Origin of the sequence: Corynebacterium sp. p3-SID1056 (assembly GCF_025152525.1) — a bacterium.
In the GTDB taxonomy this organism is placed as follows: Bacteria; Actinomycetota; Actinomycetes; order Mycobacteriales; family Mycobacteriaceae; genus Corynebacterium.
In genome coordinates this window covers 55,148-110,361 of sequence record NZ_JALXXL010000009.1, presented here as the reverse complement: position 1 = coordinate 110,361, position 55,214 = coordinate 55,148, and the positions used below count along the sequence as shown (strand labels likewise).

The following is a 55,214-nucleotide window of genomic DNA, read 5'->3' as shown; positions in this document are numbered from 1 at the left end:
TGGGCGTGCATAAACAGCGCAACTTGCACATCGTTTAACCCTCAAAAACGGCGAAAATCGATCTGCAACTTGCGCTGTCTAGCCGGATAACGCGGGACCGCCTAGTAGTAGAACGGGAACTCGTCCCAGCGGGGGTCGCGCTTCTCCAGGAAGGAGTCGCGGCCCTCGACGGCCTCGTCGGTCATGTAGGCCAGGCGGGTGGCCTCGCCGGCGAAAACCTGTTGGCCCATGAGGCCGTCGTCGACAAGGTTGAAGGCGAACTTCAGCATGCGCTGCGCGGTGGGGGACTTGCCGTTGATTTCGCGGGCGACCTGGATGGCCTCGTCTTCCAAGGCCTCATGGTCAGCCACGATGTTCACCGCGCCCATGCGCCGCATGTCCTCGGCGGAGTAGGTGCGGCCCAGGAAGAAGATCTCGCGGGCGAACTTTTGCCCCACCATCTTGGCCAAATACGCAGACCCGTAGCCGGCGTCGAAGGAGCCGACGTCGGCGTCCGTCTGCTTGAAGCGCGCCTCCTCGCGCGAGGCGATGGTCAAATCGCACACCACGTGCAGCGAGTGCCCACCGCCGGCCGCCCAGCCGTTCACCACCGCAATCACCACCTTCGGCATCGTGCGGATCAGACGCTGCACCTCGAGGATGTGCAGGCGCCCGCCCTCCGCCTTCACGCGCGCAGTGTCCACGGTCTCGGCAGTCTCGCCGCCCGCGTACTGGTAGCCGGAGCGACCGCGGATGCGCTGGTCGCCGCCGGAGCAGAAGGCCCAGCCTCCGTCCTTCTCGCTCGGCCCGTTGCCGGTCAGCAGCACGACGCCCACGGAGGGATCGCGCCGCGCGTGGTCGAGCGCTTGGTAGAGCTCGTCGACCGTGTGGGGGCGAAACGCGTTGCGTACCTCGGGGCGGTCGAAGGCGATGCGCACGATGCCGTCCGCGCGCGATTCGCCGACGTGGCGGTGGTAGGTGATGTCGGTGAAGTCGAAGCCTTCGACGCTGCGCCACTGGGTGGGGTCGAAGGGCTGGTCAGTGGTGTAACTCATGGGGTAGAGCCTACCTACCCCCGTATGCAGGTTAGGTATTGCTTACCTAAACCATTGGGGAGTTTAATGGAACTATGAGATCCCAGACCATCACCGCCGACCTTGCGCAATGCCAGCTTTGCGACGTCCACGTCGGCCAATGCGCCACCATCTGCGCTGTCAACGCGGCACCCCAAGCCGCCCGCCGGCTCAGCGAACTGGGCTTGCGCCCCGGCGCGCAAGTCACCATCGCGCAAAAGACCTCCGGCGGTGGCCGAGTGGTCAAACTTGGCAGCACCCGCTACGCGCTCGGTACCGAGGCGCTGCGCCAAATTGAGGTTGAAGCCCGATGAGCGAGCTGCACACCGTGCCCTCGTGCTGCGCGCCAGCCCCGAACGAGGCGGCCGCAGGCGAGCCCACGGTTGCGCTCATCGGCGCGCCGAACGCCGGTAAATCCACGCTCTTCAACGCGCTGACCGGCGCGAAGGTGAAGACGGGCAACTGGCCGGGCACCTCCGTGGAGGTCTCGCGCGGCGTGTGGAAGCACGCGGGCGAGGCAATCAACGTCATCGATTTCCCGGGCGCATACTCGCTCGACCCGCAAAGCCCCGACGAGGAGCTCACCCGCGAGCTCCTGCTGGAGCGCCCGGCGGCCGAGCGCCCCGACCTCGTCGTCGTGGCGGTGGACGCCTCCAATATCGCGCGCGGGCTCTACATGGTCGCGCAGCTGGCGGAGGTTGCGTACCGCATCGTGGTCGCGCTGACCAAGATGGACGTGGCCGAGGCTGCTGGCGTGCCGGTGGATCCGGAGGCGCTGGCATCCGCGCTCGGCGTGCCCGTGGTGGCGGTGGATCCGAGGAAGAGGGAAGTAGGAAGGCTGCGGGAAAACGTCGAGAAGCAACTGGTCCTGCCCGCTTACACCCTGCGCCCAACCGTGGAGACGGATGAGTTTGCCCTGGCAGACGCCCGCTTCGCCTGGGTCGATGCGGCGCTTAAGCGCGCCAAGCTTGGCGACGAGCCCCGCGAGACCGCAAGCGAGCGCATCGACAAACTCGTGCTGCACCCGGTCGCCGGGCCGCTGATCTTCCTCGCCGCGATGTGGCTGGTCTTCCAAATCACCACCACGGTGGCCGCGCCGCTGCAGGATGGGCTCGAGGCGCTGTTTACCGGGCCGATCTCCGAGCTTGTCGCGCGAGTGCTGCCCGATATCGCCTGGCTGCAGGGCCTGGTCATCGACGGGCTGATCGGCGGCGTGGGCATGGTGCTCACCTTCGCCCCGCTCATGGCGCTCATGTTCTTGTGCCTCGCGGTGCTGGAAGACTCCGGCTACATGGCGCGCGCGGCCGTGGTGGCCGACCGGGTCATGCGGGCGATGGGGCTGCCGGGCAAGGCGTTCATCCCGCTGATCGTGGGCTTTGGCTGCAACGTGCCCGCTATTTCCGCGACGCGCGTGCTGGGGGATAAGCGCCACCGGCTGCTCACCGCGCTGCTCGTGCCTTTCACTTCCTGCTCGGCGCGGCTGACCGTGTACGTGATGCTGGCGGCGACCTTCTTCCCGGAGCACGCGGGCTCGGTCGTCTTCCTCATGTACCTGATCTCTATCGCGCTGGTGGTGTGCACGGGCATCGTGCTGCGGCGCACCCTGTGGGCCACGATGGGTGCCGCCCCGCTGGTCATCGACCTGCCCGCTTACCAGCTGCCGGGCGCGCGCCTGGCGCTGAGCGTGATGTGGGTGCGCCTCCGTGGCTTCTTGGAAACCGCGGGCAAGATCATCGTGATCACCGTGGTCGCGGTGTGGGCGCTGCAGTCCACGCCCGCGAACTTCGCCGCCGACGACGCGCCCGCTTTCGGCGAGGTCACGCCCCAGGAGTCGGTCTACGGCGCAGTCTCCGAGACCATCGCCCCAGTCTTCGCGCCCGCGGGTTTCGACTCCTGGTCGCTCGCTGGCCCGCTGATCACGGGGTTCGTGGCCAAGGAGGCCGTGATCTCCAGCTGGGCGCAGACCTACGGGCTGGGCGAGCCGGTGACCGCGGGTACCAGCACCACTGAGGATGCGGCTGCGGCCATCGAGAGCACCGACGCCTCGCTGGCGGCAGCCATCCGCGAGGACTTCGACGCCGCCTCCGGCGGGCACGCCACCGCCGCGGTCTGGGCGTTTATGCTCTTCCTGCTCGCCTACACGCCGTGCGTGGCCACGCTCGCCGCACAGCGCCGCGAGATTGGGCTGAAGTGGACGTGCTTCGGCTTCGCGTTGCAGCTTGCCATGGCCTGGGTGCTGGCGGTCGGTGCCTTCCAAATCCTGAAGGTGGTGCTATAGATGGCGAGCCCGATGCGCGCAGTCATGTCCGCGATCGAGGACGGTGCCGTCAGCCGCGCCGACATCGCCGCGCGTTCGGGGTTGCGGCGGGAGACGGTGGACGCGATCGTCGAAAAGCTGGAGGCCCTTGGGCATCTGCAGCGCGAGTACCTCAAGGATTCCTGCACCGGGGGATGCGGCGGCTGCGCGGTCAAGGGCGCGTGCCAGGCATCGACAGGGCCGGTGGCTCTGGTGCTGGGGCGGCGCTAACGTCAAGGGCATGTTGCCCACCGCTGAAGAAATCCTGGAGCGCGCGCACGTCGTCGCCCTCCCCATGGCCGTGCGATTTCGCGGTATCACCACCCGTGAGGCGCTGCTCATCGACGGCCCCGCTGGCTGGGGTGAGTTTGCACCCTTTATCGAGTACGGGCCGAAAGAATCCGCCGCCTGGCTGCGCGCCGGGATCGAGGCCGCATTTACGGGCCTGCCTGAAGCCGCAGGCGCAGTCGAGGTCAACGGCACCGTCCCCGCCGTGCCCGCCGAGCAGGTCGAGGCGGTGCTCGCGCGCTACCCGCAAGGCGTATCCACCTTCAAGATCAAGGTGGCCGAGCCAGGCCAATCGCTTGCCGACGACACCGCCCGCCTTTCCCGCGTCCACACCCTGCGGCCTGAGGCGCGCCTGCGCGTGGACGCCAACCGCGCCTGGAGCGTCGACGAGGCCTGCGAGGCGATCGCGTCTTTCGCCCGGATCGCGGAGCTGGAGTACGTCGAGCAGCCCTGCAGCAGCGTCGAGGAGCTCGCCGAGGTGCGGCGCCGCGTGGACACCCCGATCGCGGCGGACGAGTCGATCCGCAAAGCCAGCGACCCCTACCGCGTCGCCGAGCTGGCCGCAGCCGACGTGGCCGTGTGCAAGGTCGCCCCGCTCGGGGGAGTGCGGCCGTTGTTGCGCATCTCGCGCGAGCTGGGCCTGGACATCACCGTGGCCAGCGCGCTCGATACGGCGGTCGGCATGGACGCCGGCCTGATCGCGGCGAAGCTCACCGGCTCGCGGGCGGCCGGACTGGCCACGCAAAACCTGTTCGTCGAAGACGTTGCCGAGCCCCGCCCGCTTGTCGACGGCCGCCTCGCCGTCACCCGCACCACCCCCGATCCGGAGCGCCTCCACGGCCTGCGTGCGGCACCCGCACGCGAGCAGTGGTGGCACGAGCGGGTGCGTGACTGCCTTCCCTACATACGGGGGTAGCAGGTGTGGGGTATGCGGGGGAGCCACTGCCCAAATGTTTGGTTTTACACCCGGTGCGTTAAAATTTTCAGTACAGGTGCATGTGAAAAATCACACCAAACACCCTGTAAACACTGTATTGGAACGGTAGGAAAGTAGGTGGGGCATGTCTACCCCCGTTGTGCACGATTCTTCCGCGCTGTCGGATGGTGATCTGGCCAAAGCCCCAGAACCAGGCGAATGGCGCCGCCAACTCATCGGCTTGATTGTGGGCGTGGCACTCGCCGCGCTCATTTGGTTTATCTTCCCGGCGAACGCCCCCGAGACGGTCGCCCAGTCCTCCGGGGCGGACCCGGAAGCGGAGTACACCGCCCAGGCGATGCGCGTCGTCGCCGCCACCACCGCGCTCATGGCCGTGTGGTGGATGACCGAGGCGATCCCGCTGGCGGCGACGGCGCTTTTGCCCATTGCCATCTTCCCAGTCATGGGCGTGGCGGAGTTCTCCAAGGTGTCCTCCCCCTACGCCTCCGCCACGATCTTCCTGTTCATGGGTGGCTTCCTCATGGCGCTTGGCCTGCAGCGCTGGAACCTGCACCGCCGACTTGCGCTCGTGGTGGTCAAGATCGTCGGCACCAGCCCAAAGCGCATCATCTTAGGCTTCATGCTGGCCACCGGCTTCATGTCCATGTGGGTCTCTAACACGGCAACCGCCGTGGTCATGCTGCCGATCGGCACCTCGGTGCTCATGCTCACCGCAGATTCCGTCGGCGGAATGCAGAACCAGAAGAAGTTCGCCACAGCGCTCATGCTCGCCATCGCGTACTCCGCCTCTATCGGCTCGCTGGGCACCCTGATCGGTACCCCGCCGAACGCGCTGCTGCAGGGCTACATGAAGGAAGCCCATGACATCAACATTGGCTTCGGGCAGTGGATGATCGTCGGTATGCCGGTGGCCATCGTGTTCACCGTCATCGCGTGGCTGGTACTGATCACCGTGTTCAAGCCGGAGATTGACCAGATTCCGGGCGGTCGTGAGCTGATCCAGGACGAGATCCGCAAGCTCGGCCCCTGGACCTTCGCGCAGATCGCCGCCGGCATCATCTTCGCACTTGCAGCCCTGACGTGGGTCTTCCTGCCGCTGGCGCGCGACCACTACGGGTGGGACTTCCCCTACCACGACGCCATCGTGGGCATCATCGCCGGCCTGCTCATGTTCATCGTGCCGGGCATGAAGAACGGCAAGCGCCTGCTTGATTGGGAGACCGCCAACGAGATGCCGTGGGACGTACTCCTGCTCTTCGGCGGCGGCCTGTCCCTGTCCGCGATGTTCACCTCCACCGGCCTGTCCCTGTGGATCGGTGAGGCGGCGAAGGGACTGGCTGTGCTGCCGATATTCCTGCTCATCTTCGCGATTGCCGCGCTGGTGCTCATCCTCACCGAGCTGACCTCCAACACCGCAACCGCGGCGACCTTCCTGCCGATCATGGGCGGCGTCGCCGTGGGTATCGGGCTGACCGAGGCCACCGACATGAACATCCTGCTGCTGGCCATCCCGGTCGCTTTGTCCGCAACCTGTGCCTTCATGCTGCCGGTGGCGACCCCGCCGAACGCCATCGCGTACTCCTCGGGCTACGTCACCATGGGAGAGATGATCAAGGGCGGCGTGTGGCTCAACGCCATCGCACTGGTCCTGATCTCCCTGGCCACCTACTTCCTCGCAGTCCCCGTCTTCGGGCTGGTGCTGTAGATTACAACCCTGCTACAACTGGCGCGTTAGGCTATCCCCATGGATAACCAGACGCGCCAGTTTGGCGTTCCGGAGGAAGAACCGCGCAAACCCCGCCCGAAGCAGTACTTTCCGGATCCCGCCGAGCAAGCACGGCAGCAGCCGGAGTACCCGCAGCAGCCCTACCGGGACCAGTACCAGGAGCAGTACTACGACTACGGGCAGTACGAGCAGCCCCAGTACACGCAGCCGAACCCGCCCGGCCCGCCGCAAGCGCCGGAGGAGCGCTCCAACACGCTGGCGACGGTGCTCGGCGTCCTGCTCGCCATCGCGCTGGCCGCCGGCATCGTCTTATTCTTCTTGTGGCGGGGAGCTTCCGCCGAAGCCTCCAAGCCGCCGGTGACCGTGACCAATACGCAGACGGAAACCATCACCACGACCGCGACTACCACGAAGCGGCCCTCGCTCTTCGGCGACCGCGACAGCCGGGACACTCGCGACGCAGATCGCGAGGAGCCACTTCCCACCGAGCTGCCCGAGGCACCGCCGGTAGAGGTCCCCGACGAAGTGCGCGAGAGCGCCCAGGACATCTTTGACGAGCTGCGCCAGGGGGGCCGAAGGGCTGCTTCAGGGCCAATAGGCGCGGGCTAGAATAGGCCACCATGGAATCGCTTGAGCTGGCCCGCATCATCGCCCAACGCCTGGCAGACAACGTCACTGACGTGGTCATGAGCCCGGGCTCGCGCAACTCGCCGCTCGCGTACGCACTCTTGGCGCGCCGGGACATCCGTGTGCACATGCGTATCGACGAGCGCTCGGCCGCCTTCACCGCCTTAGGCCTCGCGCGTGTGCAGCGCCGGCACGTCGGCGTCGTCATGACCTCCGGCACCGCGGTAGCCAACGCACTACCCGCCGTGGTGGAGGCGCACATGTCGCACACCCCGCTGGCCATCATCAGTGCGGACCGGCCCGCCCGCCTGGTGGGCACGGGAGCCTCGCAAACCATTTGGCAAGACGGTATCTTCGGCCGCTACGCCGCCACCCAGCAGGTGGCAACGCGCGAGGAGGCCGAGGCCGTCTCCTTTGCCGCCGACCAGGTGCACATCAACGTCGCGCTGGACACCCCGCTCGTACCCGAGACGCTGCCCGCCCCGGTAGGCGAGCCGCGCCGGGTCGGCCCGGGCCGACTTGAGACCGCGCCTACCTGGGCCGACCACGGCGCAGTGGACGTGGATCCGACTCGCAACACCCTGGTCATCGCCGGAGACGAAGCCTGGGACGTGCCCGGCCTAGAGCACGTGCCCACCATCGCGGAGCCGACCGCGCCCGCCCCCTTCCACCAGGTGCACCCGCTGGCGGCGCGCTTCTTTGCTAAAAGTGAGGTGGCAATCTCTCACGACGGCGGCGACTTCGCCGCGGAGACCAAGCCGGAGCAGCTCATCGTGGTGGGGCACCCCACCCTGCACCGCGACGTCATGGCGCTGATGGCTGACCCGGACATCGAGGTCATCGGTATCTCGCGCACCGAGACCTTCACCGGCCAGCCGGATCGCCGCGGCTCAAGGGTCAATGCCACGGGCCAGCCCACGGACAGCTGGATCAAGATCTGCGAGGCCGCGGGCGAGGTCGGCGCCCAGACCGTGCGCGATGCGCTGCAGGAGGACAACTTCGGGCTGACAGGCATGCACGTTGCGGCCGCGGTGTGCGACACACTCGGTGTGGGCGACACGCTCGTTGTCGGCGCGTCCAATCCAGTGCGCGACGTGAGCATGGTGGGCATGCCTTTCGACGGCGTGTCGACCTACTCAGCACGCGGAGCCGCCGGTATCGACGGCACGCTCTCCCAAGCCGTGGGCATCGCGCTGGCCACCCAGTCGCTGCACCCGGACGAGATCCGCGCTCCGCGCACCGTCGCCCTGGTCGGCGACCTCACCTTCCTCCACGACATCAACGGACTCCTCATCGGCCCCGACGAGCCACGCCCGGGCAACCTCACCATCGTGGTGGCCAACGACAACGGCGGCGGCATCTTCCACACGCTGGAGGCCGGCGCGGAGTCGGTGGCGCGCGACTTTGAGCGGGTGTTCGGGACGAGCCATGACGCGGGCGTCGAAAAGCTGGCCGAGGCCTATGGGGCGGCCTACGCGCACGCAGGCACCCTGCCGGAGTTGCTGGAGACCTTGATCGAGCTGGAAGCGCAGCCCAACCCGATCACCATTGTCGAGGTGGACACCACGCGCGCGACGCGGCGGGCGCTGGCGCAGAGGCTCACCAAGTGATCCAGTGGCAGCGGCGCGCGGGGCAGCTGGTGCTGGGGCTCTACCTGGCCGCCATGCTGGGCGCGGTGGCGATGGTCGGTGGGGCCGCGATGAACGACGCGCGCATCATGGCCGATCCCGGGCGCGGCATCGCCACAGTCACCGGGGTCAGCGCCATGCGCACCTCGATTGAGTACCAGGACGCCGAAGGCCGGCACTTTTCCCCGCCGAGCGGGCTGCTCTACCCCTCGGGGCTGGGGGAGGGCCAGCAGGTCTGGGTGACGTACGCGAAGAGCGATCCCAACCTGGTCAAAGTGGAGGGGCGCGGCTGGGCGCTCTCGCTCATTCCCGCCGCCTCGGTAGCGGTGGTGGCAACAATAGTGTTCGCGGCCGCGTGGCTGGCGGTGCGCCGCTGGGTGCCGCAGCGTTCACGTTGAGTTATCACAAAGTTTGCCAGGCGGTTGAGTGGTGTTCGCACGGACATGGGAAGGTAGCAAAGTATGCGAGTCGGAATAGTCGCGGAATCATTCCTCCCGAACATCAACGGAGTAACCAACTCGGTGCTCCGGGTGCTCGAGTACCTCAAGGCCAATGGCCACGAAGCACTGATTGTCGCCCCGGGCGCGCGCGACTTCCAGGAGGAAGTCGCCGACTACCTCGGTTTCCCCATCGTGCGGGTGCCCACCATGCGCGTGCCGCTGGTGGACTCGCTGCCGATCGGGGTGCCGACCACGAACGTCACCGCCGCCCTGGCCGACTTCGAGCCGGACATTATCCACCTGGCCAGCCCGTTCGTGCTCGGCGGGGCGGGCGCGTTTTCCGCGATGCAGCTGGGGGTGCCGGCGGTGGGGCTGTACCAAACCGACGTCGCCGGCTTCGCCACGAAGTACCAGCTCTCCGCCGTGGCGGCGCTGGCCTGGGACTGGACCCGCAACATCCATAACCGCTGCCAGCTCAACCTCGCCCCCTCCTCAGAGGCGATCCGCGAGCTGGAGGCCCACGGCATCAAGAACGTGAAGCGCTGGGGCCGCGGCGTGGACGCGGAACTGTTCCACCCCGCGAAGCGCTCCGACATGCTGCGCTACCAGTGGGACCCGACGGGTAAGAAAAAGATTGTCGGTTTTGTCGGCCGCCTGGCCAGCGAGAAGAGCGTGTGCCGCCTCGCCGTGCTGGAGCAGGACCCGGGCATCCAGCTCGTCATCGTGGGCGACGGCCCGGAGCGCGACGAGCTCGAGCACCTCATGCCCTCTGCCGTGTTTACCGGCGCGCTCTCCGGCGAGCAGCTGGCCCGCGCCTACGCGTCGCTCGACCTGTTCGTGCACACCGGCGAGTTTGAGACCTTCTGCCAGGCCATCCAGGAAGCCCAGGCCTCCGGCGTGCCCACCATCGGCCCGAAGGCCGGCGGGCCCATCGACCTCATCCAGGGCGGAGAAAACGGCCTGCTGCTCGAGGTCGACACCTTCAGTGCAGAGCTTCCCGACGCCGCCCGCTACCTCCTCGACGACGCGCGCCTGGACGAACTCAAGCGCAACGCACGCGAGTCCGTGGCAGATAAGACCTGGGATGCGCTGTGCGAGCAGCTCCTCGGCTACTACGACCAGGCGCGGGCTGGCTACCGCTCCAACGTGGTGAACCTCTTCGGGCATGACATCACCCTGCCCAAGTGGGCGGGGAGGCGTCGGAAATCGCGCGGGGCTTAGGGCCGGGTAGACTGGCCGACTATGTCAGTCTCGGACCTGTCTGCAAGCACCCAGGATTACCTCAAGGCGATCTGGGAGCTTGAAGAGTGGTCGGACCAGCCCGCTACCACCTCGATGATCGCGAAGGCGTTGGGCGTCAAGCAGTCGACGGTGTCCGATACCGTGCGCAAGCTGGCTGACCAAAAGCTCGTCTCGCACAAACGCTACGGCTCCGTGCAGCTGACGGAGCAGGGGAGGGCATACGCGGTGCAGATGGTGCGCCGCCACCGGCTGATCGAGACTTTCCTGGTGCAAGTGCTCGACTACTCCTGGGACGAAGTCCACGACGAGGCCGAACAGCTCGAGCACGCTGTCTCCGACCTGTTAGTGGAGCGGGTGGCGGCGCTGCTGCACCACCCGACGCGCGACCCCCACGGCGACCCGATCCCCGCCGCCGATGGCTCGATACACGCCCCCGACGCAGTCACCCTGAGCGCGGTGGAACCAGGCAGCGACGTAGTCATCGAGCGAATTTCCGACGAAGACCCGGAGCTGCTGCGCTTCCTACACGCCCACGGCCTGAACGTCGGCTCGCACCTCCACGTGACCGAGGGCGCGCCCTTTTCCGGGGCAGTGGAAGTACAAAACGCGGCCGACGGCGTGACTATCCCGCTGGGGCGTGCTGCGACTGACGCGGTGTACGTGAGCGCACCCCGGCATACACAAGTCCCCGGGGGCCAAAAAGGTACACGATCGTAAACACGCACGCCTGCGCGAGCACCATCATCGCTCCCGTGGCGGTGTCCAGGTAGTAGCTACAGTACAGGCCCATGACCGCGCAGGCCGCGGCCATGGCGGGGGCGATGAGCAGCATAGTGCCAAAGGAGTCGGTGAGCAGGTACGCCGTCGCACCGGGAATGATCAGCATGGCAACAACCAGGATCACGCCCACGACCTGCAGCGCTACCACAGTCGTCAGTGCGAGCAGGGCGAGCAACCCGGCACCGAGCGCGCGCGGGCTGAGCCCGATCGCGTGCGCGTGGATGGGGTCGAAGGCGTAGAGCGTCAGATCCCGCCGCTTGAGCAGCAGCGCGCCGAACACGAGCACGGCGAGCCCGATCACCTGCAGCATCTCCGCGCGGGACACGCCCAAAAGGTTGCCAAAGATGATGTGGTTGAGATCCGTGTGCGAGGGCGTGACCGAGATGAGCACCAGCCCGAAGGAGAAGAGCGAGGTAAACACGATGCCGATCGCGGCGTCCTCTTTGACCCGCGAGGTGTTGCGCACCAGGCCGATCAAGGCGACCGCGAGGAAGCCGAAGAGTACGGCGCCCACGGCGAAAGGCGCGCCGATGATGTAGGAGAGCACCACGCCTGGCAGGACCGCGTGGGAGACCGCATCGCCCATCAGCGACCAGCCCACCAGCACGAGCCAGCAGGACAGCATCGCGCAGACGATGGAAGCAATCAGCGCGGTGGCCAGCGCCCGGCTCATGAAGCCGTAGGTGAGTGGGTCTAGTAGCAGCGAAATCATGCGCTCGCCTCCGTCAGGGTAGGGGTCATGCCGAAGGCGCGTGCGAGGTTCTCCGGCCGCAGCACATCCTCGGTTGGGGCGTGCATGAGCACGCGCTTTTGCAACAGGACGGATTCCTCCGCGAGCGCGGGTAGCGCGGCGAAATCGTGCGTGGAGATGAACAGCGTGGCACCGTCGTCGACGAGTTCGCGCAGCAGTGCGGTGATCGTCGCTTCGGATTGCTTGTCGACGCCCGCGAACGGCTCGTCGAGAAGCATGATGCTCGCGCCCTGCGCAATGCCGCGCGCGACGAAAGCGCGCTTCTTCTGCCCACCCGAAAGCTGGCCGATCTGGCGATCGGCGAAGTCGGTCAGGTGCGTGCGCTCCAGGGCCTCATTGACGGCGTCCTCATCGCGGCGGTGCGGGCGGCGCGTCAACCTCATGTGGCCGTAGCGGCCGGTCATGACGACCTCGCGCACGGTGATCGGGAACTGCCAATCCACCTCTTCGCTCTGCGGGACGTAAGCGACTACCTGGGCCTTGCGGGCGGCAGCGGGGTCCGCGCCGTTGATCTGCACTGTGCCCGTATCGGGTTTGACCAGGCCCATGATCGTCTTGAACAGGGTGGATTTGCCAGAGCCATTCATGCCGACGAGCCCGCAGGCGCGGCCCGGGGCGATGGACACGCTGGCTAAGTGCAGGGCCTCCACATCGCCGTAGCGGACGGTCACGCCCTCAACGCTGATCGCGGGCGTCATGATGCTTGCCCCGTCAGGCCCTCGATGATGGCGGAAGAGTCGTGCTTGATCAGGTCCAGGTAGGTGGGCACGGGACCGTCCTCAAGAGAGAGGGAATCGACGTAGAGGGTGTCGCCGAGCTGGGCACCCGTGGCGTCGACAACCTGCTGCATGGCCGCGTTGGAGACGGTCGACTCGCAGAAGACGGTGGGCACTTCGTTGTGCTTGACAAACTCGATGGTGCGGGCGATCTGCTGCGGGGTCGCCTCGTTTTCTGCATTGACCGGCCAGATGTACTGCTCCTGCAGCCCGGCGTCGCGGGCGAGGTAGGAAAACGCGCCCTCGCAGGTCACCAGCGCGCGCTGCTGTTCGGGGAGCGCCGAAAGTTCGCGCGTCATCTCGTCCTGGACTTCCTGCAGCTGCGCCTTGTAGCTCGCCCCGTTTTCCGCGTACTGCTCGGCGTGCTCCGGGTCGAGCTCACTGAAGGCGTCGACGATGTTGTCCACGTAGGTCTGCACATTTTTCGGGCTCATCCAGGCGTGCGGGTTGGGTTTGCCTGCGTAGGCGTCTTCGGTGATGTCGATCGGCTCGATGCCCTCGGAAACCACGGTGTGCGGGACGTCGAGCTCTGCCACGAACTGGGCGAACCAGTTCTCCAGGTTGAGACCGTTGTCCAGGATGAGATCCGCCTCGGAGGCCTTGGCGATGTCACCCGGGGTGGGCTCGTACCCGTGGATCTCGGCACCAGGTTTGGTGATGGATTCCACCCGCAGATGTTCGCCGGCGACGTTGGCGGCGATGTCTTGGATGACGGTGAAAGTGGTCAAAACGACCGGTTCATCGCCGGATGAAGGGTCGTTGGCGCAGCTTGTCGCGCCGCATGCGAGGAGGAGGGCGGCGCAGACGCCGAGTGCCCGTCGGATCATGGTGTGTCTTTCTCTTTCGATGTGTCTTGGTGGAGGGAAGTTTAAACTTCGGTGAATCGAAATTGCAAGAAGAGCTCCGGCGAACACCCACGGAAGTGGGGTGGAGCCGTACAATGCTTTCCTATGGCCAAGGCAGATCTGGAGAAAAAGCCCTTCGACGTCGCCGGCATGTTTGACGGCGTGGGCGAAAAATACGACCTCACCAACACCGTCCTGTCCTTTGGGCTGGACAAGTACTGGCGGCGTCGTACGCGCGAGCGCCTCCAGCTGAAACCAGGGGAGAAGGTGCTTGACCTCGCCGCGGGCACCGCGGTTTCTACCGTCGAGCTGGCCAAGTCCGGCGCATGGGTAGTCGCCTGCGATTTCTCCCAGGGAATGCTCGCCGCCGGCCGTGACCGCGACGTGCCCAAGGTGGTGGGCGATGCGATGCACCTGCCTTTTGCCGACGCCACCTTCGACGCCGTCACCATCTCCTACGGCCTGCGCAACGTCTACGACTTCGAAGCGGGTCTGCGCGAGATGGCGCGCGTGACCAAGCCAGGCGGTCGCCTTGTAGTCAACGAGTTTTCCACCCCTGTCGTGCCCGGCTTCCGCACCTTCTACAAGGAGTACCTGCCGGTCGCGCTGCCGCTTTTGGCCAAGGTCTTTTCCTCCAACGCGGAGGCCTACGAATACCTCGCCGAATCCATCCGCGCCTGGCCGGACCAGGAGGAGCTCGCCGCGGCGATCAACCGCAACGGCTGGCAGGACGCGGGCTGGCAGGACCTAAGCGCCGGCATTGTGGCGTTGCACAGCGCGACGCGGGCTGGCTAAGCGCTGGTTAAGCAGCGTCCCACAGCGCGCTGCCGCGCGGCACGACTCGCCCGGCTGCGCGCCAGGCGCGGGCGACGAGGTCGGTGTCTTCTTCTGTAATCAGGTTGCCCATCAACCGTGCTGCAGCGGGCATGAGGTAGCGCCCGCCGAGTCCGCGCAGGGCGAGCGGGCCCGCCGCAGGCAAGAACTGCGGGTAGGTCAGAAGGCGCGCCGCCGTCCGAGCGAGCGCGAAGGCGTCGCCGTAGGCGCGGCGCAGCGCGTAGGGCCACGCGAGCGTGAGGTCTGCGCGCTCGCGCAACAGCTCGACCGCCATCACGGCCGTCTCCATGCCGTAGTCGATGCCCTCGCCGTTGAGCGGGTTGACGCACGCGGCGGCGTCGCCGATCAGTGCCCAGTTGGGGCCAGCCACGTTGGACACCGCACCGCCCATCGGCAGTAGGGCAGAGGTGACCTGTTGTGGTTCGCCTAAGCCCCAGTCCGCGGCCTGCTCGCGGGCGTAGTGCGCGAGCAGCTTCTTCGTGTTCACCTTGGCGGGGCGGGCGTCGGTGGACAGGGCGCCGCAGCCGAGGTTGACCGTGCCGTCGCCAAGCGGGAAGATCCACCCGTAGCCCGGCTGGATCGCACCGTCGGGGCCGCGCAGCTCCACGTGCGAGTGCATCCAGGGCTCCTCGCTGTGCGCGCTTGCGCAGTAGGAGCGGGCGGCGATGCCGTAGACCTGATCCTTGTGCCAGGTGCGGCCGAGACGCTTGCCGAAGGGGGAGCGCACCCCGTCGGCGACGATCACCCAGCGCGTGCGCACCGGGCCACGGTCAGTGTGGACTGTGGTGATCGCGCCGTGGGCGTCAAAGTCGGCGTCGTGTGCCGCGCATTCGGTCCAGACGGTGGCACCTGCGGCGGTGGCCTGGTCGATGAGTGCGGCGTCGAAAAGCGTGCGCGGGCTCGCCGAGCCTAACGTGCCGTAGCGGCTGCGCGGCCAGGGCGCGGTGACATCGCCTCCGTAGCCGTGCAGCTTGAGGCCCCTATTGCGGTAGGCGGGGAGGACGGACTCGAGGCCGAGCGTGCGCAGCGTGTGCACCGCCCGCGGGGTGAGCCCATCGCCGCAGGTTTTGTCGCGGCCGTGCCCGGCGGCGTCGACAAGCAGGGTGGAAAGGCCCGCACGCTGGGCGGCAATCGCCGCGACCGAGCCGGAAGGGCCGCCGCCGACGATAACGCAATCAAAGACATCCTTCACGGCCAACATTGTGCCAGCACTTCCTTCGCACGTTACCCCGGCCCCGCTGATTCACCCGGGGGCCTCGTTGCACTACGGTTGAGGGCACTACTCGTGGGCCGCTGCGTGCTGCCATAAAACAGGCGCGCCGTGGCCGTCTCGCCCAACCTTAAAGGATGGTATCGATGACCAACGCCAGCCACGCGTCGCAAGGCCATGCGTTCACCATGGACCTTGGCGACGACGCCCTCAACCAGCGCATCGCGCACGGGATGGGCGAGGTGGAACGCGTGCTGCTCGAGCGGCTCTCGCAGGGCGAGGACTTCATCACCGACAAGGTCACGCACCTCGCCGTCGCCGGCGGAAAGCGCTTCCGCCCGCTCATGGCACTGTTGTGTAGCGAATTTGGGCCCCGCCCGCAGTCGGAAAACGTGGTGAAAGCAGCCGTCGTGACGGAGATGGTGCACCTGGCAACCCTCTACCACGACGACGTGATGGACGAGGCGGACCGGCGGCGCGGCGTGGAATCGGCCAACAGCCGCTGGGACAACACCGTGGCCATCCTTGCCGGCGACGTGCTGTTCGCGCACGCCTCCCGGCTCATGAGCGAGATCGACACCGCCACCGTCGCCCACTTCGCCGATACCTTCCAGGAGCTGGTGACAGGCCAGATGCTGGAATCCATCGGGGCGCGCGACGGAGACCCGATCGCGCACTACCTCAAGGTGATCGAGGGGAAAACGGGGGTGCTGATCGCCTCCGCCGCGTACCTCGGCGCCGTGCACTCCGGCGCGAGCCGCGAGGTGGTGGAAAGCTGCCAGCGCCTGGGTGCCGCGGTGGGCATGATCTTCCAGATCGTCGACGACATCATCGACATCTTCTCCGACCCCGAGGAGTCCGGGAAGACCCCCGGCACCGACCTGCGAGAAGGCGTGTTCACCCTGCCCGTCCTCTACGCCATGGCGGAGGACTCGGAGGCGGGCCGCGCGCTAAGCGAGATGCTCACCGGGCCTTTGCACACCGATGCGGAGGTCGAGCGCGCCCTTTCTTTGATCGGTCAGACGAGGGGCCGGGCGCGAGCGCTTGACGACGTCAACGCCTACCTCGCCACCGCCAACCGCGAACTCGACATCCTGCCCCAAGGCCCCGCCTCCGAGGCGCTGCGCGAGCTGTCGCGCTACACCATCGACCGGGTTGGCTAGCCCGTCTTGGTGTGTATGACCTGCTGATTTGTTGTTTACTGGCAGTAGTGTTGTAAGGTATTCAACGCACTTAAGGTGCACGCCAGGTTGCCCGAGCGGCCAAAGGGAGCGGACTGTAAATCCGCCGGCATTCGCCTTCAGAAGTTCGAATCTTCTACCTGGCACAGTGTTGACCCACTGCCTCTTTGCAAGGTGGTGGGTTTTTGCGTTTGGTTTTTGGCGCTGCTGTGGGGTGCTGCTGTGGGGTGCTGTGGGGTGCTGTGAGAAATTCCACCACTTTTCCAGTTGTCTAGACAAGTTTCCCGGGGAAACGCGGCGGAGTGAGAAAATTTTTCACAGGCCGTCTGAAACGGGCTGGAAAGGGTGCTTTATAGCGCACATAAACATGCGTGAAAACCAATGATGTGCAGGCGATTTGTGTTCTTTAAGCGGTTCGGGTTAATCTTTTCAAGGCTTCAACGGAGCGGGTCACACCGAGAGGTGAGATTCACAACAACGAGGCTGTGCCCCCTTAGCTCAGTCGGCAGAGCGTTTCCATGGTAAGGAAAAGGTCGACAGTTCGATTCTGTCAGGGGGCTCTGTTGTTTGCTTAGGCAAGCACATGGCGGTGTAGCTCAGTGGTAGAGCAAGCGACTCATAATCGCTGTGTCGAGAGTTCAATTCTCTCCATCGCTACTCAACCTTTCAAGCGGGCGCGACGGTGCTCGTGGTAGGGTTAGGCTCCTGTACGTGTTTGCAGGACCTAGGGGCGTGGCGCAATTGGTAGCGCAACGGTCTCCAAAACCGTAGGTTGCAGGTTCGAGTCCTGTCGCCCCTGCCAAAACATCAACGTGGAGGAGTTTTCTTGACTAACCCCGACGGTCAGAACCCAGCACAGCCGACAGGAAAGCGTCAGCTGCGCGGGGTTTCTCCTGTTTCCACGGACGCTTACGAGAAGAAGCGCACCCCCGCACAGCCGGAAGGCGACGAGGAAACCAAGAAGGGCAGCATTGCCACCTTTCCGGGCGAAGTCGTCGAGGAGATGCGTAAGGTCATCTGGCCGACCGGCAAGGAAATGCTCAACTACACGCTGGTTGTGTTCGCATTCCTGATCGTGCTGACCATTTTGGTGTGGGGCACAGATCGCCTGGCCACCATGCTGGTTGAATGGATCTTCATTCGTTAGCTATAATGCTCGAAGGTTAAGTAGTATCCCGCCGCCTCGAAAGGACTCGAGGGGCGGGATAAGTTTTTGGCCAGCACCTGTGCCCACCAACGTGGGTACGCTTGGGTGAGACTTACAAAGGATCGAAGGAGACTTACCATGGCTGAGGAAAACGAGCTGGAGATGATCGGGGAAGGCGCGCCCGTGGGTGAGCAGACCGATCCGGAAACGAACGCGGAAGACGCCACGCAAGAACCCGAGCAGGAAGCCGCGGCGGAAGCAGCACAGGAGGCGGAGCTCGACATGGTCGAGGAGGGGGCCCCGGTCACGCCCGAGACCGATCCCGAAACTGAATCTGACGCAGAGCCGGCGGCAGAGGGCGAGATCGCGCAGGGCGACGTCGACGCCGCCGCGTCTGCACTGGGCGCTGATGCGGACGCAGAGTACAAGCGCCGCCTGCGCGCCTACGTACGCGAGCTGAAGAAGCTGCCGGGCGACTGGTACATCATTCAGTCCTACTCGGGCTACGAGAACAAGGTGAAGACCAACCTGGAGATGCGTATCCAGACCCTCGAGGTGGAGGACTCCATCTACGACGTGGTCGTGCCCATCGAGCAGGTTGTGGAGAAGAAGGACGACAAGCGCAAGATCGTCAAGCGCAAGCTCCTGCCCGGCTACGTGCTCGTGCGCATGGAGATGAACGACGCGGCGTGGTCTGTTGTCCGCGAGACCCCGGGTGTGACCAGCTTCGTGGGCAACGAGGGCAACGCGACTCCGGTCAAGCACCGTGACGTCGCTAAGTTCCTGATGCCCAAGGCCGCACCGGTCGACGGTCAGGCGGCGAAGCCCAACGCCGAGGGCGAGACCGTCGTGGATCTGCCGCAGGAGGAGAACAAGCCGAAGATTTCGCACGACTACAAGGTCGGCGAGGCGGTCACGATCCTGTCCGGCGCGTTCGCCTCTGTCTCCGCGACGATCTCCGAGATCGACGACGAGACCGGCAAGATCCAGGCCCTGGTGTCCATCTTCGGCCGCGAGACTCCGGTGGAGCTGACCGCGGACCAGATCGAGCGGATCATGTAGCACAAAGCGTTTTGCTTCTTCGGCCCCGACTGCCGTAAGCTCAAACGTCGCGCATGCCCATACGCGGGCAAGCGCGACGTTTTTTGTTCGTCTCCCCGGTGGCTCTGCGAATACCAGGGCATCCGGAGGTGCACTGCCATCATCGTGGGCGGTGCGCCGTACCAAGGAATTGAGGTTTAACGATGGCTAAGAAGAAGGTCACTGGCCTGATCAAGCTGCAGATCGAGGCAGGCATGGCAAACCCGGCGCCGCCGGTTGGCCCGGCTCTCGGTGCGCACGGCGTGAACATCGTCGAGTTCACCAAGGCCTACAACGCCGCTACCGAGTCGATGCGCGGCAACATCATCCCGGTGGAAATCACCGTCTACGAGGACCGCTCCTTCGACTTCATCCTGAAGTCCCCGCCGGCAGCTTCCCTGCTGCTCAAGGCCGCGGGCATTCAGAAGGGCTCCGGCGTCCCGCACACCCAGAAGGTCGGCTCCGTCACCTGGGATCAGTGCAAGGAGATCGCTGAGACCAAGAAGAAGGACCTCAACGCCCGCGACATCGAGGCAGGCGCCGCGATTATCGCAGGTACCGCCCGCTCCATGGGCATCACCGTCGAGAAGTAAAAACCGCTCGACACTGAAAGGTGGGAGGGCCGGCCAGGCCCGTACCACCACTCCTTGACATCACACACGAAGAAAGGAACGCAACATGGCTAAGAAGTCCAAGCGTTACACCGAGACCCTCGCACAGGTCGACCGCGACGCCCTGTACCACCCGCTCGACGCGGTGAAGCTGGCGCAGGAGACCTCCTCCAAGAACTACGACGCCACCATCGACGTCGCCATGCGTCTGTCCGTCGACCCGCGCAAGGCCGACCAGCTGGTCCGCGGCACCGTCAACCTGCCGCACGGCACCGGTAAGACCGTCCGCGTCGCCGTCTTCGCCGAGGGCGAGAACGCCACCAAGGCAAAGGAAGCCGGCGCTGACATCGTGGGCACCGACGAGCTCATCGAGCAGATCAACGCTGGTCAGCTCGACTTCGACGTTGCCATCGCAACGCCGGATCAGATGGCCAAGGTCGGCCGCGTCGCTCGCGTGCTCGGCCCGCGTGGCCTGATGCCGAACCCGAAGACCGGCACCGTCACCCCGGACGTGGCGAAGGCTGTCTCCGAGTCCAAGGGCGGCAAGATCGCCTTCCGCGTGGACAAGGCTGCGAACCTGCACGCACTGATCGGCAAGGCTTCCTTCACCGCCGAGCAGCTCGCCGAGAACTACGGCGCCCTGCTCGACGAGGTGCTGCGTCTGAAGCCGGCATCCGCCAAGGGCATCTACCTGAAGAAGATCGTGGTTTCCGCGACCCAGGGCCCGGGCGTCCCGGTTGACCCGTCCGTGGAGAAGGACTACGCCAAGAAGGCATAAGTCCCGACACGCGTGAAGCGCCCCGGCGCCAGACTTTTTGTGAGTCTGGCCCGGGGCGCTTTTGGTTTTGGGTGTGCGGGGGTTGGTGGGGTTGGTCTAGATGGAGCTAGCTCCGTTTGGGGTAGTGACGGTGAAGCCACCTGGGGTTTTGCAGGCGGGATTGGTCTAAATGGAGCTAGCTCCGGTTGGGTCGGTGGGGCAACGCGCTTGGGGCGAGGCTTGTGCCAGCCGGCCCCGAAGATCCGCACGTGCGGAATGAGTCTGGGAGCAACCAGTAGGCCTGGGAATTTCCCCCATCTCGTTAATGAAAATAATGGTCATTAAGTGCAAAGCTCTGGAAGAATTCGGTGCGCGTTGGCGTCGCTCATGACTGTCCTTGTCCTCGTGTGTATGCTGCCGCGCGCTGCCGCAGTTGAGCTGATGCTGGAGACGGGGCACGTCGATGCATTCGCGGTGTATCCAGAGGGCGACTCGATTGCGCTGAGTCTGCAGGAAGATGTGACCGGCACGCACGCGCGTCATGCTCCGGAAGACGTGGAGCTCGTCGTGGGGGAGCACGCCTACACGGAGGAGACCGCACGTCTGGAGGGGGTTGAGGCTCCCAGCCACCTGTTGCCGCAGACCCAGCAGTCGGACCTGCTCTGGCCGGGTTGGGACACGCAGGCGCTCGCGGACGCCAGCGACATTGATATCGAGTTTCTCGAGGTAGGCGGCCCAGGCGCGGTGTACCTCTTCCAAGCGCAGGGACTCGGAGATATCGGTCCGGTGCTGGAAAGTGGGGCTCTCGGGTTGACAGCGGGCGAGAAGATCCAACAGGACATGCCGGCGCACGCGCACGCGAATTGGCTCTTAACTTAGCCAGGGACTTACACCATGCGCGTGGTGGCGCACGCGGGTGGTGCGACGTCGAACGAGGCGACGTACACCTGGCAGGTGGGGGACAGCAGTGGCGAAGCGGAGGTGACGCCGTTAGCTGAGACCGAAACGCCCGTCCACCGCGCGGAATTACACGTCGGAGAGCAAGCGCAAGAGCAAACTGCAGCGTGCAAGCCTGGGCTGCGACCGCAGGTCAAAGACGACCGCCAGGTGCCCGCTACCTGGAACGACCCGGCCGACATTGTTTTCGGACTCGGGGAAGCGGCGCAGACCGACGGCGCAGCACGCGACGCAGCGTCCTGCGCAGCGGACTGCCGAGCAAAAGTCTGCGACGCAGACTGCGCGCCGGGCGCTGGCGCAGGAAAAACCAGCGGAGCAAGTGAAGCCAACGGCGCAGAAGAAACCACCTGGCCAGGCGAAGAAGACTGCGCAGGCCAAACCGAGTGCGACCGCGAGCGCGAAGCAAGCTGCGAAGGCGGCGACGTCTGCGGCGTCGACAAGCACTGCCACTGCTGGTGGCGGGATTGTGTCCTCCTTTGACGGGACTGACCCCAACAGTTTGCACGCGGCCGAGGACGACGCGGATGCGCAGCAGATTATGACCGCGCAGGGGATCGCCGCTGGCGGGTTCTGGGGGGACTGATCCTGGGCGTGGGGCTGATGGCGCTGCTTGGTGGCATCGTCCTGTTTGCCGCGGCGGCGAAGATGCTCCGGCACGCATCGGGTGAACAGAATCGCTGATGACTGTTTCGCGCGAACGTAAAAACAGTCATCAGCGCAACGCGCCTAAACGCGATTTGGAATACATGGCCACAAGCGGCTAAGCTACGGCACGAAGTTTGAGCGGGTGGAATCCCGCGCTCAAGTTTCACCGAAGACCGTCGGTCACTCTGCGTAAAGCGGAGTCGAAGGTATCCCACTCCAGGGATCGACCCACGCAGGAGAAACGTGGCTTGCCTTTCAGGTGCCTCGTGCTTCTGCACGGGGCACTTTTTGTGTCCCGGGCGGATTGAAGGACATGAAGAATTGGAAGGAGGCGTGTGTACATGGCTAACCCGAAGAACGAGCAGGAGCTTAAGGTTCTGAAGGAAAAGTTCGAGGCAGCTAGCTCGATCGTGCTGACTGAGTACCGTGGCCTGACCGTTGGTCAGCTGCAGGAACTCCGCGGTGAGCTCGGCTTCGACGTCGAATACCACGTCGCCAAGAACACCCTCATCAAGATCGCTGCGAACGAGCAGGGCATCGAGGGTCTCGACGATCTTCTCACCGGCCCGACCGCTGTCGCCTTCATCAAGGGCGAGGCAGTCGACGCTGCGAAGGTCATGAAGAAGTTCAACAAGGATCACGACGCATTCGTGATCAAGGGCGGCTACATGGATGGCAAGGCCATCGATGCCGCTCAGGTTGACGCCATCGCCGAGATGGACAACCGCGAGACCACTCTTGCAAAGCTCGCTGGTGCCTTCGAGGGCTCCTTGGCAAAGGCCGCCGGCCTGTTCCAGGCTCCGGCGTCCAAGACGGCCCGCCTTGTCGCTGCACTGCAGGACAAGCAGGACGACGCCGCATAACGCGAACTAACTACACACACCAAACATTCGGGCGGAAACGCCCACCAACAGAAAGGATGCCACCATGGCTAAGCTGTCTAAGGACGAGCTCATTGAGCAGTTCAAGGAAATGACCCTCATCGAGCTTTCCGAGTTCCTGAAGGAATTCGAGGAGGTCTTCGACGTCACCGCTGCTGCACCGGTTGCTGCTGTTGCTGCTGCTCCGGGCGCTGCTGGCGACGCTGCCGCTGCTGAGGAGAAGGACGAGTTCGACGTCGTTCTCGAGGACGCTGGCGCGAAGAAGATCGGTGTCATTAAGGCTGTCCGCGAGATCGTCTCCGGTCTGGGCCTGAAGGACGCTAAGGAAATGGTCGAGGGTGCACCGAAGGCCATCCTCGAGGGCGCTTCCAAGGACGACGCTGAGGCTGCTAAGGCTAAGCTCGAGGAGGCTGGCGCAAAGGTCTCCCTCAAGTAAGAGCCTTTCGCTTCTCGACGTCACCCCCGTCCACCGGTACGTACACCGGCGGGCGGGGGTTTCGCGTGTTTGGGGGCTACCTAAGCCCCACTACAAGGGACTAGCTTTCATCCTCCTCGTTCTTCTTCGCGTCCTCCTTCGCCGAGGAGCCTTGCGCGGAGGACCCTTGCGCCTTGTCACCTTCGCCGCCGATCTTGGAGCTCAGCCCGTCGTAGTTCGGGGCACACGCCTGGGCGATCTGGTCGGCGATGAGCAAGCCGAGCACCGTGAGCGCCAGGCCGGCCGCGGCCGTGCCGAGTTCGCGGGCGGGGAAATTCTTGCCAAGCGCGGTGGCGAACTGCTCGTTGAAGATGCCCAGCTGCTGCTGGATCTGGGTATTGACCTGCTCGATTGCCTTGCCAGCCTGGGCGCGGAAGTCCTCCAAGCCCGGGATTGCAACCTGGGTGGCCACACCCAGCGGGATCAGCAGGAGCAGCGGGATACCAACGCCCGCCAGACCGGCGATGCATCGATCGCTCAGTTCGGACGAGCCAGTTGTGGTCTCGCCACCGCTGCCTGCCCCGCGGACTTTCAGGACAACCACGCGGGTACCGTCCTTGGTCTCGACGATGTAAGTGCCGTCTGCCCAATCCTTCGGGATAGTGATAGTGATGTTGCCATCCTTATCCTTGGTCGGGTTCAGCTCCGAGATGTCCTTCACCGAGCCGTCGGGGAAGCGGATCTGCAGGTCCTTCGGGTCGACGTCGCCACCGATGATGACGGTGTCGCCCGGCGAGACCTCGACCTCCGCGCCGTCGCTTACCTTCGGCGGGATGCGGACCGGGACGGTGATAGTGACGCTTTGACCATCCGGGAAGGTCACTACGACCGGGATGTCGTAGTTGCCACCCTTGGCGTCCTTGTCCGGGGTCACCGTGACCTCGCCAGTGTTCGGGTCGACTTCGACCTTGCCCGGGAACTCGTGCTCGCCGGGCTTGAAGGTCGTATCCTCCGGCAGGTCAGAGCCGTCCTTGTTCTTCGGCCCCTCAATCACGGTGTCCTTTTCCCGCGGTGTTTCGGTCCGGTCATCGCCGTAGGTCGGGTCTTGCTTTTCGACGCCGCCGTCACCGCCGTTGTCACCGTCACCACCGTCACCCGGGGTCCCCGGCTTCTCGCCGCCGTCGGTGTCACCAGTGCCGGGTGAGGTGCTAGTGACCTTCAGCACCGGCTCAAGCGAAGCGGTGGAGCCGTCCGGATACGACACGATGATCGGAATAGCAACCTTGGTTCCGTTCGGTGTGTCCTTCGGGGAGGTGATGGTGAAGTCACCGGTTTTCTCGTCGCCCTCGATTGTCCAACCGGAGGGAAAGCGCGGGAAGACGAACTTCGTGCCTTCCGGAAGCTCGCGGTCACCCGACTGCGCGAACTCGACCGGCGTACCCGCCAAACCTTCCTGGTCCTTGTAGCCAGGTGTGTTGTTGTCTGCGTCCGGGGTGGGGTCCGTGTCCCCCGTATCGTCGCCACCGTCAGCGGGGAGCACCTCGATGGGCACATCTACGGTATCGGTGGAGCCGTCCGGATAGGTGATCTCGACCGTCACGGTGTGCTTACCTGGCTTGGCGTCCTCGTTCGGGGTCACCGTGATTTCGCCGGTATCCGGGTCGACCTCGACGGTGCCCGGGAGATCCGTGTCGCCCTTTTCAAACTTGGTGTCATCAGGCAGCGTGGAGCCGTCCGGGTTGTGCGGTGGGTCGACCTTCTCCGTCTCTCCCGGTTTGACCTTGGTGTCGTCCGGGTAGGTGGGATCGTTGTCCTTGGCATCGTCGCTCGAGCCGACCACCTCGAAGGGGGCATTGACGATTTCGCTGGAGCCGTCTGGGTAGACAACCGTGACAGGGATGGAGACCTTAGTGCCAGGCAGCGCGGACTCAGGCGGGGTGACGGTGAAGTCGCCGTGCTCGTTCGGCTCGCCGAAGCTCCAGCCAGCCGGTGGCTTCGGGAGGACGAACTTGGTGCCCTCCGGCAGCTCGCGGTCACCGTCTTGCTTCAGCTCGGTTGCGCTGCCCGCCGGCCCGCTGCCAGGAGAGTAGGCCGGGTCATTGTCGGCGGCGTCAGTAGAGCCGTCGTCGGAACCGTCGCCGCCAGGCGGGGTGACAGTGGAATCGTCCGGCACGCGAACAGGCAGGTCAATGATTTCGGTGGTGCCGTCCGGGTAGGTCACCTCGACCGGGATGAGGTAATCGTCCGGGGTGGCGTCCTCGTCCGGAGTGAGTGTGACCTCGCCGGTGTCCGGGTCGATCTCGACCCTGCCCGGGAAGTCGGGGTCATCGCTCTCGCCCGGAGCAAAGGTGCTGCCCTCGGGAAGTGGGGAGCCGTCCGGGTTGGTGGGAGCGTCGACAAGCGTGTCCTTGCCGCGTGGAGCCTCGGTTTCCTTGTAGGAGGGGTCGTTCGCACTGGCGTCGTTGGAGACCACGAAGACTGCTGTGGTGTCGTCGATGGTGCCATCCGGGTAGGCGAAACGAACCGGAATGGTCACGCGGGTGCCGTCGAGGGTGTCGGCGTCTGGGGTGACGGTGAAGTCGCCAACCTCGTTCGGCTCGCCGAACACCCAGCCTTCGGGTGCGTCGGCGACGGTGATCTTCGTGCCATCCGGCAGCTCGCGGTCGCCGTTCTGGGAGACCTTCGTCTCCTCGCCCGCCGTGCCCTCGGTCGTACCGTAGCCGGGATCATTGTCGGCGGCCTGGTCAGAGGAGCCGTCGCCGCCGGTGTCTTTAGGAACAGTGATGGTGACAGTCGGGGTATCGGTGGAGCCGTCCGGGTAGGTGATCACGACCGGGATTTCGTAGTCGCCCGGGGTGGCGTCCTCATCCGGTGTGACAGTGATTTCGCCGGTGTCCGGGTCGACCTCGACCTTGCCCGGGACATCGTGCTCGCCGGGTGCGAAGGTCGAGTCGTCCGGCAGGTCAGAACCGTCCGGGTTCTTCGGCGGGGCGATGATCGTCGCCTCGCCGGGCGGGGTCACCGCATCTTCGTAGCGCGGATCGTTTTCGTCCTTGTCCAGCGGCAGCACGGTAAAGGGCGCGGTGACCGTCTCCTGGGAGCCATCCGGGTAGGTGACCAGGACTGGTATCTGCACCGTGCCCGGGCGAGCGTTCTCTGCTGGAGTGACCGTGAAGTCGCCGCCCTCGTCCGCCTCGGTGGCGGTCCAGCCCTCCGGCAACGTCGGCTCGAACTTCGTGCCCTTCGGCACCTTGACGGTCTGATCGACCTTCGTGCCCACGCCAGGCTTGCCCTGGGCTGGATCGTAGGAGGGGTCGTAGGTGTCCGCATCTGAGGTGTCCGGTTTGGGGTCAGTCTCGCCGGGCTTGACCGTGTGGCCGGTGCCGTCCTGGTTCGTCGCCAGCGCGAAATCGACGTTCGACCAGTTGCCGCCGCCGTCACGGTGCGGGGCAGTCGCCACGGAAGCATTGTCGCCCAGGTGCGCCTGGCCAGGCACATGCCCGTTGGAATATTTCTGCTGATCGCTAAGCGACGACTGCGTGTGGCCTTGCTCGGTGTAGACATCATTGCCTACGGGAGCCCGGAACTCCGGGGTGTTCCACGCGGAGAGGTTCGTCTTGATATTTCCCTCGCCGTCTTCGACCCACATGTACACGTAGTCGGCGTGGCGGGCCTGGTCGAAGGAAGAACGCAGGGTATAGGTGCCGTCTTCGCTCACCTTGGCGGAGTAGACGGTGAAGTTCTCGGGGTGGGTGCGCACGTAGTCAGCCATGCGCTGCATGCGTGACTGGATGTCGGCGCGCTGGCGGTTGTTGTCCGGGTTCGTCTCGCGGCGGATAGCATCGAGGGCCTGGTACGCGGCATCGTTCGGCACTGCCTGGTAGACGGTGTGGCCTTTCGCCGGGGTGTCGGTGCCGTCGAAAAGCACGCCATTGTCGACGTTGATGTTGTACGCATCGCGCTTCCAGACGTTCTCGGTGTTATTGCCCTTCATCGACTCGTTCCACACGCGACCGGTGTAGGTGCGGGCGACCGCCTTGTCCGCGGTGGCGGACAACTGGCCCTTGAGCCCGGTGGCGGCGGGGGAGACCTGGTAGAGCTTGACCAGCGTTTCGCCCCACATCGGGCCGCGCTTGTCGTTCACGGCAACAGGGTGGATGGACCAGTTCATGTTGCGCGAGTCGGCGACGCTGCCGCTATACCAGGCGCCGCCCGGCGTGACGCGCACCGCAGCCATCGGTTCGCCGATGGCGGAGTTTTCTGCGACGTTGTCTTTGCCGATGAGCAGCTGGACATCGGCGGAGCCGTCTTTCCAGGTGCCGCCGGCAAGCGTTGGCGTGCCGTCCTGGAAGGTGAAGGCGTACACAGTGTTGCCAAGGTCATCCACGTGGGTGGTTGCCTTGTGGATGCGAGACATCTTCCCGCCTCCCGTGTCGTAGCGCATGTACACGTCAATGCCTGCCGGCACGGCCGTGTCGCGCCAAGCTCCCCGCATGTCGTCGGCTTCCATCGTGCCGCGGTCGGCGAAGCTGAGGTAACCCCAGACGACGTTGCGTTTGGCGTCCAAGCTTCCTTTGGATACTCGCTCGCCAGGGGTGATGGCGTCGGCGGCGACGATGTTGGCTGCGTCCCATTCGTCGGTGCTTGGGGCTTCAGCGGCTTGGGCTGCGGGCGAGATTCCGGCAACCGGTGCTGCGACAGCGGGAAGTGCTTGCGAGCCGACCGCGATGGCCATCGACACGGCAAGCATGGTGAGACCGCGGCGGCGGCCTTTACCGTAGTGGGGTGATGTGGATGTCATTACATGCTCCTTAAGATTGGCTGGCGATGTAGTTTCCCACCCTAAACTTTTCTTAGACATGTGTGAATGGCGTACGCGGCTCGCGGGGGTATTTTGCGGACGAATGTACGGCAGTCTGGCGGGACAATTGTGTCGATCATCACCGTTTTTGCACCTATGCGCCGTGGGGGTGAATGGTAGGCGCGGGGGTAGTTATGTGTGAAAAACTATTAGCTGTGCAAAGTTGTATTCCGAGATATTGCCTGTTAGTGGCGCTCATGCCCGGCTGTCGCGGCGTGGGAGTATTGCGCTGTGCTGTGGCGGGAAAAATGCATGCTTTGAAAATAATGCAACGCCCGTGCCTGTCACCTCTGGTTACGGAAACTTCCTTAGTGCAAGCTTTGCTGAGGGGCGTTGAGGTACCTTGATGTAGGTCGTCCGCGATACGTGACCGTCTACAGCGGCGAGACCTGCCGTGTCCCTGGGGGCGTCACGGTGGCGTCCACTACACTTTTGGCCATGCTGCCTAAATCCCGGATTCTTTCCGCGCTCCTTGTCGGCCTTGGCCTTGCGCTCGTGGTCGGCAGCCTGCTCGCGCCGCGTTTCCTGCTCGGGGATGGGCGTTTGCCGCTCGACTTGGAGCGCACTACCTGGACGCTGCATGACGAATCGGGTACGCGCGAGGGCGAGCAGGCGCCGGTGACGCGCCAGCTCCATATGGAAGTGCAGGATCCTGCAAACGACGACGTGGCGAGCGTGCGCATCGGGGATACCCTGCGTGCCGGCACTGCAGAGCGGGACTTTGACAACCTTGTTGCCGCTTCGACGTGGTCGATGGTGATGGACCGGGTTACCGGCCAGGTGGCGCTGCCCGCACAGGTCGCCTTTGTGATGGGCATGCCGCCGACGGAGGTGCCGGTGGATGCCCCGTGGCTCAAGCTGCCGTCCGATGTGCAACCCCAGGACTACGCCATCTTCGACCCGCAGCTGCGCGGTGGCGCGCCCGCGCAGTTCACCGGCGAGGAAGAGATTGCCGGCCGCACCGTCTACACCTTCAACCAACACATCGAACCGACGAATCTGGCGCTGCGCTACGCGGACCCCTTCAATACCAGCTCCACTCAGGTGGGCGAGGAGTCGGTGCGCACCTTCCGTCACTACGCGGCGGAGCGCGAGTACCAGGTGGATCAGGTCTCCGGCCTGGTCGTCGGTATGCGGGAAAAGGTCGACGTCTTTTACGCGGACAAGGAGGGTGCGCACCCCACCAACGTGATCACCTACGATGCGGCGATGGACCCCGCAGATACCGAGGCCATGGTGCAGCAACTGTCCCGCGTGTATTCCCAGGCCACCTCGCAAAAGGTTACCTGGGCGGTCCTTGCTCTCGGCGTGCTCATCGCCCTGCTGGGGCTTATCGGGGCGTTCCGGCCGGCTCGAGGCCGCTAAACACGCCCCGCGAGTTTGTTTTTACCGCCACCTGTAGTGGTAGGCTTCCCGGCAGCGGGAGCAAGCTTTTCGACGGTACGGTTTCGCTCTTTACCGCGCGGGCGGCACGGGGGTGTGTCAGCCCTTTACAAACTCCGAAATGTGCTATAGGCTAAGTCGTTGCGCTGGAAGCCGTCTCCAGTGTGCGCGTGCGCCTTGCATGATGCGCTCGTCGAAAAGCTTGCCTTTGGCAGCGGTGATTTCGGCGAGTGCTGATTTGACAAGGTGATTTTGTCATCTCTGGGGGCGGGTCTTCTGAAGCAGACCGAAATGCTAACTTACCCAGCGGAAACGCCGCTTGCCCGCAGAGCCAGAGTGGGCGAAGCGGCCTCCGCCTTAGGTGCTGGAAGGACCCAACTTGGCAGTCTCAAACCAGACCATGTCAATGGCTGAAATACCCGGGGCCCCCGAACGTTACTCGTTCGCCAAGATCGAAGAACCGATCACCGTCCCGGGTCTTCTTGATGTACAGCTTGAATCTTTTGCTTGGCTCGTCGGCACGCCTGAGTGGCGTGAGCGCGAGCAGGAGCTGCGTGGGGATGAGGCGCGCGTCAAGAGCGGCCTCGAGGACATCCTCGACGAGATCTCCCCGATTCAGGACTACTCGGGCAACATGAGCCTGACGCTGTCCGAGCCGCGTTTCGAAGACGCGAAGTACTCCATCGAGGAGGCCAAAGACAAGGACATTAACTACTCCGCGCCGCTGTACGTCACCGCGGAATTTATTAACAACGACACGCAGGAGATTAAGTCCCAGACCGTGTTCATCGGCGATTTCCCGCTGATGACGGACAAGGGCACCTTCATCGTCAACGGCACGGAGCGTGTCGTTGTCTCCCAGCTCGTGCGTTCCCCGGGCGTGTACTTCGATGAGACGATCGACAAGTCCACCGAGCGCCCGCTGCACGCAGTGAAGGTGATCCCTTCGCGCGGTGCGTGGCTGGAGTTCGACGTGGACAAGCGCGACACCGTCGGTGTGCGCATTGACCGTAAGCGTCGTCAGCCGGTGACCGTCCTGCTGAAGGCACTGGGCTGGACCGCCGAGCAGATCACGGAGCGCTTCGGCTTCTCGGAGCTCATGATGTCCACCCTGGAAAACGACGGTGTGGCCAACACCGACGAGGCACTGCTGGAGATTTACCGCAAGCAGCGCCCGGGCGAGCAGCCGACGCGCGACCTTGCGCAGTCCCTGCTGGAGAACTCCTTCTTCAAGGCGAAGCGTTACGACCTGGCTCGCGTGGGCCGCTACAAGGTCAACCGCAAGCTCGGTCTGGGCGGTGACCACGAGGGCCTGATGACGCTGACCGAAGAGGACATCGCCACCACGCTCGAGTACCTCGTGCGTCTGCACGCCGGCGAGACCGAGATGACCTCCCCGTCCGGCGAGATCATCCCGATCAACACCGACGACATCGACCACTTCGGCAACCGCCGCCTGCGTACCGTCGGCGAGCTGATCCAGAATCAGGTCCGCGTCGGCTTGAGCCGTATGGAGCGCGTCGTGCGCGAGCGCATGACCACCCAGGACGCGGAGTCGATCACGCCGACCTCGCTGATCAACGTGCGCCCGGTTTCGGCCGCCATCCGCGAGTTCTTCGGCACCTCGCAGCTGTCGCAGTTCATGGACCAGAACAACTCGCTGTCTGGCCTCACCCATAAGCGTCGCCTCTCCGCGCTGGGCCCGGGCGGCCTCTCGCGTGAGCGCGCCGGCATTGAGGTCCGAGACGTGCACCCCTCGCACTACGGCCGCATGTGCCCGATTGAGACCCCGGAAGGCCCGAACATTGGCCTGATCGGTGCACTGTCCTCCTACGCGCGAGTCAACCCCTTCGGCTTCATCGAGACCCCGTACCGCAAGGTCAACGACGGTCAGCTCACGGACCAGATCGACTACCTCACCGCTGACGAGGAGGACCGCTACGCAATCGCGCAGGCGGCCACCCCGATGACCAAGGACGGTCAGCTCACCGGCGAGCGTATCGAGGTCCGTCTGAAGGACGGCGACATCGGCGTGGTCGGCCCGCAGGGCGTCGACTACCTCGACATCTCCCCGCGCCAGATGGTCTCCGTGGCAACGGCGATGATTCCGTTCCTGGAGCACGACGACGCGAACCGTGCCCTCATGGGTGCGAACATGCAGAAGCAGGCCGTGCCGCTGCTGCGCGCCGAGGCCGCCTACGTGGCTACCGGCATGGAGCAGCGCGCCGCATACGATGCAGGCGATACCGTCATCTCCCCGCTTTCGGGCGTGGTGGAGACCGTCACGGGTGACTACATCACCGTGCTCGGCGACGACGGCACGCGCGACACCCAGCAGCTGCGCACCTTCCACCGCACGAACCAGGGCACCTGCTACAACCAGACCCCGATCGTGTCCGCCGGCCAGCGCGTTGAGGCTGGCCAGGTCATCGCCGATGGCCCGGGCACCAAGAACGGCGAGATGGCGCTCGGCCGCAACCTGCTGGTCGCGTTCATGCCGTGGGAAGGCCACAACTACGAGGACGCCATCATCCTCAACCAGCGCGTGGTGGAGGAGGACATCCTCACCTCCGTGCACATCGAGGAGCACGAGATCGATGCCCGCGACACCAAGCTCGGTGCCGAGGAGATCACCCGCGAGATCCCGAACGTCTCCGAGGACGTGCTGAAGGATCTGGACGAGCGCGGCATCATCCGCATCGGTGCCGACGTGCGCGACGGTGACATCCTGGTCGGTAAGGTCACCCCGAAGGGCGAGACCGAGCTGACCCCGGAGGAGCGTCTGCTGCGCGCCATCTTCGGCGAGAAGGCCCGCGAGGTGCGCGACACCTCCCTGAAGGTGCCGCACGGTGAGACCGGCAAGGTCATTGCAGTGCGCCGCTTCTCCCGCGAGGACGACGATGATCTGTCCCCGGGTGTCAACGAGATGATCCGCGTCTACGTGGCGCAGAAGCGCAAGATCCAGGACGGCGACAAGATGGCCGGCCGCCACGGCAACAAGGGTGTCGTGGGCAAGATCCTGCCGACCGAGGACATGCCGTTCATGGAGGACGGCACCCCGGTGGACATCATCTTGAACACGCACGGTGTGCCGCGTCGTATGAACATCGGCCAGGTCCTCGAGGTGCACCTCGGCTGGCTGGCCAAGGCCGGCTGGACCGTGAACCCGGATGATCCGGCCAACGCCGCCCTGCTGGAGACCCTGCCGGAGAAGCTTTACGACGTGCCTCCGGAGTCGCTCACCGCAACGCCGGTGTTCGACGGCGCGTCCAACGAAGAGATCGCCGGCCTTCTGGCCAACTCCAAGCCGAACCGCGACGGCGACGTCATGGTCGACGGCCAGGGCAAGGCCACGCTGTACGACGGCCGCTCGGGCGAGCCGTACAAGTACCCGATTTCGGTCGGCTACATGTACATGCTCAAGCTGCACCACCTCGTCGACGAGAAGATCCACGCCCGCTCCACCGGCCCGTACTCGATGATTACCCAGCAGCCGCTGGGCGGTAAGGCGCAGTTTGGTGGCCAGCGCTTCGGCGAGATGGAGGTGTGGGCAATGCAGGCATACGGCGCCGCCTACACCCTGCAGGAGCTGCTCACCATCAAGTCGGACGACGTGGTCGGCCGCGTGAAGGTCTACGAAGCAATCGTCAAGGGCGACAACATCCCGGATCCGGGCATCCCCGAGTCCTTCAAGGTGTTGCTCAAGGAGCTGCAGTCGCTGTGCCTCAACGTCGAGGTGCTTTCTACCGACGGCAGCGCCATGGAGCTCGACGGCGACGACGATGAGTTTGATCAGGCCGGCTCTTCGCTGGGCATCAACCTCTCGCGCGACGAGGGCTCTGCGGCGGATTCCGTCTAGACGCCAGGCGGGCGTCGAGAAGCATGCGCTTTTCGACGCCTGGAATGAAACGAGAAGAAACTATCCACACGCAATCCTCCCCAGCTGGGGGAGGTGAAAGGGAATTTACGTGTTTGACGTAAACCTCTTCAACGAGCTTCGCATCGGCCTGGCCACTGCCGAAGACATCCGTAAGTGGTCCCATGGCGAAGTGAAGAAGCCGGAGACCATTAACTACCGCACCCTGAAGCCGGAGAAGGACGGCCTGTTCTGCGAGCGCATTTTCGGCCCCACCCGCGACTGGGAGTGCGCCTGCGGCAAGTACAAGCGCGTCCGTTACAAGGGCATCATCTGCGAGCGCTGCGGCGTCGAGGTGACCAAGTCCAAGGTGCGCCGCGAGCGCATGGGCCACATCGAGCTCGCCGCTCCCGTGACCCACATCTGGTACTTCAAGGGCGTGCCCTCTCGCCTGGGCTACCTGCTCGACCTTGCGCCGAAGGACCTCGAGCGCATCATTTACTTCGCGGCCAACATCATCACCAGCGTCGACGAGGAGGCACGTCACAACGACATGTCCACCCTCGAGGCCGAGATGCTGCTGGAGAAGAAGGAGGTCGAGGAGGACGCTAACTCCGAGATCGCCGATCGCGCCCACAAGCTGGAGGAAGACCTCGCCGAGCTCGAGGCCTCCGGGGCGACCGCCGCTGCACGCAAGAAGGTGCAGCAGGCCGCGGATAAGGAGATGACCCACATCCGCGAGGCCGGCGAGCGCGAGGTTGAGCGCCTTGAGGAGATCTGGCAGACCTTCCAGAAGCTGGCCCCGAAGCAGATGATTATCGACGAGGTGCTCTACGAAGAGCTCGTCGACCGCTACGAGGACTACTTCACCGGCGGCATGGGCGCCGAGGCGATCCAGACCCTCATCCGCAACTTCGACCTCGAGGCCGAGGCCGAGGAGCTGCGCACCATCATCGCCGAGGGCAAGGGCCAGAAGAAGGTCCGCGCGCTCAAGCGCCTGAAGGTTGTGGCTGCGTTCCAGCGCTCCGGCAACGATCCGGCCGGCATGATCCTGGACGCGATCCCGGTGATCCCGCCGGAGCTGCGCCCGATGGTGCAGCTGGACGGCGGCCGCTTCGCCACCTCTGACCTGAACGACCTGTACCGTCGCGTGATCAACCGCAACAACCGCCTCAAGCGCATGATCGATCTCGGCGCGCCCGAGATCATCGTGAACAACGAGAAGCGCATGCTGCAGGAGTCCGTGGACGCCCTGTTCGACAACGGCCGCCGCGGCCGTCCGGTCACCGGCCCGGGCTCCCGCCCGCTGAAGTCCCTGTCTGACCTGCTCAAGGGCAAGCAGGGCCGCTTCCGTCAGAACCTGCTGGGTAAGCGTGTCGACTACTCCGGTCGTTCCGTGATTATTGTCGGCCCGCAGCTCAAGCTGCACGAGTGCGGTCTGCCGAAGCTGATGGCGCTCGAGCTGTTCAAGCCTTTCGTGATGAAGCGTCTGGTGGACAACGACTACGCGCAGAACATCAAGAGCGCGAAGCGCATGGTCGAGCGCCAGCGCCCCGAGGTGTGGGACGTCCTCGAAGAGGCGATTTCCGAGCACCCGGTGCTGCTCAACCGCGCACCGACGCTGCACCGCCTGGGCATTCAGGCCTTCGAGCCGAAGCTGGTCGAGGGCAAGGCCATCCAGCTGCACCCGCTGGCCTGTGAGGCCTTCAACGCCGACTTCGACGGTGACCAGATGGCAGTTCACCTGCCGCTGTCCGCCGAGGCGCAGGCCGAGGCCCGCGTGCTCATGCTGTCGTCGAACAACATCCTGTCCCCGGCGTCCGGAAAGCCGCTGGCGATCCCGCGCCTGGACATGGTGACCGGCCTCTACTTCCTGACCATGGAGAAGTCCACCTCTGAGGTGGGCGGCGAAGGCGCCTACGCGCCTGCCGACGAGAACGGCCCGGCACGCGGCGTGTACTCCTCCTACCGCGAGGCCATCATGGCCTACGACCGCGGCGTGCTTGGCCTGCAGGCACCGATCAAGGTCCGCATTGACCACCTGCGCCCGACGGTTGAGGTGGAAAAGGAGCAGTTCCCGGACGGCTGGACCAAGGGTCAGGCGTGGATGATGGACACCACGCTCGGCCGCATCATGTTCAACGAGCTGCTGCCGTACAACTTCCCCTACCAGGAAGGCGCGATGGTGCGTAAGGGCGGCGGCTCCGGCAAGGTGCTGCTCGGCGACATCATCCAGGGCATGGTGGAGAAGTACCCCATGATCACTGTTGCGCAGACCCTGGACAAGATGAAGGACGCCGGCTTCTACTGGGCGACCCGCTCGGGCGTGACCATCACGATGTCCGACGTGCTCGTGCTGCCGAACAAGACCGAGGTCTTGGAGCGCTACGAGAAGGAAGCCGAGGAGATCGAGCGCAAGTACTGGGAGAAGGGTGCGCTGACCGAGGAGAACCGCTACGACCGTCTGGTCGAGCTGTGGCAGGACGCCACGAACAAGGTCGGCCAGGCCGTCGAGGACCTGTACCCGGACGACAACCCGATTCCGATGATCGTGAAGTCCGGTGCTGCCGGTAACATGCGCCAGATCTGGACCCTGGCCGGCATGAAGGGCATGGTCGTGAACTCGCGCGGTGAGTACATCACCCGCCCGATCAAGACCTCCTTCCGCGAAGGCCTGTCCGTGATGGAGTACTTCAACAACTCGCACGGTTCCCGTAAGGGCCTGGCCGATACCGCGCTGCGTACCGCGGACTCCGGCTACCTCACCCGCCGTCTGGTGGACGTGGCGCAGGACGTCATCGTCCGCGAGCTGGATTGTGGCACCCACCAGGGCGTCAAGGTCCCGGTTGCAGAAGCTGCCGGCGACACGTTCGTCCGCCACGACCTCGTCGAGACCTCCGTCTCGGGCCGCGTGCTGGCTTCCGACGTCAAGGACGCCGAGGGCGAAGTGCTCTTCGAGGCTGGCACCGAGCTGTCCGAGGAGCGCATCGACGTGCTCGTAGAGAAGGGCATCACCGAGGTCAAGGTTCGCTCCGTGCTGACCTGCCAGACCCCGACCGGTGTCTGCGCGAAGTGCTACGGCAAGTCCATGGCCTCTGGCCAGCTGGTGGACATCGGCGAGGCCGTCGGCATCGTCGCTGCACAGTCCATTGGTGAGCCGGGTACCCAGCTGACCATGCGTACCTTCCACCAGGGTGGTGTCGGCGGCGACATTACCGGTGGTCTGCCGCGTGTGCAGGAGCTGTTTGAGGCCCGCGTGCCGAAGAACTGCGCCCCGATCGCCTCGGTTGCCGGTACGGTTTCTTTGGAGGACGAGGGTAACTTCTGGACGTTGACCATCCACCCGGACGACGGCTCCGACGATGTGGTCTACGAGAAGCTGTCCAAGCGCCAGGGCCTGGCCCAGGTGCGCCGTCCGATGGAGTCCAACCCGGACGCCATGATCGAGCGCTCCCTGCGCGAGGGCGACCACGTCGAGCTCGGCGATCGCCTCCTGCGCGGTGCCGCCGACCCGCACGACGTGCTCGAGGTGCTCGGCCGTCGTGGCGTGGAAAAGCACCTCATCGATGAGGTCCAGGCTGTGTACCGCACCCAGGGTGTGTCGATTCACGACAAGCACATCGAGATCATCATCCGTCAGATGCTGCGCCGCGGCACGGTCATCGACTCCGGCTCGACCGAGTTCCTGCCGGGCACGCTGATCGACCTCGCCGAGGCACGCCAGGTCAACGCCGCCACCGTTGCGGACGAGGGCCAGCCGGCAGAGATGCGCTCCGAGATCATGGGTATCACCAAGGCTTCCTTGGCTACCGAGTCCTGGCTGTCGGCCGCCTCCTTCCAGGAGACGACCCGCGTGCTCACGGACGCTGCGATCAACAAGCGCTCCGACCAGCTCATCGGCCTGAAGGAGAACGTGATCATCGGTAAGCTGATCCCGGCCGGTACGGGCATTTCCCGCTACCGCAACATCCAGGTCAAGCCGACCGAGGCTGCGCGTTCCGCCGCGTACTCCATCCCGAGCTTCGGCGAGGGCATCTACGGCGACGAGGGCTTCGGCGAGTACACCGGTGCCTCCGTGCCGCTCGACGAGTACGGGCTCGACCAGATCTAGCCTTCTGGCTGACTGCTAGGTCTTTTCGGTCTGCTGTCCAACGGCCCGGCTCCCTTCGCGGGGGCCGGGCCGCTGGCGTTTTTGGGGTTTGGGTTGAAACGTTCCCGACGACACAGGTCCAAATGGAGCTAGCTCCGTTTAGGAAGATCGCCGAGGCGCGACCTGGGCTTTGAACAGCTCAAGTCAGTCCATGAGTACCGTGGCGGCAGGAGCTGATCGACGCCATGCCGCCGAAAGGCCGCGACCTCGCCGCCGCAGTCCACACGATGGTCACGGAGGAAGCGCCCCAACTCGAAGCGCCGACGTTCTATGGCATGCCCGCCTGGGAAGGTGCAGACGGCACCATGTGGACAACGAGCTACGCCATCCAAGAGCCTAACGAGGACACCAGGGCACGGATCCGTGAACTCATCCGCCGCGCCGTTCACTAAATACGTGCGCCGCGGGCGGCGCGGACGACGCCTACACCGCCCATGAGCGCGAGCCCGCGCACGCGTATGACAGGCGCATCCACCGGAAGGTCCGCGAGCGCGATAGCGCAGGACGGGTGGGTTTCCACCCCGAATCCACCCATGATACCCAGGCCGGCGTCCACGACGCGCACGTCTTCCGGCACGATGATTTCGATGCCGCCCATGACTGCAAACGCGTTGATAATGGTCTCGTGTGCGCTCAGCCGCGCTTCGCGCAGGTCGAGAGAGTTGCCGCCCATGACCGTGATGGACGTGTGATTCGGAGCGACGAGCCAATCACCGCCGCGTTCGCTTCCGCCCATGATGGAGAGGCTAAACGGGGAACCGCCCGATTCGCCGGTGGCGTAGCGAGCCATGGTGCCGTCCTGCCGGGTGGGTTGGTGGTGTTGGGTAGTGACGGGGGAGAGATCGTCGATAAGCGCAGGAAGCTCATCAACAAAGGTGGCTCCGTAGAGGGAGGCGGTTCGCTCGTCGAACTCCGTGACCGTGAGCTGGCCATCGACGAATGCTTCGTGGAGGGAGGCTTCAGCACGAGCACGCTCGGCGCTGCTGAGTCGCTTGCGGGGGAGGTTCGGCTCGCTCATGGAACGCAGAATAGCACGGATTTGCCGTGTCACCTTGGCGTGTTGTAAGGTGTACGAGGTTTCGCTCGCGACCTATCGCGTGGCGGAAAAATACGAACTCCAAGCGATCTCGTGAAAGCGCTGGTAGTTCATGCATCGGCAGGGCCCCGAAGAAGAGCCCTCATTTTTGCATGTACGGCCACCTTGCACACGAATCGCGAGAACAAGAAAGAGCGTGAATGCCTACTATTCAGCAGCTGGTCCGCAAGGGCCGCCACGATAAGAGCCAGAAGGTGGCTACCGCTGCGCTGAAGGGCTCGCCCCAGCGTCGCGGCGTGTGCACCCGCGTGTACACCACCACCCCGAAGAAGCCGAACTCGGCACTGCGTAAGGTCGCACGTGTGCGCCTCACCTCCGGTATTGAGGTTTCCGCATACATCCCGGGCGAGGGTCACAACCTGCAGGAGCACTCCATGGTGCTCGTGCGCGGTGGTCGTGTGAAGGACCTCCCGGGCGTTCGCTACAAGATCATCCGCGGCGCACTGGATACCCAGGGCGTCAAGGACCGTAAGCAGGCTCGTTCCCGCTACGGCGCAAAGAAGGGACAGTAATCAGATATGCGTAAACAGCAAGCTCCGAAGCGTCCCGTAGTCAAGGACCCGGTATACCAGTCCGAGCTGGTCACCCAGCTGGTGAACAAGGTGCTCCAGGACGGCAAGAAGTCCACCGCAGAGCGCATCGTCTACGGCGCTCTCGAGCAGTGCCGCGAGAAGACCGGTACCGACCCGGTTGGCACCCTCGAGAAGGCCCTGGGCAACATCCGTCCTGACCTGGAGGTTCGTTCCCGCCGCGTTGGTGGCGCGACCTACCAGGTACCGGTTGAGGTCAAGCCCGGCCGTTCCAACACCCTCGCACTGCGTTGGATGGTCACCTTCACCCGCCAGCGTCGTGAGAACACCATGGTTGAGCGCCTGGCTAACGAGATCCTCGATGCTTCCAACGGCCTCGGTGCATCCGTGAAGCGCCGCGAGGACATGCACAAGATGGCTGAGGCCAACCGCGCCTTCGCCCACTACCGCTGGTAAGACCTGCGCGCACAGTAGCTATGACACCCGGAAGTCACCTGCAGCAAAACGGCAGAAGCAAACTCAATATTCGCTTCTCGACGTCGCGTTGTGAAGTGGCACCCGGGTGTTTTTCATAGTGACGAATGCGACTTATCCTGCCATTTACGTGAAGAAGTGGCAGAATTGACAAGGAAATTATTCGCCATAGGCGCACGCTGGGTTCGCACTCAGCGCGTCGACGACTTTTAAGTTGGGGTAATAACGTGGCACAAGAAGTGCTTAAGGACCTGCACAAGGTTCGCAACATCGGCATCATGGCCCACATCGATGCTGGTAAGACCACCACGACCGAGCGCATCCTGTTCTACACGGGTATCAACCGCAAGGTCGGCGAGACCCACGACGGTGGTGCGACCACCGACTGGATGGAACAGGAGAAGGAGCGCGGCATCACCATTACGTCGGCCGCTGTGACCTGCTTCTGGAACAACAACCAGATCAACATCATTGACACCCCGGGTCACGTCGACTTTACCGTTGAGGTGGAGCGTTCCCTGCGCGTGCTCGACGGCGCTGTTGCTGTCTTCGACGGCAAGGAGGGCGTTGAGCCGCAGTCCGAGCAGGTGTGGCGTCAGGCTGCGAAGTACGACGTGCCGCGTATCTGCTTCGTCAACAAGATGGACAAGCTCGGCGCTGACTTCTACTACACCGTCGGCACCATCATTGACCGTCTCGGCGCGAAGCCGTTGGTACTCCAGCTGCCGATCGGCGCTGAGGACAACTTCGACGGCGTGGTCGACCTCATCGACATGCAGGCGATCACCTGGCGTGGCAAGGTCGAGACCGGTGCAGAGCCGACCATCGAGGAAATCCCGGCTGACCTCCAGGACAAGGCCGAGGAGTACCGCGAGAAGCTGCTCGAGGCCGTTGCTGAGTCCGACGAAGAGCTCATGGAGAAGTACTTCGGCGGCGAGGAGCTGACCAAGGAAGAGATCAAGGCCGCGATCCGCAAGATGACGGTCAACTCCGAGATCTACCCGGTGCTGTGCGGCACCGCGTACCGCAACAAGGGTGTTCAGCCGCTGCTCGACGCTGTGGTCGACTACCTGCCGAGCCCGCTCGACGTGGGCGAGGTGCAGGGCACCGCGCTCGACGGCGAGACCCCGATGACGCGTAAGCCGTCCGTCGAGGAGCCGTTCTCCGCGCTGGCCTTCAAGGTCGCTGTCCACCCGTTCTTCGGCAAGCTCACCTACGTGCGCGTGTACTCCGGCCAGGCCATCCCGGGCGAGAACATGCTCAACTCCACCAAGCAGAATAAGGAGCGCGTGGGCAAGCTCTTCCAGATGCACGCGAACAAGGAGAACCCGGTCGAGCACGCTGACGCCGGTAACATCTACGCGTTCATCGGTCTGAAGCACACCACCACCGGTGACACCCTGTGCAACCCGGACCACCCGATCATCCTGGAGTCCATGGACTTCCCGGATCCGGTGATCCAGGTCGCCATCGAGCCGAAGACCAAGGCCGACCAGGAGAAGCTGGGTACCGCTATCCAGAAGCTCGCTGAAGAGGACCCGACCTTCACCGTCAAGCTGGACGAGGAGACCGGCCAGACCGTTATCGGCGGCATGGGCGAGCTCCACCTCGACGTGCTGGTCGACCGCATGAAGCGTGAGTTCAAGGTCGAGGCGAACATCGGTAACCCGCAGGTTGCCTACCGCGAGACCATCCGCAAGACCGTGCAGTCCCTGGACTACACCCACAAGAAGCAGACCGGTGGTTCCGGTCAGTTCGCGAAGGTCATCGTCACCATCGAGCCGTACAACCCGGATCCGGACACCCTGGAGGAGGGCGAGTCCGCGACCTACAAGTTCGAGAACGCCGTCACCGGTGGCCGCGTGCCGAAGGAGTACATCCCGTCGGTTGACGCTGGTATCCAGGACGCAATGCAGTACGGCTACCTCGCTGGCTTCCCCCTGGTCAACATCAAGGCCACCCTGGAAGACGGTGCCTACCACGAGGTTGACTCCTCGGAGATGGCCTTCAAGATGGCCGGTTCCCAGGTGCTGAAGGAGGCTGTGGCAAAGGCCAAGCCGGTCCTGCTCGAGCCGCTGATGGCCGTCGAGGTTGTCACCCCGGAGGAGTACATGGGCACCGTTAACGGTGACATTTCTTCCCGTCGTGGTCAGGTCTTCGCTATGGAGGACCGTTCTGGTGCAAAGGTCGTCAAGGCAAAGGTGCCGCTGTCCGAGATGTTCGGCTACATCGGTGACCTGCGTTCCTCGACCGCTGGTCGTGCGAACTTCACCATGGTCTTTGACTCCTACGCCGAGGTTCCGCAGAGCGTCGCCCAGGAGATCATCGACGAGCGCAACGGCAACTAAGCTCAGCGCTTCGTGGCACTGTCCCCGGACGGCTCCGCTGCGTGCCAGCGGCGGAACCGGAAGATGGGGGCAGGTGCTCACCCTGGTGGGTAACGGTCGGGCTGAGGCGCACAACCACTACATGGCCTGCATGGTTGGTGCTTGAGACGGCCGTTACGCACTAGGTGGATCCGGACTTTTTGGGGTCGGCCGGTTTGAAAAACGGTCACGAACTCTCTAGGATCAGGTAACTGGCACATTGTGAAATGGTCATTGCTCCAGGCTGTGTGAAAACGCCGCCCGGAGTAGGGCAAATGTAAATTATGTGGCTGCGAAGGTCGTAGCCACCATGAAGTCCAGGAGGACAATCAGTGGCAAAGGAAAAGTTCGAGCGCTCTAAGCCGCACGTGAACATCGGCACCATCGGTCACGTCGACCACGGCAAGACCACCACCACCGCCGCAATCACCAAGGTGCTGGCAGACCAGTACCCGGAGGAGAACAAGGCCTTCGACTACGCCATGATCGACAAGGCTCCGGAGGAGCGCGAGCGTGGCATTACCATCAACATCTCCCACGTTGAGTACAACACCCCGAAGCGCCACTACGCACACGTTGACGCCCCGGGCCACGCCGACTACATCAAGAACATGATCACCGGTGCGGCTCAGATGGACGGTGCCATCCTCGTTGTTGCTGCAACCGACGGCCCGATGCCGCAGACCCGCGAGCACGTGCTGCTCGCCCGCCAGGTTGGCGTTCCGTACATCCTCGTTGCACTGAACAAGTGCGACATGGTCGACGATGAAGAGATCATCGAGCTCGTCGAGATGGAGGTTCGCGAGCTGCTGGCTGAGCAGGACTACGACGAAGAGGCTCCGATCGTCCAGATCTCCGCTCTGAAGGCTCTCGAGGGCGACGAGAAGTGGGTTCAGTCCGTTGTTGACCTCATGCAGGCCTGCGACGACTCCATCCCGGATCCGGAGCGCGAGACCGACAAGCCGTTCCTGATGCCGGTCGAGGACATCTTCACCATTTCCGGCCGCGGCACCGTCGTGACCGGCCGTGTCGAGCGCGGTGTCCTCAACATCAACGATGAGGTTGAGATCATCGGTATCCGTGACAAGGCCACCAAGACCACCGTCACCTCCATCGAGATGTTCAACAAGCTCCTCGACACCGCTGAGGCTGGCGACAACGCTGCACTGCTGCTGCGTGGTCTGAAGCGCGAGGACGTCGAGCGTGGCCAGGTTGTCATCGCTCCGGGCGCCTACACCCCGCACTCCAAGTTCGAGGGTTCCGTCTACGTCCTGTCCAAGGACGAGGGCGGCCGCCACACCCCGTTCTTCGACAACTACCGTCCGCAGTTCTACTTCCGCACCACCGACGTTACCGGTGTTGTGAAGCTGCCGGAGGGCACCGAGATGGTCATGCCGGGCGACAACGTCGACATGTCCGTCGAGCTCATCCAGCCGGTCGCTATGGACGAGGGCCTGCGCTTCGCTATCCGCGAGGGCTCCCGCACCGTCGGCGCTGGCCGCGTCACCAAGATCATCGACTAATTCAAGCTCGCTGATCTGGTTTTGACCAGAGCCTAGAGAAGGGCCACTTCCCTTTTGGGGAGTGGCCCTTTTCGCATGTTTGAAGCTCAGTGGATTCGTGGCGGTACGAGGCCACTAGAATGCACCGGTGTGGACAACAACGACCCAACACGCATCCCTACGCTGATTGACGCGCTTCAGCGAGTGTGGGAAGGACAGCCAGATTTGAGCCTTTCGGCGCTGCTCGGCACCCTGCGCAATCGGGGTGCCAGATGGGGGACAAGCGATGAGGAAATGCTGGAGATCCTCGGCGTAATGGAATCCGAACACCCGTCATTGGTTCGCTGGCCAGCTGAGACACCTATGGCGGTGCAAACGACCGCACCGAAGCAACGAGTCACGTTGTGCGGTTCAGACGTCGTCGTTCGGCCGGTGGGGCAGGACGCACGGATGCCGAGCTCATGGAAAGCCACGCACTTCCGTGCAGTAGGACCAGGACGAAACCTCATCGTGACGGATACGGAGGGCATCGAGCACAGGCTTGGCGTCGTGACGCTCGTTAACGCCTTGGACGCGGACGAGGCGCCCGAGTTGAAGGGCTTGGAACAGCCCGACATTGGTAGTGCGAGATGGTTCGTGGGCTTCGAAGGTGGGGCTCGCGCGATCATCGGCCAGCGGATTACCCTGTGGAGGCAAGAAGGGCGGAGGGCAACAACCCACGAGACGTATAAGTTTGCACGAATACTCGCGTGCGCCGAGGGCGCGGAGATGAAAATCGCCCCAGCGGGCGGCGGTGAGCCAGTCGCGCTGGGGCGGGTAGCACGCGTCGTGCTGGTTGACCTCTAGGCGGTGTTGTCGAAACGAAGTTCAAAGGAAAGCTTGCTTTAGGATGTTCATGAATAGGCGATAACTAATCGAGTAGAGCGCGGTACTTTTTTCTCGCTTTCATGGAGTGGATGATCGTTTCGCTGTGGTCATCCCAGACGAGAACAACGATTTCGAGCAGCCTACTTGAGCCGTCGAATCCGAGACGCAATTCTCTCTGAGGGTGCTCTTCATCAAGTGCAGCGCTAAAAACGCAGCCTGATGTGGCAGCTGTGATTGAGTCTTTCGGCGTGATGCCGTGTTTTGTGGCATTCCCACGAACTTCCATCTCTAAATTGCGCTCTTCAACGCTTCGCGAATTGCCCGTGACCTTGACCATCCGTGGGTAGCCGCGTATTTGTCAAGGTCAGAAATCTCACTGGGGGAGAGCCGGATGGAGATAACCTTTGCGGCATCTTTGTCGCGAGGCTTCCGCCCTCGGCGGCGCAGTGTCTCCACGTCGTAACCGTCTTCGGCTTCAGCGACCCACGTATCGATCTGCTCTTCACTGATTGGTTTTCCGTTTATAGTTTTCATGTCCATAATCGTAATACGGAAATAGCCGTGTTGGCTAGGCTCCGGTTACTTGTTCCCTACATCCACGGAGGATAACCGGTGGTTTGGGGTAAGGGTTGTTCCAATGCTCACCCTCGTACCCGAATACTCGCGTGCGCCGAGGGCGCGGAAATGAAGATCGCCCCAGCGGGCGGCGGTGAGCCAGTCGCGCTGGGGCGGGTAGCACGGGTCGTGCTGGTTGATCTCTAGGCGGTGACGCGATCGAGGTGCAGTTCCCAGACCGTGTCGATCTCCATCGTGTGGTTGGCGAGACGGAAGTCCTCGTCGGCGGCCTCCAAGAAGCGAGTGAGATCATCGTAGGAGTAGCTCGGGTCTGCGATGACCGTGAAGCGGGCGGTAGGGCGGTTGCCTACGACCGCGACCTTACTTTTCGCCTGGTTGACCATTTCTGATTTCTCTAAGAACTCGCATGCTGCTGCCGCCACGCGAGCGACGTTAATCGTGCTTTCACCGTGTTGGGAATCAGCGGTGAGGATGTCACGGGTGCTGAACGCCCTGCTGCGGATGTTCGCCAGGAAGAACCACGCACCGAGCAGCAGCAAGATCACAAAAGCGGCGATCAGGGCGTTGCGGTACCAGCTCTCGTCTGGGACGGTGCCAAGCGCCTCGCGGTTGAAGCCGTTGAGGAACTCACTGACATACGGGATGTCCCAGTAATACGCCAAAGGAACGAGGCCTGCGAGGAGCAGGACAAGGCCGGTGAGAAAAACAATGAGACGGTCGAAGAAGGAAAGCGTCTTGCTCATCGTTGTACCCCCTGAGTCTGCTCTGCTAGCGGTTGTGCCTCATTCGCGGCGTTGGGCGCTTCAGGCGCCCCTGCAGCCGCTGCTGGGTCTTGTGCCTTCGGAAGTACCTTGACCGCAATCGACGGCGGTGTTGTAAGTCCCTGCAGCTCACCCTGCAGCGTGTAAGCCAGGCGCTCCTGAAGGGATGCGCCAGTGCCGTCGTCTTCTACCTGCACACGCAGCTTCTTGCGGTCGGCACGTGACTGAATGCTGGAATTGCCAGCTTCGGAGCGGGTGACGTGCGTCGCCTTTCGGGCGATGTCAACGGGCCGAGTCCAAATGGAGGCAGGAGAGTTCACGCGCACGTGTGTGTGGCCGCGCGGGACAAACGCGTAGATGATGAGGAACAAGCCGATGATGGCGATGATGGCACCGACGGTGACAGCGGTGACATCCATGGTGGCGCGGCCGACGAACTCGAAAACAGGCCGCAACCAGGAGTCGGAGGAGTCGTCGTTCTGGAAGTAGTACCAGAGGTCGCGTCCCACGACGGCGGCACCAGCGAGGAGCACGAGCGCGATGAGGATCGTGAGCCAGCGTGCGGCAGGGTTGGCGCGGGGCTCGTCACCTGGGTGCGGGCCGACCGGCGCCGCGGCCTCCGTCTGTCCCGCTGGTTGTGCGTTAGCGGGTGCGGTCATAATCATTCACCACCGGAGTAATCGAGATCTGCTTGAGCGGCTTCGGGCGCGGGGCCCGCGGGGTTGTCAGCGGCGTCGGCGCAGGCGCGGCAACCTCGCGCAGCGGAGTCGCCTTGACATTGACCTTGTCCAGGGGGCGCTGTGGCGCAGTGCGCACCGGCGTCACCTGCAGGGCAGCGCCTGTAGACACCTCTTTCAGCGGTCGGCGCGAAGGCGCGACTACGCGTCGTACCGCGGCCGGCTCAGGTGTGCGCACGCGGCGTAGCTGCGTTGGCGTGACACTGAAGGGTGCTGGTACTCGCGGTTCTGGCGTATCCGGCGACCACGGGGAAGCCGGGGCGGGTGTGTCCACTGCCCGCACCTGTGCTGCACTGGGGGCAAATCCTTCGGTGCGAACCTTCACTGGCTGTGGGGGCTTGACGCTGGCGACCGACACAGGTTGCGGCCGGTTGAACTCCCACATGTCATCTGCCAAGGAGCGCGAATGGATTTCCTTCAACGGTGCGCGCTGCTTCGTCCGAGGAGATTCCACCGACAGCTGGTGCACGCGGATCGGGGTAGGGATGGCAAAAGCGGAATGGCTGGCCACCTCGTCCCAAGTCACACGACCATCAAGCTCCTGCGCTTCGATGCTGGCCACGGACACGTTGACGCGCGAGACATCGAGTCCCGTCAAGGTGCGTACGTGCGAGATGACGGTTGCGCGTACGGCATCCGTGATGGCAGCAATGGGCGCTGGGTAGGCGGTTGCGATCTCGGCCTCGATTGCCGCGACACCCGACTGTCGGTCGAGGTGGACATCAATCCTGGGAAAGCTGCGGCCGGCCAACCCGGCCAGCTTTGCGTCCACCGCGAGCGTGCCTGGCACCGACGAGGCCGCCACCTCAGCGACACGCTCAACAGCGCGTTCGCTGATGTGGTAGAACGTCGTACCCATCAGCTACGGCCTTTACCGGAGCTGGTGCTTAAGATCTCCGCGATGTCGAGGCGGCCATCGAGCTGCGCACCGATGACGCCGCCGACGACGCTGAACAGCAGCAGCCACAGCAGCCCCAGCCAGCCGCCGAAGGTCACAAAGAACGCGACAACCACGCCGATGATGGCACCGGTTACCGCCTTATTAGAAAAAGCATTCATAGTAAAACCACATTTCGGGGAGTTGCTGGCCGCGCGCAGCTCCCTCCTGCTCGAGTGCAGGGGAGAGGCGCGTAGCCGCGAGTGGGATCGGGTAGCTACCGAGCGTCAGCCACGACGACATTGACGAACGGGAAGTCCGCCGCGTCGAAAACCGCGGAGCGGACATCTGCAGCCACTGACTGGATGTCGCGCCCCGAGGCGGTGTCAAAGACGATGTGCACTTCGATGCCCCGTTCGCCGTCGCGGTAGACCTGCCGCAACCCGTCAACGCGGGCATTGGGGAGCAGCAGGACTACCTCGCCGACGCGGCCGCGGTGCAAGCCGGCGACGCCAGGAACACCGAGCGCACTGTCGCGGACGGCTTCCCCGACCTCAAGGGTGATGGGGGTCCGCGCCATAACTACTGACCCAGCGCCTGGTTGTTCGGCTGGAACTCATCCTGGTCGGCTGCATCGTCCTGCTCCGGCAGGTGCACGTCGTGCACGGTGACGTCGACGCGGTCGACGATCAGGCCGGTCATGCGGGTCAGTGCAACGGTGATGTTCTCACGGATAGCGTTGGCCAGCTCGTGGATAGCCACGCCGTACTCGGCGATGATGGCAACAGCGACAGAGGTGTGACCGTCCTCCACAGCGACGTTGACGCCCTGCTGGACGTTGGTGGAGGAAGTCAGCGACTCACGGACTGCGCCCCACATGCGCGCAGCGCCGCCGCCGAGGTTGTACACGCCGGAAACCTCACGCGCGGCGATGCCGGCGATCTTGCCAACAACGTTGTCGTCGATGACGGTGGTGCCGCTGTCGGACTCCAGGTTCTCGTTGCGCGGACGGGTCTGCTCCGCATCAGTAGCGGTCGCGGAATCGGTGGTTGCCAGGGTGTTGTCGTTCAGAGTGTGATCGGCCATGACGGTCCTTCCTTCACTGCAAAATTTGTAGCTGTATGTAAGGCCCGGTATATCGACGTTGCAGCCGTACTGTGCAGTGCGGGAGCACGCCGTATTTCTCGGGAACTCGGGCTTTCACCAACTGTACACAGTTTCCTGGGTCCCGCCCGTGGCTGCGCAGTTGTGCGAGCGAATTGGTATCGTATTGCAACAATTGGGGTGAAAGAACGGGGCGGTTGGGCGTCGAAAAGCAATTGCCCACGGCGAGCTTGCACTTTATTAAGTGACATGCTTTAATACTCAGGTTGCCGAAACATGGTGCGCAAGCACGATGGTCGGTAAACATGACACCTTCGGTAGAAGGACCTTCCCTTCGGGGAGGGCCGGACAAGAAGGCGCCATGGCAAATAAACAGCGGCAGTACGCAAGGGTCACGCACCCTTCCGAGTCTTGCACCCCGGCACGCGCCGAGGCGGAAGCACTGAATGCGCAGCAGTTATTTGCGGTGCCTTTTCACCTTCCGGAAGTGTCAAGAAGTCAATGAAACGACACTGGCGTTGAGCCATGGGCCCAGCCCGGACAACGTTATAGAGAAACTAGAAGCTACAAACCCCACCGCTTCGTCTCGCTTCATTTCGTTCAACTACGAGCGAAGCGAGAGTTGAACGTGGGGATGCGAGGAAGAGGTAAGCGTGGCGGGACAGAAGATCCGCATCAGGCTCAAGGCCTACGACCACGAGGCGATCGACGCATCTGCGAAGAAGATCGTTGCTACGGTCACCCGCACGGGTGCCCGCGTCGTTGGACCGGTGCCGTTGCCCACCGAGAAGAACGTGTACGCCGTTATTCGTTCTCCCCACAAGTACAAGGACTCTCGCGAGCACTTCGAGATGCGCACTCACAAGCGCCTCATCGACATTCTCGATCCGACGCCGAAGACCGTTGACGCGCTCATGCGCATCGACCTTCCGGCAAGCGTCGACGTGAACATCCAGTAAGCAGTAGAGATCCCCAAACTTTAAGTAGTGGAGAACCAATACATGTCTGAGAACCAGATCAAGGGCATTCTGGGCAAGAAGCTCGGCATGACCCAGGTCTTTGACGAGGAGAACCGTGTCATTCCGGTCACCGTCGTCGAGGCTGGGCCGTGTGTGGTCACCCAGATTCGTACCAAAGAGACCGATGGCTACAGCGCCATCCAGATTGCTTACGGCGACATTGACCCCCGTAAGTCCAACAAGCCGCAGACCGGCCACTTCAAGAAGGCTGGCGTAACGCCGCGCCGCGTTGTTGCGGAGATCCGCATGGACGACACCTCCGAGTACGAGGTCGGCCAGGAGTACAACGCGACCATCTTCGACGGCGACACCTACGTCGACGTCGTTGGCACCACCAAGGGCAAGGGCTACGCCGGCGCTATGAAGCGCCACGGCTTCGCCGGCCAGGGTGCCGCACACGGTAACCAGGCTGCACACCGCCGCGTCGGTGGCATCGGTGGCGCTGCCACCCCGGGCCGTGTCTTCAAGGGCAAGCGCATGGCTGGCCGTATGGGCGGTAACCGCGTTACTACCCAGAACCTGAAGATCCAACGCATCGACGGCGACAACAACCTGATCCTGGTCAAGGGCGCAATCCCGGGTGCCAAGGGCAGCGTTGTTACCGTCAAGACCGCAGTGAAGGGCGGTGCTCACGCATGACGAACCTGACGCTTGACGTCCACACCGCTGACGGAAAGACCAACGGTTCCGTAGAGCTTCCGGCAGAACTTTTTGACCGCGAAGCTTCCATCTCGCTGCTGCACCAGGTTGTCACCGCACAGCTTGCAGCCGCGCGCCAGGGAACGCACGCTACCAAGACCCGCGCCGACGTGCGCGGCGGTGGCAAGAAGCCGTTCCGTCAGAAGGGCACCGGCCGTGCCCGCCAGGGTTCCATCCGCGCTCCGCAGTTCACCGGCGGCGGCACCGTCCACGGTCCGCAGCCGCGTTCCTACGCGCAGCGCACCCCGAAGAAAATGATTAAGGCTGCTCTTGCTGGTGCCCTCACCGACCGCGCGCGCAACGCACGCATCCACGTCGTTGAGGACCTGGTCCCGGGTCAGAAGCCCTCGACCAAGTCTGCACGCACCTTCATCGAGCGCCTGACCGACCGTAAGTCCGTTCTGCTGGTCATCGGCCGTGAGGACGTGAACTCCCGCCTTTCCGCAAGGAACCTGCCGGGCGTCCGCATCCTTGAGCCGGGGCAGCTGAACACCTACGACGTCCTCAACGCAGACGACGTGGTCTTCTCGGTCGAGGCACTGCACACCTTCATTAACCGCGACGCGGCGAAGGCATCCGCCACCGCAGCGGAGGAGGAGAAGTAAATGGCTAAGACTGCTAACCCGCGTGACATCATCATCGCGCCGGTCCTCTCTGAGAAGACCTACGCGCTGATGGAGCAGAACACCTACACGTTCTACGTCGCTCCGTCTGCAAACAAGACCCAGATCAAGATCGCCGTGGAAGAGATTTTCGGCGTCGACGTCGCTTCGGTGAACACCGTCAACCGTGAGGGCAAGCGCAAGCGCACCCGCACCGGCTACGGCAAGCGTAAGGACACCAAGCGCGCCTACGTCACTCTCCGCGAGGGCAGCGACTCCATCGACATCTTCGGCGCATCTGCCTAAGAAGACTCGATAGAAAAGGACACAATATGGCTATTCGTAAGTACAAGCCGACAACCCCGGGTCGCCGCGCCAGCTCCGTTTCCGAGTTCGAGGAGATCACTCGCTCGACCCCGGAAAAGTCGTTGCTGCGCCCGCTCCCGAAGAAGGGTGGCCGTAACACCCACGGTCACATCACCACTCGTCACCGCGGCGGCGGCCACAAGCGTCGCTACCGCGTGATCGATTTCCGCCGCTCCGACAAGGACGGCGTTCTGGCGAAGGTCGCGCACATCGAGTACGACCCGAACCGCACCGCAAACATCGCATTGCTCCACTACTTTGACGGTGAGAAGCGCTACATCATCGCGCCGAAGGGCCTGAAGCAGGGCGCCGTTATCGAGTCGGGCGCAAACGCGGATATCAAGGTTGGCAACAACCTGCCGCTGCGCAACATCCCGACCGGTACCACCATCCACGCTGTGGAGCTCAAGCCCGGTGCTGGCGCCAAGCTTGCCCGCTCCGCTGGTGCTTCCATCCAGCTGCTGGGTAAGGAAGGCTCCTACGCCGTGCTGCGTATGCCGTCCTCCGAGATCCGCCGCGTGGACATCCGCTGCCGCGCAACCGTCGGTGAGGTGGGCAACGCAGACCAGATCAACATCCGCTGGGGCAAGGCCGGCCGTATGCGCTGGAAGGGCTGGAGGCCCACTGTCCGCGGTGTTGTCATGAACCCGGTCGACCACCCGCACGGTGGTGGTGAGGGTAAGACTTCCGGTGGCCGCCACCCGGTTTCCCCGTGGGGCCAGAAGGAAGGCCGCACCCGCAACCCGAACCGTTACTCCAACAACATGATCGTGCGCCGTCGTCGCTCGAAGAACAAGAAGCGCTAAGAGGAGGTAAACAGACATGCCACGCAGCCTGAAGAAGGGCCCGTTCGTCGATGAGCACCTCCTCAACAAGGTGGATGCTCAGAACGAGGCCGGTACCAAGCAGGTCATCAAGACCTGGTCCCGCCGCTCGACCATTCTCCCCGATTTCATCGGTCACACTTTCGCCGTCCACGACGGCCGGAAGCACGTCCCGGTGTTTGTCGACGAGTCCATGGTCGGTCACAAGCTCGGCGAGTTTGCACCCACCAAGACCTTTAAGGGTCACGTTAAGGCAGAGAAGGGACGTCGATAAGCAATGGCTGACACAATCACCACTGCATCCGCGACTGCCAAGTTCGTCCGCACCTCCCCGATGAAGGCCCGCCGCGTGCTGGCCCTCGTTCGTGGGAAGTCCGTCTCCGAGGCCCTCGCAATCCTGAAGTACGCACCGCAGGGTGCCGCCAAGGACGTCGCGAAGGTGGTTGCTTCCGCAGCCGCTAACGCGGAGAACAACTTCGGTCTGGACCCGCGCACGCTCGTCGTGTCCGAGTGCTGGGCCAATGAAGGCCCCACCATGCGTCGCTACCAGCCGCGCGCCCAGGGCCGTGCCTTCCAGATCCGGAAGCGCACCTCCCACATCACCGTCGTTGTCGAGTCCAAGGAAGGGGCTAAGTAATGGGCCAGAAGATCCACCCACACGGCCTGCGCCTGGGTATCACCGCTAACTACAAGTCCCACTGGTACGCCGACAAGAATTACGCTGACTACGTCCACGAGGACATCAAGATCCGCGAGTTCCTGTCCAAGGGCCTCGAGCGCGCCGGCATTGCCGACGTCGTTATCGAGCGCACCCGCGACCGCGTCCGCGTCGACATCCACACCGCCCGTCCGGGCATCGTGATCGGCCGTCGCGGCAGCGAGGCAGAGCGCATCCGCCGCGAGCTGGAAAAGCTCACCGGCAAGATGGTCGCCCTGAACATCCTCGAGGTCAAGAACGTTGACGCCAACGCCACCCTCGTTGCTCAGTCGATTGCTGAGCAGCTGGTCAACCGCGTCGCGTTCCGTCGCGCAATGCGCAAGGCCATCCAGTCCGCAATGCGTAACCCGCAGGTCAAGGGCATCAAGGTGATGACCTCTGGCCGTCTGGGCGGCGCAGAAATGTCCCGCGTCGAGCGCTACCACGAAGGTCGTGTGCCGCTGCACACCCTGCGTGCAGAGATCGACTACGGCACCGCAGAAGCCCACACCACCTTCGGCGTCATCGGCGTCAAGGTCTGGATCTACAAGGGCGACGTCGTCGGCGGTGTCCGCGAGTCCGAGCTCAACGCTCCGTCCAACGAGCGCCGTGGCCGCGGCGACCGCCGCCCGCGTCGTGGCGGCCAGCGCCGCCAGCGCGCCGAGAAGAAGCAGGAGGGCTAAACACATGCTTATCCCTAAGCGCGTGAAGTACCGCCGCCAGCACCGCCCGACCCGTCGTGGCGTGTCCAAGGGCGGTAACACCATCAACTTCGGTGACTGGGGCCTGCAGGCACTCGAGCCGGCCTACATCACCAACCGTCAGATTGAGGCATCCCGTATTGCCATCAACCGTCACGTCAAGCGTGGCGGCAAGGTCTGGATCAACATCTTCCCGGACCGCCCGCTGACCCAGAAGCCGCTCGGCGTGCGTATGGGTTCCGGTAAGGGCCCGGTGGAGAAGTGGGTTGCCAACGTGAAGCCGGGTCGCATCCTCTTTGAGATGTCCTACCCGAATGACGAGGTTGCCATCGAGGCTCTGCGCCGTGCGGCTGCGAAGCTTCCTTGCAAGACTCGCATCATCAAGAAGGAGGACCAGTACTAATGGCGAACGGTACCCCCGCATCTGAGTTCCGCGAACTCACCGATGAAGAGCTGACCACCCGCCTGTCCGATGCGAAGGAAGAGCTGTTTAACCTGCGCTTCCAGCTCGCAACCGGCCAGCTGACCAACAACCGCCGCATCTCCACCGTGAAGCGCGACATTGCACGCATCTACACCGTGCTGCGCGAGCGTGAGCTCGGCCTGTCCGTCGTCCCGGGAGCTGAGGCTTAATCATGAGTGAGGCAAACGTGACTGAACAGAACACCCAGAAGGCAGTGCAGAAGCGCCGCCGCGGCTACGTCGTGTCCGACAAGATGGACAAGACCATCGTCGTCGAGGTCGAGGACCGCAAGTCCCACGCCCTCTACGGCAAGATCGTCCGCACGACCAACCGCGTCAAGGCCCACGACGAGGACAACACCGCCGGCATCGGCGACCTGGTCCTCATCGAGGAGACCCGCCCGCTGTCGAAGGACAAGCACTTCCGTCTCGTCGAGATCGTCGAGAAGGCCCGCTAAGTCCTAGCAAGGCAAGGCCGCACCCCCAAAGTCGGGGGTGCGGCTTTTTGCATGCTTAACGACGCCCACACGCCTACGATTTTGAGTACTGTTGAGCGCATGTCTACAGGAAAATTTTGCGTCACCATTGCCCATGCAAAGAACGACACTGACCTGGCCACCGTCGGCTTCGTCGTAGCGAACGCTGCGGTCGGCTCCGCCCAGGACACTATGGTGTTCCTCTCCTCCGAGGGCGCGTACCTCGCCGTCGACGGCTACGCCGACGACATCCACGAGGAGGGCTTCGCCCCGCTCAAGGAGCTCATCGACAACTTCATCGCCGCCGGCGGTTCCCTCTACGTGTGCGCGCCGTGTATCAAGAAGCGCGGCTACACCGAGGACCAGCTCATCGAGGGTGCACAGATCGTCGGCGGCGCAAAGCTCGTCGAGTTCCTCGCCGACGGCACGCCGAGCGTGTCCTACTAGGCGTACAACGTGTCGTCGAAAAGCCATCCGTACCCGCCGCACACCAGCTTTGACGGGGGCGACCTCGACTGCGGCAATGGCCTTTTGCTGCTGATCCGGCAGCACATCGATCCGCTGGACGCCGGGCAGCTGCTGGAAATCGTCTCCTATGAGCCGACGGTCCCGGTTGACCTGCCCTCGTGGTGCCGGCTGACCAGCAATGAGCTAGTCAACGTGATTGAGGAGCCGGAGCAGGGCCGCTGGCGCTTTTTGGTCAGCAAGGGTCCGTTCGCTGCGCAAGAGGAGGACGCGCCTGCCCCGGCTCCTGCGCAGCCAACGCCGAAGAAGCGCGCCAAGAAGGAGCGCAAACGTCCGCAGATGCCGGTGACCCAGGAGGTGGTCACTCCGACGGTGCCCACCGAGTTCCCGGCACCTGCGCCTGCGCCGAAGATCGCGCCGCTTTCGGTGCTGACCATGGGGTCGTGGCCGCGCAAGCCGTGGCTGCTCCAGGCGGTACACGAACACCTCGCCGGCCGAATGCCGGAGGACGCGTTCCAAGCGACCGCAGATGACGCGGTGGAGTTGGTGCTCGCCGCGCAAAAGAGGGCGGGCGTGGACGTGGTCACGGACGGGGAGATGCGCCGCGATAACTACTCCAGCTTCGTGGCGGGCCGGCTGCAGAACTGCCAGCTGATC

General features: G+C 63.9%; 58 protein-coding genes and 4 tRNA genes (2 of these 62 running past the window's edge). 47 read left to right on the top strand and 15 right to left on the bottom strand.

Going from position 1 to position 55,214, the window contains the following annotated elements; genetic code table 11:
• A protein-coding gene (locus M3G14_RS09235; RefSeq protein WP_259926236.1) for a hypothetical protein crosses the window boundary here: on the top strand, positions 1-13 show its end. 1,406 nt of this gene lie to the left of the window's left edge; 13 of the gene's 1,419 nt are visible here — the last part of the coding sequence; its start codon lies beyond the left edge, outside the window; the stop codon is at positions 11-13.
• Positions 14-101: 88 nt separating this feature from the next.
• Here the strand turns inward: M3G14_RS09235 and M3G14_RS09230 are convergent, their stop codons facing one another.
• Positions 102-1,034 (bottom strand): 1,4-dihydroxy-2-naphthoyl-CoA synthase, encoded by a 933-nt coding sequence (locus M3G14_RS09230; protein ID WP_259926235.1) that lies wholly within the window; start codon positions 1,032-1,034, stop codon positions 102-104.
• 74 nt (positions 1,035-1,108) lie between these two features.
• Between M3G14_RS09230 and M3G14_RS09225 the strand changes: the two genes are divergently transcribed.
• From M3G14_RS09225 to M3G14_RS09180, 10 genes are all read left to right on the top strand, one after another.
• Positions 1,109-1,366 carry a FeoA family protein gene (locus tag M3G14_RS09225; protein ID WP_259926234.1) on the top strand — a complete coding sequence of 86 codons (258 nt, stop codon included), beginning with the start codon at positions 1,109-1,111 and terminating at the stop codon, positions 1,364-1,366.
• Positions 1,363-3,330, top strand: a complete 1,968-nt coding sequence (gene feoB / locus M3G14_RS09220) for a ferrous iron transport protein B (protein WP_259926233.1) — start codon at positions 1,363-1,365, stop codon at positions 3,328-3,330. The genes M3G14_RS09225 and feoB overlap by 4 nt, the downstream gene beginning before the upstream one ends.
• Positions 3,331-3,579 carry a MarR family transcriptional regulator gene (locus tag M3G14_RS09215; RefSeq protein WP_259926232.1) on the top strand — a complete coding sequence of 83 codons (249 nt, stop codon included), beginning with the start codon at positions 3,331-3,333 and terminating at the stop codon, positions 3,577-3,579.
• Between the two features lie 10 nt (positions 3,580-3,589).
• Positions 3,590-4,552 (top strand): o-succinylbenzoate synthase, encoded by a 963-nt coding sequence (locus tag M3G14_RS09210; RefSeq protein ID WP_259926231.1) that lies wholly within the window; start codon positions 3,590-3,592, stop codon positions 4,550-4,552.
• 145 nt (positions 4,553-4,697) lie between these two features.
• Positions 4,698-6,278 carry a DASS family sodium-coupled anion symporter gene (locus M3G14_RS09205; RefSeq protein WP_259926230.1) on the top strand — a complete coding sequence of 527 codons (1,581 nt, stop codon included), beginning with the start codon at positions 4,698-4,700 and terminating at the stop codon, positions 6,276-6,278.
• A 39-nt stretch (positions 6,279-6,317) separates the two neighbouring features.
• Complete coding sequence (locus M3G14_RS09200; protein ID WP_259926229.1) at positions 6,318-6,908, top strand: hypothetical protein; 591 nt, start codon at positions 6,318-6,320, stop codon at positions 6,906-6,908.
• Positions 6,909-6,919: 11 nt separating this feature from the next.
• On the top strand, positions 6,920-8,536 hold the full coding sequence (gene menD / locus M3G14_RS09195) for a 2-succinyl-5-enolpyruvyl-6-hydroxy-3-cyclohexene-1-carboxylic-acid synthase (protein WP_259926228.1): 1,617 nt from the start codon (positions 6,920-6,922) through the stop codon (positions 8,534-8,536).
• Positions 8,536-8,952 carry a DUF3592 domain-containing protein gene (locus tag M3G14_RS09190; RefSeq protein WP_038593682.1) on the top strand — a complete coding sequence of 139 codons (417 nt, stop codon included), beginning with the start codon at positions 8,536-8,538 and terminating at the stop codon, positions 8,950-8,952. Before menD ends, M3G14_RS09190 begins: the two co-directional genes overlap by 1 nt.
• A gap of 63 nt (positions 8,953-9,015) precedes the next feature.
• Positions 9,016-10,215: a glycosyltransferase family 1 protein gene (locus M3G14_RS09185; protein WP_259926227.1), complete on the top strand. Its 1,200-nt coding sequence runs from the start codon at positions 9,016-9,018 to the stop codon at positions 10,213-10,215.
• A 21-nt stretch (positions 10,216-10,236) separates the two neighbouring features.
• Positions 10,237-10,953 (top strand): metal-dependent transcriptional regulator, encoded by a 717-nt coding sequence (locus M3G14_RS09180; protein WP_259926226.1) that lies wholly within the window; start codon positions 10,237-10,239, stop codon positions 10,951-10,953.
• Here M3G14_RS09180 and M3G14_RS09175 read toward each other — a convergent pair.
• The 3 genes from M3G14_RS09175 to M3G14_RS09165 are packed head-to-tail and all read right to left on the bottom strand — an operon-like array spanning position 10,859 to position 13,370.
• Positions 10,859-11,728 (bottom strand): metal ABC transporter permease, encoded by an 870-nt coding sequence (locus M3G14_RS09175; RefSeq protein ID WP_259926224.1) that lies wholly within the window; start codon positions 11,726-11,728, stop codon positions 10,859-10,861. The genes M3G14_RS09180 and M3G14_RS09175 overlap by 95 nt on opposite strands.
• Positions 11,725-12,465, bottom strand: a complete 741-nt coding sequence (locus M3G14_RS09170) for a metal ABC transporter ATP-binding protein (RefSeq protein WP_259926223.1) — start codon at positions 12,463-12,465, stop codon at positions 11,725-11,727. The genes M3G14_RS09175 and M3G14_RS09170 overlap by 4 nt, the downstream gene beginning before the upstream one ends.
• Entirely contained in the window at positions 12,462-13,370 is a 909-nt protein-coding gene (locus M3G14_RS09165; RefSeq protein ID WP_259926222.1) for a metal ABC transporter substrate-binding protein, read from the bottom strand. The genes M3G14_RS09170 and M3G14_RS09165 overlap by 4 nt, the downstream gene beginning before the upstream one ends.
• 123 nt (positions 13,371-13,493) lie before the next feature.
• Here M3G14_RS09165 and M3G14_RS09160 point away from each other — a divergent pair, with 123 nt between their 5' ends.
• A complete protein-coding gene (locus M3G14_RS09160; RefSeq protein WP_259926221.1) occupies positions 13,494-14,183 on the top strand; it encodes a demethylmenaquinone methyltransferase in 690 nt (229 codons plus the stop codon).
• 7 nt (positions 14,184-14,190) lie between these two features.
• Here M3G14_RS09160 and M3G14_RS09155 read toward each other — a convergent pair whose 3' ends face one another.
• Positions 14,191-15,423: a geranylgeranyl reductase family protein gene (locus tag M3G14_RS09155; protein WP_396122233.1), complete on the bottom strand. Its 1,233-nt coding sequence runs from the start codon at positions 15,421-15,423 to the stop codon at positions 14,191-14,193.
• Between the two features lie 155 nt (positions 15,424-15,578).
• On the opposite strand from M3G14_RS09155, the gene M3G14_RS09150 reads away from it, so the two are divergent.
• The 13 genes from M3G14_RS09150 to rplL all read left to right on the top strand — a co-directional run bounded on the left by M3G14_RS09150 (position 15,579) and on the right by rplL (position 23,127).
• Positions 15,579-16,595 carry a polyprenyl synthetase family protein gene (locus M3G14_RS09150; protein WP_259926220.1) on the top strand — a complete coding sequence of 339 codons (1,017 nt, stop codon included), beginning with the start codon at positions 15,579-15,581 and terminating at the stop codon, positions 16,593-16,595.
• An 81-nt stretch (positions 16,596-16,676) separates the two neighbouring features.
• A tRNA-Tyr gene (locus M3G14_RS09145) sits at positions 16,677-16,759 on the top strand.
• A gap of 341 nt (positions 16,760-17,100) precedes the next feature.
• Positions 17,101-17,173, top strand: a tRNA-Thr gene (locus M3G14_RS09140).
• Positions 17,174-17,198: 25 nt separating this feature from the next.
• Positions 17,199-17,270, top strand: a tRNA-Met gene (locus tag M3G14_RS09135).
• Positions 17,271-17,339: 69 nt separating this feature from the next.
• Positions 17,340-17,415, top strand: a tRNA-Trp gene (locus tag M3G14_RS09130).
• A 24-nt stretch (positions 17,416-17,439) separates the two neighbouring features.
• A complete protein-coding gene (gene secE / locus M3G14_RS09125; RefSeq protein ID WP_259926219.1) occupies positions 17,440-17,760 on the top strand; it encodes a preprotein translocase subunit SecE in 321 nt (106 codons plus the stop codon).
• A 138-nt stretch (positions 17,761-17,898) separates the two neighbouring features.
• Positions 17,899-18,822, top strand: coding sequence for a transcription termination/antitermination protein NusG (gene nusG / locus M3G14_RS09120; protein WP_259926218.1), 924 nt, complete (start codon positions 17,899-17,901; stop codon positions 18,820-18,822).
• Between the two features lie 182 nt (positions 18,823-19,004).
• Positions 19,005-19,433 carry a 50S ribosomal protein L11 gene (gene rplK / locus M3G14_RS09115; protein WP_038588169.1) on the top strand — a complete coding sequence of 143 codons (429 nt, stop codon included), beginning with the start codon at positions 19,005-19,007 and terminating at the stop codon, positions 19,431-19,433.
• An 85-nt stretch (positions 19,434-19,518) separates the two neighbouring features.
• A complete protein-coding gene (gene rplA, locus M3G14_RS09110; RefSeq protein ID WP_259926216.1) occupies positions 19,519-20,229 on the top strand; it encodes a 50S ribosomal protein L1 in 711 nt (236 codons plus the stop codon).
• Between the two features lie 366 nt (positions 20,230-20,595).
• Positions 20,596-21,087 carry a choice-of-anchor M domain-containing protein gene (locus tag M3G14_RS09105; protein WP_259926215.1) on the top strand — a complete coding sequence of 164 codons (492 nt, stop codon included), beginning with the start codon at positions 20,596-20,598 and terminating at the stop codon, positions 21,085-21,087.
• Positions 21,088-21,346: 259 nt separating this feature from the next.
• Positions 21,347-21,748: a hypothetical protein gene (locus tag M3G14_RS09100; RefSeq protein ID WP_259926214.1), complete on the top strand. Its 402-nt coding sequence runs from the start codon at positions 21,347-21,349 to the stop codon at positions 21,746-21,748.
• A gap of 403 nt (positions 21,749-22,151) precedes the next feature.
• Positions 22,152-22,673, top strand: coding sequence for a 50S ribosomal protein L10 (gene rplJ / locus M3G14_RS09095; RefSeq protein ID WP_259926213.1), 522 nt, complete (start codon positions 22,152-22,154; stop codon positions 22,671-22,673).
• A 64-nt stretch (positions 22,674-22,737) separates the two neighbouring features.
• Positions 22,738-23,127 carry a 50S ribosomal protein L7/L12 gene (gene rplL, locus M3G14_RS09090; protein WP_070763341.1) on the top strand — a complete coding sequence of 130 codons (390 nt, stop codon included), beginning with the start codon at positions 22,738-22,740 and terminating at the stop codon, positions 23,125-23,127.
• A 100-nt stretch (positions 23,128-23,227) separates the two neighbouring features.
• Here rplL and M3G14_RS09085 read toward each other — a convergent pair whose 3' ends face one another.
• Positions 23,228-27,907 (bottom strand): Rib/alpha-like domain-containing protein, encoded by a 4,680-nt coding sequence (locus tag M3G14_RS09085; protein WP_259926212.1) that lies wholly within the window; start codon positions 27,905-27,907, stop codon positions 23,228-23,230.
• A gap of 498 nt (positions 27,908-28,405) precedes the next feature.
• On the opposite strand from M3G14_RS09085, the gene M3G14_RS09080 reads away from it, so the two are divergent.
• The 4 genes from M3G14_RS09080 (at position 28,406) to M3G14_RS09065 (ending at position 37,748) form a co-directional block, all read left to right on the top strand.
• On the top strand, positions 28,406-29,332 hold the full coding sequence (locus tag M3G14_RS09080) for a DUF3068 domain-containing protein (RefSeq protein ID WP_259926211.1): 927 nt from the start codon (positions 28,406-28,408) through the stop codon (positions 29,330-29,332).
• Positions 29,333-29,711: 379 nt separating this feature from the next.
• Positions 29,712-33,209: a DNA-directed RNA polymerase subunit beta gene (locus tag M3G14_RS09075; RefSeq protein WP_259926210.1), complete on the top strand. Its 3,498-nt coding sequence runs from the start codon at positions 29,712-29,714 to the stop codon at positions 33,207-33,209.
• 109 nt (positions 33,210-33,318) lie between these two features.
• Positions 33,319-37,317 carry a DNA-directed RNA polymerase subunit beta' gene (locus M3G14_RS09070; protein ID WP_259926209.1) on the top strand — a complete coding sequence of 1,333 codons (3,999 nt, stop codon included), beginning with the start codon at positions 33,319-33,321 and terminating at the stop codon, positions 37,315-37,317.
• A gap of 224 nt (positions 37,318-37,541) precedes the next feature.
• On the top strand, positions 37,542-37,748 hold the full coding sequence (locus M3G14_RS09065; RefSeq protein WP_259926208.1) for a hypothetical protein: 207 nt from the start codon (positions 37,542-37,544) through the stop codon (positions 37,746-37,748).
• Here the strand turns inward: M3G14_RS09065 and M3G14_RS09060 are convergent.
• A complete protein-coding gene (locus tag M3G14_RS09060; RefSeq protein ID WP_259926207.1) occupies positions 37,745-38,374 on the bottom strand; it encodes a DUF1707 domain-containing protein in 630 nt (209 codons plus the stop codon). The genes M3G14_RS09065 and M3G14_RS09060 overlap by 4 nt on opposite strands.
• Positions 38,375-38,592: 218 nt before the next feature.
• On the opposite strand from M3G14_RS09060, the gene rpsL reads away from it, so the two are divergent.
• The 5 genes from rpsL (at position 38,593) to M3G14_RS09035 (ending at position 44,170) form a co-directional block, all read left to right on the top strand.
• Positions 38,593-38,964: a 30S ribosomal protein S12 gene (gene rpsL / locus M3G14_RS09055; RefSeq protein ID WP_038588209.1), complete on the top strand. Its 372-nt coding sequence runs from the start codon at positions 38,593-38,595 to the stop codon at positions 38,962-38,964.
• 6 nt (positions 38,965-38,970) lie between these two features.
• Complete coding sequence (gene rpsG, locus M3G14_RS09050) at positions 38,971-39,438, top strand: 30S ribosomal protein S7 (protein WP_070790040.1); 468 nt, start codon at positions 38,971-38,973, stop codon at positions 39,436-39,438.
• Between the two features lie 245 nt (positions 39,439-39,683).
• Entirely contained in the window at positions 39,684-41,804 is a 2,121-nt protein-coding gene (gene fusA / locus M3G14_RS09045) for an elongation factor G (RefSeq protein ID WP_259926206.1), read from the top strand.
• 350 nt (positions 41,805-42,154) lie between these two features.
• On the top strand, positions 42,155-43,345 hold the full coding sequence (tuf, locus tag M3G14_RS09040; RefSeq protein ID WP_259926205.1) for an elongation factor Tu: 1,191 nt from the start codon (positions 42,155-42,157) through the stop codon (positions 43,343-43,345).
• Positions 43,346-43,474: 129 nt separating this feature from the next.
• Positions 43,475-44,170: a hypothetical protein gene (locus M3G14_RS09035; protein WP_259926204.1), complete on the top strand. Its 696-nt coding sequence runs from the start codon at positions 43,475-43,477 to the stop codon at positions 44,168-44,170.
• A 64-nt stretch (positions 44,171-44,234) separates the two neighbouring features.
• On the opposite strand, the gene M3G14_RS09030 is transcribed toward M3G14_RS09035, so the two are convergent.
• The 8 genes from M3G14_RS09030 to M3G14_RS08995 all read right to left on the bottom strand — a co-directional run bounded on the left by M3G14_RS09030 (position 44,235) and on the right by M3G14_RS08995 (position 48,228).
• The gene (locus M3G14_RS09030) at positions 44,235-44,528 is read right to left on the bottom strand and encodes a toxin (protein WP_311201362.1); all 294 of its coding nucleotides are present in this window, start codon (positions 44,526-44,528) and stop codon (positions 44,235-44,237) included.
• A complete protein-coding gene (locus tag M3G14_RS09025) occupies positions 44,480-44,725 on the bottom strand; it encodes a ribbon-helix-helix domain-containing protein (RefSeq protein ID WP_259926203.1) in 246 nt (81 codons plus the stop codon). Before M3G14_RS09025 ends, M3G14_RS09030 begins: the two co-directional genes overlap by 49 nt.
• Positions 44,726-44,949: 224 nt before the next feature.
• Entirely contained in the window at positions 44,950-45,510 is a 561-nt protein-coding gene (locus tag M3G14_RS09020) for an alkaline shock response membrane anchor protein AmaP (RefSeq protein ID WP_259926202.1), read from the bottom strand.
• Positions 45,507-46,187 carry an alkaline shock response membrane anchor protein AmaP gene (locus tag M3G14_RS09015; RefSeq protein WP_259926201.1) on the bottom strand — a complete coding sequence of 227 codons (681 nt, stop codon included), beginning with the start codon at positions 46,185-46,187 and terminating at the stop codon, positions 45,507-45,509. The genes M3G14_RS09020 and M3G14_RS09015 overlap by 4 nt, the downstream gene beginning before the upstream one ends.
• A complete protein-coding gene (locus M3G14_RS09010) occupies positions 46,171-47,124 on the bottom strand; it encodes an Asp23/Gls24 family envelope stress response protein (protein WP_259926200.1) in 954 nt (317 codons plus the stop codon). The genes M3G14_RS09015 and M3G14_RS09010 overlap by 17 nt, the downstream gene beginning before the upstream one ends.
• On the bottom strand, positions 47,124-47,324 hold the full coding sequence (locus tag M3G14_RS09005; protein ID WP_259926199.1) for a hypothetical protein: 201 nt from the start codon (positions 47,322-47,324) through the stop codon (positions 47,124-47,126). Before M3G14_RS09005 ends, M3G14_RS09010 begins: the two co-directional genes overlap by 1 nt.
• A 95-nt stretch (positions 47,325-47,419) precedes the next feature.
• On the bottom strand, positions 47,420-47,722 hold the full coding sequence (locus M3G14_RS09000; RefSeq protein WP_259926198.1) for a hypothetical protein: 303 nt from the start codon (positions 47,720-47,722) through the stop codon (positions 47,420-47,422).
• Positions 47,723-47,724: 2 nt separating this feature from the next.
• Complete coding sequence (locus tag M3G14_RS08995) at positions 47,725-48,228, bottom strand: Asp23/Gls24 family envelope stress response protein (RefSeq protein WP_259926197.1); 504 nt, start codon at positions 48,226-48,228, stop codon at positions 47,725-47,727.
• A 671-nt stretch (positions 48,229-48,899) separates the two neighbouring features.
• Here M3G14_RS08995 and rpsJ point away from each other — a divergent pair.
• The 13 genes from rpsJ to M3G14_RS08930 form a co-directional block, all read left to right on the top strand.
• Entirely contained in the window at positions 48,900-49,205 is a 306-nt protein-coding gene (gene rpsJ, locus M3G14_RS08990; protein ID WP_038588232.1) for a 30S ribosomal protein S10, read from the top strand.
• Positions 49,206-49,247: 42 nt separating this feature from the next.
• Complete coding sequence (gene rplC / locus M3G14_RS08985; protein ID WP_070763309.1) at positions 49,248-49,904, top strand: 50S ribosomal protein L3; 657 nt, start codon at positions 49,248-49,250, stop codon at positions 49,902-49,904.
• Positions 49,901-50,569 (top strand): 50S ribosomal protein L4, encoded by a 669-nt coding sequence (rplD, locus tag M3G14_RS08980; RefSeq protein ID WP_259926196.1) that lies wholly within the window; start codon positions 49,901-49,903, stop codon positions 50,567-50,569. The genes rplC and rplD overlap by 4 nt, the downstream gene beginning before the upstream one ends.
• Positions 50,570-50,872, top strand: a complete 303-nt coding sequence (gene rplW, locus M3G14_RS08975; protein ID WP_259926195.1) for a 50S ribosomal protein L23 — start codon at positions 50,570-50,572, stop codon at positions 50,870-50,872.
• 26 nt (positions 50,873-50,898) lie between these two features.
• Positions 50,899-51,738, top strand: coding sequence for a 50S ribosomal protein L2 (gene rplB / locus M3G14_RS08970; protein ID WP_259926194.1), 840 nt, complete (start codon positions 50,899-50,901; stop codon positions 51,736-51,738).
• Between the two features lie 16 nt (positions 51,739-51,754).
• Positions 51,755-52,030, top strand: coding sequence for a 30S ribosomal protein S19 (rpsS, locus tag M3G14_RS08965; protein WP_038588258.1), 276 nt, complete (start codon positions 51,755-51,757; stop codon positions 52,028-52,030).
• A 3-nt stretch (positions 52,031-52,033) separates the two neighbouring features.
• Positions 52,034-52,393, top strand: coding sequence for a 50S ribosomal protein L22 (rplV, locus tag M3G14_RS08960; RefSeq protein WP_038588261.1), 360 nt, complete (start codon positions 52,034-52,036; stop codon positions 52,391-52,393).
• The gene (gene rpsC, locus M3G14_RS08955) at positions 52,393-53,136 is read left to right on the top strand and encodes a 30S ribosomal protein S3 (protein WP_070790029.1); all 744 of its coding nucleotides are present in this window, start codon (positions 52,393-52,395) and stop codon (positions 53,134-53,136) included. The genes rplV and rpsC overlap by 1 nt, the downstream gene beginning before the upstream one ends.
• Positions 53,137-53,140: 4 nt before the next feature.
• Positions 53,141-53,557, top strand: a complete 417-nt coding sequence (gene rplP, locus M3G14_RS08950; RefSeq protein WP_038588267.1) for a 50S ribosomal protein L16 — start codon at positions 53,141-53,143, stop codon at positions 53,555-53,557.
• The gene (gene rpmC / locus M3G14_RS08945; protein WP_259926193.1) at positions 53,557-53,787 is read left to right on the top strand and encodes a 50S ribosomal protein L29; all 231 of its coding nucleotides are present in this window, start codon (positions 53,557-53,559) and stop codon (positions 53,785-53,787) included. The genes rplP and rpmC overlap by 1 nt, the downstream gene beginning before the upstream one ends.
• Before the next feature lie 2 nt (positions 53,788-53,789).
• Positions 53,790-54,074: a 30S ribosomal protein S17 gene (gene rpsQ, locus M3G14_RS08940; protein WP_259926192.1), complete on the top strand. Its 285-nt coding sequence runs from the start codon at positions 53,790-53,792 to the stop codon at positions 54,072-54,074.
• Between the two features lie 99 nt (positions 54,075-54,173).
• On the top strand, positions 54,174-54,539 hold the full coding sequence (locus M3G14_RS08935) for a DsrE family protein (RefSeq protein ID WP_070763300.1): 366 nt from the start codon (positions 54,174-54,176) through the stop codon (positions 54,537-54,539).
• Between the two features lie 9 nt (positions 54,540-54,548).
• Positions 54,549-55,214: the 5' portion of a hypothetical protein gene (locus M3G14_RS08930; RefSeq protein ID WP_259926191.1), read on the top strand. Its footprint extends 927 nt past the window's final position; 666 of the gene's 1,593 nt are visible here — the first part of the coding sequence; its start codon is at positions 54,549-54,551; its stop codon lies off the right edge, out of view.

What these genes read in the sequence shown, in the direction of transcription:
- M3G14_RS09000 (WP_259926198.1), bottom strand. Translation starts at nt 47,722, where the DNA reads ATGGCGCGGACCCCCATCACCCTTGAGGTCGGGGAAGCCGTCCGCGAC.
- rplB (WP_259926194.1), top strand. Translation starts at nt 50,899, where the DNA reads ATGGCTATTCGTAAGTACAAGCCGACAACCCCGGGTCGCCGCGCCAGC.
- rpmC (WP_259926193.1), top strand. Translation starts at nt 53,557, where the DNA reads ATGGCGAACGGTACCCCCGCATCTGAGTTCCGCGAACTCACCGATGAA.
- M3G14_RS09215 (WP_259926232.1), top strand. Translation starts at nt 3,331, where the DNA reads ATGGCGAGCCCGATGCGCGCAGTCATGTCCGCGATCGAGGACGGTGCC.
- rpsQ (WP_259926192.1), top strand. Translation starts at nt 53,790, where the DNA reads ATGAGTGAGGCAAACGTGACTGAACAGAACACCCAGAAGGCAGTGCAG.
- M3G14_RS09065 (WP_259926208.1), top strand. Translation starts at nt 37,542, where the DNA reads ATGCCGCCGAAAGGCCGCGACCTCGCCGCCGCAGTCCACACGATGGTC.
- M3G14_RS09025 (WP_259926203.1), bottom strand. Translation starts at nt 44,725, where the DNA reads ATGAAAACTATAAACGGAAAACCAATCAGTGAAGAGCAGATCGATACG.
- M3G14_RS08935 (WP_070763300.1), top strand. Translation starts at nt 54,174, where the DNA reads ATGTCTACAGGAAAATTTTGCGTCACCATTGCCCATGCAAAGAACGAC.
- M3G14_RS09060 (WP_259926207.1), bottom strand. Translation starts at nt 38,374, where the DNA reads ATGAGCGAGCCGAACCTCCCCCGCAAGCGACTCAGCAGCGCCGAGCGT.
- M3G14_RS09200 (WP_259926229.1), top strand. Translation starts at nt 6,318, where the DNA reads ATGGATAACCAGACGCGCCAGTTTGGCGTTCCGGAGGAAGAACCGCGC.
- M3G14_RS09180 (WP_259926226.1), top strand. Translation starts at nt 10,237, where the DNA reads ATGTCAGTCTCGGACCTGTCTGCAAGCACCCAGGATTACCTCAAGGCG.
- rplP (WP_038588267.1), top strand. Translation starts at nt 53,141, where the DNA reads ATGCTTATCCCTAAGCGCGTGAAGTACCGCCGCCAGCACCGCCCGACC.
- M3G14_RS09150 (WP_259926220.1), top strand. Translation starts at nt 15,579, where the DNA reads ATGACCAACGCCAGCCACGCGTCGCAAGGCCATGCGTTCACCATGGAC.
- rpsC (WP_070790029.1), top strand. Translation starts at nt 52,393, where the DNA reads ATGGGCCAGAAGATCCACCCACACGGCCTGCGCCTGGGTATCACCGCT.
- rpsL (WP_038588209.1), top strand. Translation starts at nt 38,593, where the DNA reads ATGCCTACTATTCAGCAGCTGGTCCGCAAGGGCCGCCACGATAAGAGC.
- rplC (WP_070763309.1), top strand. Translation starts at nt 49,248, where the DNA reads ATGTCTGAGAACCAGATCAAGGGCATTCTGGGCAAGAAGCTCGGCATG.
- nusG (WP_259926218.1), top strand. Translation starts at nt 17,899, where the DNA reads ATGGCTGAGGAAAACGAGCTGGAGATGATCGGGGAAGGCGCGCCCGTG.
- M3G14_RS08995 (WP_259926197.1), bottom strand. Translation starts at nt 48,228, where the DNA reads ATGGCCGATCACACTCTGAACGACAACACCCTGGCAACCACCGATTCC.
- rpsG (WP_070790040.1), top strand. Translation starts at nt 38,971, where the DNA reads ATGCGTAAACAGCAAGCTCCGAAGCGTCCCGTAGTCAAGGACCCGGTA.
- M3G14_RS09030 (WP_311201362.1), bottom strand. Translation starts at nt 44,528, where the DNA reads ATGGTCAAGGTCACGGGCAATTCGCGAAGCGTTGAAGAGCGCAATTTA.
- M3G14_RS09085 (WP_259926212.1), bottom strand. Translation starts at nt 27,907, where the DNA reads ATGACATCCACATCACCCCACTACGGTAAAGGCCGCCGCCGCGGTCTC.
- M3G14_RS09005 (WP_259926199.1), bottom strand. Translation starts at nt 47,324, where the DNA reads ATGAATGCTTTTTCTAATAAGGCGGTAACCGGTGCCATCATCGGCGTG.
- M3G14_RS09185 (WP_259926227.1), top strand. Translation starts at nt 9,016, where the DNA reads ATGCGAGTCGGAATAGTCGCGGAATCATTCCTCCCGAACATCAACGGA.
- rplL (WP_070763341.1), top strand. Translation starts at nt 22,738, where the DNA reads ATGGCTAAGCTGTCTAAGGACGAGCTCATTGAGCAGTTCAAGGAAATG.
- M3G14_RS09010 (WP_259926200.1), bottom strand. Translation starts at nt 47,124, where the DNA reads ATGGGTACGACGTTCTACCACATCAGCGAACGCGCTGTTGAGCGTGTC.
- rplD (WP_259926196.1), top strand. Translation starts at nt 49,901, where the DNA reads ATGACGAACCTGACGCTTGACGTCCACACCGCTGACGGAAAGACCAAC.
- M3G14_RS09175 (WP_259926224.1), bottom strand. Translation starts at nt 11,728, where the DNA reads ATGATTTCGCTGCTACTAGACCCACTCACCTACGGCTTCATGAGCCGG.
- M3G14_RS09105 (WP_259926215.1), top strand. Translation starts at nt 20,596, where the DNA reads ATGACTGTCCTTGTCCTCGTGTGTATGCTGCCGCGCGCTGCCGCAGTT.
- M3G14_RS09225 (WP_259926234.1), top strand. Translation starts at nt 1,109, where the DNA reads ATGAGATCCCAGACCATCACCGCCGACCTTGCGCAATGCCAGCTTTGC.
- M3G14_RS09170 (WP_259926223.1), bottom strand. Translation starts at nt 12,465, where the DNA reads ATGACGCCCGCGATCAGCGTTGAGGGCGTGACCGTCCGCTACGGCGAT.
- M3G14_RS09015 (WP_259926201.1), bottom strand. Translation starts at nt 46,187, where the DNA reads ATGACCGCACCCGCTAACGCACAACCAGCGGGACAGACGGAGGCCGCG.
- M3G14_RS09210 (WP_259926231.1), top strand. Translation starts at nt 3,590, where the DNA reads ATGTTGCCCACCGCTGAAGAAATCCTGGAGCGCGCGCACGTCGTCGCC.
- M3G14_RS09155 (WP_396122233.1), bottom strand. Translation starts at nt 15,423, where the DNA reads ATGTTGGCCGTGAAGGATGTCTTTGATTGCGTTATCGTCGGCGGCGGC.
- rplJ (WP_259926213.1), top strand. Translation starts at nt 22,152, where the DNA reads ATGGCTAACCCGAAGAACGAGCAGGAGCTTAAGGTTCTGAAGGAAAAG.
- rplK (WP_038588169.1), top strand. Translation starts at nt 19,005, where the DNA reads ATGGCTAAGAAGAAGGTCACTGGCCTGATCAAGCTGCAGATCGAGGCA.
- rplA (WP_259926216.1), top strand. Translation starts at nt 19,519, where the DNA reads ATGGCTAAGAAGTCCAAGCGTTACACCGAGACCCTCGCACAGGTCGAC.
- feoB (WP_259926233.1), top strand. Translation starts at nt 1,363, where the DNA reads ATGAGCGAGCTGCACACCGTGCCCTCGTGCTGCGCGCCAGCCCCGAAC.
- rplW (WP_259926195.1), top strand. Translation starts at nt 50,570, where the DNA reads ATGGCTAAGACTGCTAACCCGCGTGACATCATCATCGCGCCGGTCCTC.
- M3G14_RS09080 (WP_259926211.1), top strand. Translation starts at nt 28,406, where the DNA reads ATGCTGCCTAAATCCCGGATTCTTTCCGCGCTCCTTGTCGGCCTTGGC.
- M3G14_RS09165 (WP_259926222.1), bottom strand. Translation starts at nt 13,370, where the DNA reads ATGATCCGACGGGCACTCGGCGTCTGCGCCGCCCTCCTCCTCGCATGC.
- menD (WP_259926228.1), top strand. Translation starts at nt 6,920, where the DNA reads ATGGAATCGCTTGAGCTGGCCCGCATCATCGCCCAACGCCTGGCAGAC.
- M3G14_RS09205 (WP_259926230.1), top strand. Translation starts at nt 4,698, where the DNA reads ATGTCTACCCCCGTTGTGCACGATTCTTCCGCGCTGTCGGATGGTGAT.
- M3G14_RS09020 (WP_259926202.1), bottom strand. Translation starts at nt 45,510, where the DNA reads ATGAGCAAGACGCTTTCCTTCTTCGACCGTCTCATTGTTTTTCTCACC.
- rpsS (WP_038588258.1), top strand. Translation starts at nt 51,755, where the DNA reads ATGCCACGCAGCCTGAAGAAGGGCCCGTTCGTCGATGAGCACCTCCTC.
- M3G14_RS09230 (WP_259926235.1), bottom strand. Translation starts at nt 1,034, where the DNA reads ATGAGTTACACCACTGACCAGCCCTTCGACCCCACCCAGTGGCGCAGC.
- rplV (WP_038588261.1), top strand. Translation starts at nt 52,034, where the DNA reads ATGGCTGACACAATCACCACTGCATCCGCGACTGCCAAGTTCGTCCGC.
- M3G14_RS09160 (WP_259926221.1), top strand. Translation starts at nt 13,494, where the DNA reads ATGGCCAAGGCAGATCTGGAGAAAAAGCCCTTCGACGTCGCCGGCATG.